Raw genomic sequence first — 49,329 nt, 5'->3', positions numbered from 1 at the left:
GCGTTTGCCTCGTAACCATTTCCGCAGGTGAGGGATGTCGTACGCCTTGTCTGCGTGGAGGCGTTGGGGCTTGGAGTCGGCTGCGTGGGATTCGTGTCCCATGTGGAAGTGGGACAGCATCGGCTTCAGCGCCTGGCTGTCGTGGGTGTTGGCCGCGGAGAGTCCAACCAGTAGGGGCCGTCCGTTCGCATCGGACAGGACATGCATCTTGGAACCGGGCTTACCCCGGTCCACGGGTTGGAACCGGGCTTACCCCGGTCCACGGGGCTCGCACCTGCAAGTTCGCCCCCTTTTTTCGCGCGCACATGAGCAGAGTCGAGAACCACGCGGGAGAGGTCTACCAAGTCCCGTTCGTCCAGGAGCTGGAGAACCTTCTGGTGCAGCTGGCCCCAGACCCCCGCACGCGACCAGATGACAAACCGGCGGTGCACGGTCGACTTCGACGCTCCGAAGCACGGAGACAAGGCTCGCCAGGCACAGCCGCTGACCAGCACGTAGATGATCGCAGCGAAGACCGCCTCGTCATCGATGTTCGCAACCCCGCCACCCTGCGGACGCACCCGCGCAGCCGGCAACAACGGCTCCGCAAGCTCCCACAAACCGTCCGGAACAATCCAACCCCACCGCCCACTCCCCCTAGCAAATCCAACGACCAACTAGCCATGTAGGACATGGTCTAAGTAATATCGCCACGCCCGTCCTCGTGGCGAGTCCGTTAGATCACCTGGTTGGCGGCACTTCTCCAAGCGCGCCTGGGTTGGGATTGTGGACAGGTAGGCGACATTCCCTCATCTGAGGTAATGCCGTCCTGCGCGTTGGGGGACATGTCGGATGATCGACAATCTTAATTCTCATATTGTCGTGGTGCTTCGCGCCGTTGAATGCGTAATCATTCCCCCTTCTATCCTTGCTTATTGCTGGCGTGGGTATTTTCCTGCGTAATATGCGGCAGCGACATAAGTAAGGCTTCCGGGCAATCGGTAGGGCCCGGTATGCCACGGCTCCCACAGGAAAAGGCCTCTCGATGAAGCGGAATACCCCTCAAGCGGCGCAGCGCCGCACCTTGTCCGGTTGGCTGGCCTCAGCTCTCGCCGCAACGGTTGCCGCCGTAATGGTCGCTGTGACGCCGACACAGGCGCTGGCCATTGCGACCCCCGTACCTCTGGGCACAGCCGCCAGTTTCTCCGTTCTGGCAGGTACGGAGGTCACCAATACCGGCCCCTCAGTGATCGACCACGACCTTGGGGTGCACCCGGGAACGGCCATCAGCGGGTTCCCGCCCGGCGTGGTGCTCGGCGAAATCCATTCTGCGGATGCTGTCGCACAACAGGCCAAGTCCGACCTGGTTCAGGCGTACAACAACGCGGCCGGCCAGGCCACGGACTTCGCGCTTCCGGCGCAAATCGGCAATGGCGACACGCTGCTTCCGGGCGTCCACACTGCTGTATCCGGTGTCGGACTCAACGGTGATCTGATCCTGGACGCCGGGGGAAACCCCAACGCCGTCTGGGTGTTCCAGATTCCGGAAGCCCTGACAACAGCATCCTCAAGCCGGGTGCTCCTTACGAACGGCGCTTCGGCGTGCAACGTGTACTGGCAGATCGGGAGTTCGGCCACGCTCGGCACCAACTCCACCTTCGTGGGCACCATCATGGCTCTGACCTCGATCAGCGTGACCACGGGGACGAACATTGAAGGCCGTGCACTGGCCCGTAACGGCGCCGTGACGCTCGACACCAACAGGATCTTCCTCGGCGAGTGCGCGACCAACGGTGGAACGACGTCCGGCACGACCAACGGTGGAACCACGACCGGCACGACCACCGGCACGACCAACGGTGGAACCACTACTGGCACGACCACCGGAACCACTACTGGCACGACCACCGGCACGACCACCGGAACCACGTCTGGCACGACCACCGGCACGACCAGTGGCGGCGCGGTCGGACCCATCGTCAGCATCGTGGGCGGAAGTATCTCCGGCAACACCTCCGGGAACACGCAGGGCAATACCTCCGGGATCACCGCGGGCAACACCGCTGGGAACAGCACCGGCGGGAACACGCAGGGCAACACCGGCGGGAACGCCACCAGCGGGAACACGCAGGGCAACACCGCCGGGAACACCACCGGCGGGCACGGCCACAAGCCTGGCAAGCCCGGTAAGCCGGACCACGGCGGCAAGCCTGGTTGGCCTGGCCACCACGACAAGCCTGGCGGGCCGGACCACGGCGGCAAGCCTGGCCATGGGCACGAGGAAGGGCCCGGCAAGCCTGGCCATGGGCACGAGGAAGGGCCCGGGAAGCCCGGCCACGGCGAAGGGCATGACGCCTACGGCTACGGCGACAAGCCCGCGACCCACAAGGGCTAAGCAGCACACTGCCGTAAGCCCGCTCATCGAATGATGGTGCACGGCGGAACCCCCGTCGGATCCGCCGTGCACCATCGGTAACAGGCAGAAAAACGTCAGGCGCGAGTAGTTCAAATGGGAAAGACAGGGTGGGCGGTGTCGAGCGGCATTAGATCAGCGGACGTGAAGGAACTCCGGCAGTCCGATTCCGGCCCGGCCCCGCAGGAACGTCATGACGAAGTGGTCGTCTCCGGCGGGCGGCAGCTAGGCGCCCGTGCGCTGAGGGCCGGGCTGCGCACCGTCGTGGTTCTGTGTCTGGTCGCGACTCTCGCCCATGTCGTTCTGGTGTTCCTTCACGTGGCGCCCGCCAACACCGTCTCAAAGAGATACAGCCCGGCGATCAACGCATGGGTATACCCCTACTTCGAACAGAATTGGCGCCTATTCGCCCCGGACCCCGACTCCGCCAACAGGCAAATCCTGGTGAGAACCGCACACACAGGCCCTGACGGATCGGTCAAGGTCAGCACCTGGTTCGACCTGACTGCCGTGGATAATTCCACAGTCGAGCACAATGCGTTCCCAAGCCATACGACGCAGAACCTTTTGCGCCGCGCCTGGACCTCCTACACCGAAACACACGGAGGAGACGACAAGGCGCGCACGGAACGCGCCGTAATGATCCAGAAGTATCTGAGTAACATTGCCGCAGACCGCGTCGCTGCGCACAACGGCGGCGCATTCGACTTCATTCAGCTTCGCGTCGTCACAAGGCCCATCGCCGCACCCGGCGCCGCAGGCGGCGACCGCCCGCCGAAGCCCGCCGAGGACCGGCTTCTGCCCTGGTGGAAGGTGAGAGCTCATGGGAAATGAGCAGACCCCGCAGGCCGCCCCCGCGACACCAGCACCCCAGCGGCCAACGAGCCAAGAGACGGTTTCCGCCGGCGTTGCGCAGTGGACCGTCGACCGGATCCACGCTCTGTGGGACCTAGTGGCCGGCCGCCCAGTGTCCCTGTACGCCGCGTCGGTGCTGCGCATCGGCTACGGACTGCTCTACCTGATCTTCCTGCTGCGCGAGTTTCCGCACCGCGACGAGATCTGGGGCCCCGGATCCCCGTGGACCCCCGCGCTGGCGCGACAGCTCTTCGACCAGACGGGGTGGAACAGCATCCTGACCCTCTCCGACAGCCGCGCCTACTTCGAACTCTGCTACGTGATGGCCATCGTCACCTCCGCTCTGTTCATGCTCGGCTGGCGGACCCGCGTCATGTCCGTCCTCTTCGCCGTCGTGGTGATCTCGTTCCATGCCCGAGCGATCTTCATGACGGACGGAGGCGACAACCTGGTCCTGCTGATGGCGGTCTACCTCGTTCTTACCGCGTGCGGTCGGCGCTGGTCCCTGGACGCACGCAGACACCGGCTCAAAGCGGCTCGCGCGGGCGACGAGCCGGAACCCGTGAGGAGCTCAATCTGGCAGCAACTGCGGGACGCCCGAGCCACCTTGGTGACAGTGGTGCACAACTGCGGCATCTTCGTCATCGCGGCACAGGTTTGCTTCCTCTACGGATCAACCGGCCTGTACAAGGTCCAGGGCGCTTCCTGGGGCAACGGCACCGCTCTCCACTACGTTCTGAACCTCGAACTCTTCCAGCCCTGGCCCGCACTCTCCCACCTCGCGGACGAGTTCCCGATCCCGATCGCGATCGCCGGCTACATGACGGTGCTCCTGCAGGTCGCCTTCCCCTTCGTGCTCTTCGGCAGGCTCAAGTACCCCGTCCTCACCCTGCTGCTGTGCATGCACATCGGCATCGCCGTACTCATGGGACTGCCCCTCTTTTCCGGCGCGATGATCATCGCGGACGCCGTGTTCCTTCCCGACCGCTTCTACACCTTCCTGCCCCACCTGTGCCGACGCGTCGCACAGCGGACAGGCACGTGGCGGCCGGCCCGCGGGCCGGCCGCAGGATCCGGATCCGTACCTCCGCAGGGCAGGCCCGGCCGGACCAGCTCGCAGGATCGAACCGATCCGGCAGAGCAGAAGAACACCACACTCGCGACCGAGCGGAGCTGACCAACACCGCTCTGTCGACGCAGGGCAGCCGGCACAGCCGGCCGCCCTGCCAATGACACTGCGGCGAGCATTTGGCTTCGCTCTCTACAGGCCGCCATGTGGCCGGAGGACGGCTGGGTGCTCAGCGTCGACCAGCGCGCCCCTCGATCGGATGGAGCCACCTCGATCTGTCTCTGCCCGCCCGCAGGGGGTTCAGGGTGGACCGACGGCGCAATGGCCCTTACGAAGAGCGTGGACTCGGGCACCGTGCGCGGAAGAGTGTGCTGTGCTCACTGATCTTCTAGCGCACGGCTGGGGGGCCGCGCCCGTTGACGGGAACTCTTACACGTTTGCCAAGCGCGCATCTCAACACAGGAATCTCCATATCGTCCGCCCGGTAATCCGAAATGAAGTGATCTCGACCGCATGAATGAAGCGGTCTCGATCGCCCGCATCACCAGTGGCGCATGGAACGGCGGTCAACGAGAAAGTCGCGACAACGCCCTTGCCGCGGCCTCAAGTCCACCTTCTGCTACGCCAGATAGGCGGAATGCGGCAGCCGGTCACGCGCGGCCCCGACGGCTCAGTACAGAATGTGAGCTCACTGAATCTGATCATGGCAGTCTGCTGACCGGCAGAGGGCCCTGGGGCCGGAGGTACACCACCCATGGGGGCAAGCGTCAATCCCACTGTCAGGAAACGCCGTCTGGGCGCCGAGCTACGCCGGCTCCGCAAGGTTAGCGGCCTGACCAGTACGGAAGTGGCAGAACGACTCCTGGTATCCCAGCCCAAGATCAGTCGCCTGGAGAACGGCCACTGCGCCATCAGTCCCCGCGATGTGCGCGACATGTGCGCGATCTACGACGTGACGGACCAGCAGGTCGTCGACTCTCTGATGCGGATGGCAAAAGAATCGGGACAGCAGGGGTGGTGGAATTCCTACGGCGACATTCCTTACAGCGTCTATATCGGCCTGGAGATGGACGCCGCCTCCATCCACGCCTACGAGCCCATGGTAATCCCCGGCCTGATGCAGACTCCCGCCTACGCCCAAGCGGTCATCGAAAATACGATCCCCCTGGTGACTGCCGAACAGGCCGCTATACGCCTTAAGGTGCGGCTGCGCCGCCAGCACCGGATCTACGAACCGGCCTGCCCGTTGCGTCTGGGGGTCGTCCTGGACGAATCGGCTCTGCGGCGCGTCGTCGGCAGTCCCGACATCATGCGTGAACAACTCGAGCACCTGAACGCACTCAGCGGCGAGCCGCACATCACCGTGCAGGTCCTCCCCTGCAACGTGGGAGCCCACCCTGGCCTCTCAGGACAGTTCTCCATCCTGAGGTTCGCCGACAGCCCCGAGGCAGGAGTGGTCTACCTGGAAGGATCCACCAGCGACCTCTACCTGGAGAAACGATCCGACCTGGAGCATTACGAGGCCATGTACGCCCACCTGCAGGCCCTGGCCCTCAGCCCGGACAGCACCCGCCACTTCATCGCCGACACCATCAAGAGCTACATCGACACAGTGGCTTCCGCGCTCGGTAAAGACCGCCGACGAGATCCTCGAACGCCTCGCCAGGTATCTGAACAGAAATTCTGACTCAGAAGACTAGTGTCCTGAGTCGTAGGTTCGTCGTTGGTTGGGTGTGACTCGTCCTGGACCGAAGCTTCCGCCGTTGTCCGTGACCGATGCCCAACGGGCCGTGCTTGAGGGATGGGTGCGTCGACGTTCGACGGCTCAGGCATTGGCGCTGAGGTCTCGGATCGTCCTGACGTGCGCGGAGGGGCATTCGATCGCGGAGGTGTCCCGTCGCCTCGGGATCGCTTCCGACACGGTCCGCACCTGGCGACGCCGGTTCCTCGACCGCGGTCTGGAGGGTATGCACGACGAGCCTCGGCCGGGTGTCCCGAGGAAGATCACCGATGCGGATGTCGAGCGGGTGATCGTCAAAACGCTGGAAGAGACACCGAAGAACGCGACGCACTGGTCGACGAGGTCGATGGCCGCGGCGACCGGGATGTCACAGTCGGCCATCTCGAGGATCTGGCGGGCATTCGCTTTGGCCCCGCACCGCTCGCAGACGTTCAAGCTGTCCACGGATCCGCTGTTCATCGACAAGGTCCGCGATGTCGTCGGCCTCTACCTGGACCCGCCGGAGAAGGCCCTGGTCCTCTGCGTGGACGAGAAGTCGCAGATCCAGGCCCTGGACCGGTCCCAGCCGGTCCTGCCGATGATGCCCGGCGTTCCCGAACGGCGCAGCCACGACTACATCCGCGCCGGCACCACCACCCTCTTCGCCGCCCTCGAAGTGGCGACCGGCAAGGTCATCGGCTCACTGCACCGCCGGCACCGGGCCGCGGAGTTCAAGAAGTTCCTCGCCAAGCTCGACAAGGAGGTCCCGGCCGGCCTCGAGGTCCATCTGATCCTTGACAACTACGCGACCCACAAGACACCCGACATCAAGCGTTGGCTGCTGGCGCACCCGCGTTTCCACCTGCACTTCACGCCGACCAGTGCGTCGTGGCTGAACCTGGTAGAGCGGTGGTTCGCCGAGCTCACACAGAAGAAGCTCAAGCGCGGGGTCCACCGCTCCGTTCAAGCCCTCGAACGCGACATCCGGTCCTGGCTCGCCGACTGGAACGACCAACCCCGGCCCTTCGTCTGGACCAAGACAGCCGACGAGATCCTCGACAAAGTCGCCGCCTACTGCTACCGAATCTCTGACTCAGGACACTAGGGCGTTTCTTTCGGATCAGTCAGTGGACCAGGCCTGAGGTGAGAGGGACGGGCTAAAGCGTGTTGCAGAAGGCTGCCATTGGGCAGGTCAGGGCCGGGGTCCGATTCTGTTCACGCGGCCCTGGCGAGGTTGTGCATATGGGCCACGGCCTGGACTGGTCGTGAGGTCGTTGCCGCGCTGTCGGCAGTCGCGGAGGATCTTGTAGTGCTTCATCCGGGCGAAGGCGTGCTCGACGCGGGCACGTACCCGGCGATGCTCCGCGTTGTCCGCCTGCTCGCCCGGCAACAGCGGGCGGTGCGGGCGTTTGCGGTGCGGGACGAGCCCGGTGTTGATATAGGCACCGTCGCCCGGCCCAGGGAGCTTGACCCCGAATCTTGGACACGGCTTATTGCGGCTGGGGCCAGCGTAGTTGGTGGTGCGACGAACGCCGCCTCGAAGGCGATTGGACTGCGCTGTCCGAGGCTCGAGTGACGGCGTCGGGTGTTGTAGCGGTGCAGCCAGCGGAACGCGTCGAGGCGGGCCTCGCGCGCGCTCGTCCAGCCCTTCGCACCCTGGAGAACTTCCCGCTTGAACGTTGCGTTGAGGGATTTGGCGAGCGCGTTGTCCGCGTTGCTGCCGACGGCACTCATGGACTGACGCACCCTGGCCGTTTGGCAGGCCGCGGCGAACACGGCGGACGTGTACTGCGCCCCGTGGTCGGTGTGCATGCTGGTGCCAGCCAGGCTGCCGCGACTGCGTTCGGCCGTGGCAAGGGCGTCGGTGACCAGCTCGGTGCGCATGTGATCGGCGATCGCCCAGCCGGCCAGGCGGCGGAGGGCGAGGTCGATCACAGTGGCGAGGTAGCAGAATTTCCCGTTGCCGATGCTCAAGTAGGTGATGTCGCCGCCGTACTTGGTGTTCGGCAGCTTCGCGGTGAAGGCGTCCGATGGGATCCGGTGCCATCGCCGCGGCGGGGTCGGCGATGGTGGTGCGGTGTCTGCGGCGCAGGCGGAAGCCTGCGAGTCCGATGCCGCGCATGACACGGGCGACCCGCTCGTGGTTCACGCGCGCGCCGTCCTCGCGGAGCTCCGCGGTGACCCTGGGGACGCCGTAAGTGCCGTCCGACTCGCGGTGAACAACCCGTATTCGCGCCGCGAGCTTGGTATCAGCGACCTGACGGGCGGCTCTGGCCGAAGCAGTCCTACGCCAGTAGTAGAAGCTGGAGCGGGCGATGCCCAGGAGGGGGCACAGCCGCTTCACGCCGAAGGCGTCCTGGTGGTCGGCGACGAACTGGAAGCGGTTCACCAGCGCGTCGCCCCGGCGAAATAGCGGGCGCCTTGCGCAGGAAGTCCCGCTCCTCCTCAAGATCGCGGACCTGCTTGCGCAACGCCGCATTCTCCGCCTCCAGCGGCGTCTGCGGAGCCGGCGCCGACTCGGTCCTCGCCGACCGTCGGCCGGCTCCGGCCGCCCGGATCCAGTTCCTCAACGTCTCGGGATTGACTCCCGGATCAGCAGCGATCGACCTGATCGTTGCCCCGGGCCGCGACTGGTACAGCGCGACCGCGTCCGCCTTGAGCTGAGGCGGGTAGTGCTTCATGACCAAGGGACATCCGTTCTCCTGGACCCTAAAGATCCAAGTGTCTCGAGTGTCCAGGATCCGGGGTCAAGACCCCATGGTCCAGCGGGCCTGGCCCTTGCGGTGGGGTCCAGGGACATGATTGTCATGTAGACGCACTTCAGGGCGGCCTGCTCGTTGGGGAAGTGGCCGCGGGCCTTGACCGCCCGGCGGATCCTGGCGTTGACGGACTCGATTGCGTTCGTCGTGCAGACGATGCGGCGGATCTCGGTGTCGAAGCGGAGGAACGGGGTGAACTCCTCCTGTCCCAACAGCGCGTTCGCTAGCGGAGGCTGCGTCAAACCTGTCGGTGTGGACCGCCCCCGGTCAGGCGCCGGTGGCGGCCGGGACGGGGTCCGGACCGGGTCCGGAGTCGATGATCTGTGCGAGCAGGTTGAAGCCGGGACGGTCCACGGGTCGGATATTGGCGTTGAGGATGACGACTGCGGCTCGGTGTTCGGGGGCTATGGCCAGCAGGCTGCGGTAGCCGCCGGTGCCGCCGCTGTGGAACAGGATCCGGTGCTGGCTGCGGGGCAGGTTGGCCGCGATCCAGCCGGGATGGATGGCGGCTCTGGCGTTGATGCGGTGGGCGGTGGTGTGGGTGAGAGCGATGGCTTCGGCGAGTTCTTCGGGTGCAGGGCTGATCTGGGCCCGGGCCAGCGTGAGCAGGTCGGGCACGGTGGAATGCAGGCCGCCGGCGCCGGCGAGGGCGGCCAAGTGCCAGGGTGGGCGGGGGCGGCCGGTGCGGGAGTGGCCGGCGGCCAGTCGTGCGGTGCGTCCGGGGTCGAGAACCACGTGGGTGTCGGTCATGCCGAGGGGCCGGCAGATCTCGGCCTGAATAAGCGTGTCGTAGTCGGTGCCGGTGTGGCGTGCCAGGGCGAGCCCGAGCAGGCCGGCGCCGAAGTTGGAGTAGCGGAAGCGGGTACCGGGCACCGACCGCAAACGGGTGCGCCGCAATCCGTCCATCAGGAGCTCGCCCGTGCAGCCGGCGTAGGGGTCCGATCGGAACAGGCCTCGCGGCAGGAGGCCTTTGGGTAGTCGGGGCAGGCCGGAAGTGTGGCAGGCCAGGTGAGCCAGCTTGATGACCTCACCGCCGCGTTCCGGAGCCGTGATGTCGCGGGGTAGCAGGTCGCGAAGCGGTTGGTCCAGCCCCACGGCGCCACGCACGGTGAGCTGGGCCAGGGCCAGAGCGGTGAACGTCTTGGTGACGGAACCGATCTCGAACAGCGTGCCGGGGTCTGCGCCGTGCAGTGCGGACTGTCCGCCCCGGACGGCACCCACCACGACGACGCCACGTTGTCGGGCGCCGAGCCGCTCCGCCGTTCGTCGTACCAGATCATCGAGGAGCGAGGTCATGATCGTCAGGCCTCCGTCCGGCCGAACAGGCGTCGGCCGCCGTACTTCTTGTGTACGGCCTGCTTTGAGACCCCCAGCGCCTCGGCGATCTGCGTCCACGTTGTCCCTGCCACCCGCGCCCGGTGCACGAGAACCTCTTCCTGTCCTTCCAGGCGGTGGCGCAGCGCGGCTGCCTCGCGCAGTGCTTCGATGGGATCGGTGTTCTCGGTGATCGACGAAATATCAACTTCGGTCATGCGTCAACCTTAGTTGACCCTGCCCTCGATCGTCAATCTAAGTTGACGGTATCGGCGAGGTGCCGAGAGTTGTCGCAATCGGAGGAGTCAGAGGGCATGCGATGTCTTCATCCTCAACCATCGTCATGCTCGCGCAATCGCCCTGCGCGAGTACCGACCACCGGCGTGAAGCGGACCGTAGCCAGGCGCCCCTCCCGTGATTGACGATCTTTCAGCGAACCCCTGCCCCGGGGACGATTACTGTGCTGGCCGACCATGATCGTTCTCAGCGCCAACGGCTGTACCGATGTTCCCCAAGGCCGGACCTGGGCAGCGAATCGCCGCCCGTTCTGGTCAGCACCGGCGCCGGCACCACGACCCTCATGCGCACCCTCGCAGCCCAGCTCCTGCACCACGGAGTCCACGCCGTGTTCATCGATCCCAAGCAGATCTCCCACCAGTGGGCGAAGGGCCTGCCGACGGTGACCTACCGCGCCCCCTTGTCGAGATCGGCGGGGCCGCCAAGGCCGGACGTTCCGACAGCAAGTTGGGGCACGTTCTACACCGGAGCCAAGACAAGCTCGGACGGGGGCGTAGTTCGGGTGCGGTGGGGGCTGGCCGGTGGTGATCAGTTGGGTGCACAGGTAGCGGAGTTTGATGTTGCGGTGCTGGGAGGCGGCGTCCACTTCGCGGCCAGAACCCTCAGCATGCCCAACGTCATAGGGTCTTGCCCCTCAAGTGGCCGACGGAAGACCACCCCTGCTGCCGCAGTCTCTCGAACCCGTCCAGGAGGAGATCCAGCGCGAACTCGAACTCGAACTGATCGTCACAACCCTGGCCCACCACGGACCCCTCGTCATGAGCCGCCGCGGCAGCCAGCTCCATCACGTACGGGTACTCCTCAGCGTCCTCCGGGGAGGCGGCCGTCTGCGCTCGCGGGTCGGGGGCGGGTGAAGCGTCGAACAGCTCCTGCGTGATGCCCATCATGCGGCTGCCCAGAGCGTGCATCACATGGTGCGTCAGATCGACGGAGAAGCCACCGGTTCGGAACATGCCGATCACGGAGTCCATGTACGCAAGCACGACCGGTGTCGGGCTGCTTCGCGACTGGATCACTTGGGCCGCCCAAGGATGTCCGAGGAGAGCGCGTCGCGCCGAGAGGATCCTGTGGCGTACCGCGCTCTTCCAGTTGGATCCCGGGACCGGTGGATCGATCTCGCCCACGACGACATCAACCATGCCGTCCAGGAGTTGCTCCTTGTTCGAGACGTGCTTGTAGAGCGCCATCGGTACTACGCCTAGCTCCTTCGCGAGCTTGCGCATGCTCAGCGCTTCGATCCCGATGCCATCGGCGAGCGCAACAGCCGCCCGCAGCACCCGGTCCCTGGTCAGAGGGGTTCGGGGCACTGTCTCCGTCTGCTGAGCCATATCTACACCAGCTCCTCGCGATGCGTCGTGTCAGCGCTTCGGCTTGACGAGTGTACGTCGTACACCTACCGTGAGCCTTCGGTGTACGCCGTACACCATTCTATGGGGGTGGGTCCTGGTGGTATCAACCAGAAGAACCGCGGTCGTCGCAGGTGCGTTCTTCCTTGTCACCGAGGTGGCCGCTATCGGCGGGCTCGCGCTGTACGGCCCTGTCCTGCAGGACGCGGACTACGTCGTCGGTCCCGGTGCCGACACGCGGGTGTTCCTCGGCGCACTGTTCGAAATCGTCCTGGCAGCGGCCGTCGTCGGCACTGGAGTCGTGCTGTTTCCGGTCCTCAAGAAGCAGAACGAGGGGGCAGCGCTGGGCTATGTGTGCGCCCGCCTTCTCGAAGCCGCCGTCATCATCGTCGGCATCATCAGCGTTCTGTCGGTCGTGAAGCTGCGCAGGGAGTTCGAGGGAGCGGCGGACAGCGATGCCGCCTCGCTCGTCACCGCCGGCAAGACCCTGGTGGCCATCCATGACTGGACGTTCCTCATGGGGCCCAACTTTATTTTGGGAGCGAACTCCCTGATACTTGCGTGGTTGATGTATCGCGCCGGGCTCGTCCCACGGTTCATTGCCGTATTGGGGCTCGTAGGGGGTGCGTTGATCTGCGCTTCGGCGACCGGAGTGATGTTCGGGCTGTACGAGCAGGTCTCCGTGGCGGGTGCGGTCGCGGCGATCCCCGTGTTCGCGTGGGAAGTGAGTCTTGCCATCTGGCTCATCGTCAAGGGCTTCAAACCGGCTGCCCTCCTCGACGGGGGCAGCGAAGGGAAGAGGCGCATTACCCCGTAGCCGGGTGACGGAACATCAATACATGCTTCTGCTCCGGCGCGGCGGTGAGGGCGCGGGTGCGGCAGGGCGCCGACGTCCCCCTGGCTGCCGTCGACATCGTCGATGCGGCGACGTGATCCGCTGCGCGTTCCAGCACTGGCACCTGCTCGCCGAAGCGCGCCGCCACCTTGACCACGTTGTGCGCGGCCGCCGGGGATCGGCACGATCGGCGCATGGGAGACCGAGGTCGTCCTGCCGGTCCCGGGAACGTTCAATACCCCCGCCAAGGGCAGCCTGCGCGCGGACGCGGTCCTGATGGCCCTGGAGGCCGGGCTGCCGGTGCTGTTCGTCGAGGTCGACAACGGCACCGAGACCCGCCCGCTCCTGGCGAAGAAACTTACCGACTACCGCCGCTTCTTCCGCCGCATCCTCAAGGACACCGACCAGCGCGAGATCTCCCTCTGGTGCACCCTCTACGACAACAACGTGACAGCACCCGCGCAGGCTGACGACCGGCGGCGTGTACGACCCGGACGGTGACGCCGTCGTCCAGGAGGAGCGCGCCGCCGAAGCCGCGGCCGCCGCCGCGCGGGAAGCCGAGCTGCGCGAGGCACAGTGGATCGCAGCCCGCGCGATGAGCTCCAGGCGCTGCGCAGGCTGGGCACGCTGGAGCAGGCCGAGCCTCGCAAGGGTGACGAAGCCGTCCGCGACGAGCTCACCTGCCGCGCCGGGTCGTACGTGCAGACGGATGTCGACGCGTGGCTCGCGCACGCCCTTGCCGCGCATCTGGGGCACTACGCGGATCGGGCCGCCCGCGAAGCCGCCGCCGGCTTTCTGGCGCCGCCGGTCCTCGCCCACGCCGCGCTGCTCGCCGCGCTCGCCCGGCTCACCCCGGGCGCCGCCGTCGACCAGCTGGCGCTCGCGGCCCGGCTCACCGCTGCCGACTCCGAGTCCGTCGGCGGCCTCGCCGCCTTCCTCACCCGCGCAGTCACCACGGGGAGCCTGGCATGAATCACGGCCAGGAGCATGAGGTCGTCGCGGTCTGGGGGGAGCACAGCGCCATCGGCCACCCACTACGAGGAACTGCGCGCCGACGGGACGGTCGATGGCTGGACGGAGCCCCCGTTCGGTGAGACCCGCTACCCGGGCGAGGACGACCGACTACAAGTCGATCTGCGACTGCCCGCGCGTCCCCGCTATGTTCTGCACGACTTGCGCCGACTGCGCCACCTGCCGACCGTGCTGGTGCCCGCCCTGGGACATGCTCACGTTCGGCAACCCCGCAGACCCTCAGACAGCTGGGGGAGGCCTGTGAGGAAGCTGGGGGACTGGGGCCCAAAACCCCGGTACGCCTGCGATGCCTGGGGGACTGTGAGCCCGTTTCCTCCAATCCAGGGTGTAGGCGGCTGGGTCCGGTCCTCGCAAGGGCCGGGGTGAGCGGCCGACAACGGGCAGCGGAACGCCTTTGGCGCTCACGGTCCTTGAGACCCGCTCTGAGACTAGCGCCGCCGCCCACCGGTGGGTCCGTGGCGGTGTCGTGGGTGTCGGGCACGCCTGTGGTCAGCCTGGCCCTAGAGGTCTCCCGATAGAGCGGCGAGGCCCGGCGCCTTCGCCGCCGTCACGGCACCCGCCACCGTCCGTGCTTCGCGGTGATGACGCGGGCGCCGGGCTGATGCCTGCGTTTCCCCGGGCCCATCGAGGCCTCTGTCAAGAGCGGCACAGCCCGGCGCCTTCGTGATCATCGCGAAACTCACGGCGGGCAGCCAGACGTCGACCGTCACGGCGCGAGCCCGCCCCAGGGTCGATCTCTTGTCCATCCGCGAGCCTGCGAGCTCTGCAGACAGATTGAGCCCCTGGGGTGCGCTGGTGTCGCGAACGGCTACTGAGATGGCGGACCTGTGAGTCCTGGGATTAGGGCGCCGCGTGACCCGCATGTGCTCGTGACCTGCACAAACGAATGGATCTGGGGAGGACAGCTTGACCGTGTTCTGTGGCATCGACTGGGCGGAGTGCCACCACGACGTCGCCGTCATCAACGACACCGGCACCCTGCTCGCCAAGGCTCGCATCAGCGACGACGCGGCCGGCTACAGCAAGCTCCTGGACCTCCTGGCCGAACACGGCGACAGCCCGGAGCCCCCCCATACCCGTGGCCATCGAAACCAGCCGCGGCCCTGCTCATGGCCGCCCTGCGCACCGGCAGCCGCAAGGTCTTCGCGATCAACCCGCTCGCCGCCTCCCGCTACCGCGACCGGCACGGTGTCAGCCGCAAGAAGTCCGACCCCGGCGACGCCCTGGTCCTGGCGAACATCCTGCGCACTGACATGCACGCCCATCGCCCGCTGCCCGCCGACAGCGAACTCCCCCAGGCCATCACCGTGGTGGCCCGAGCCCAGCAGGACTCCGTCTGGAGCCGCCAGCAGGTCGCCAACCAGGTCCGCTTGCTGCTGCGCGAGTACTACCCCGCAGCCCTGCACGCCTTCCAGGCAAGGAAGTCGGCCTGACCAGGGCAGACGCACGGATGTGCTCACACTCGCCCCGGCCCCGGCGAAGGCCGCGAAACTCACCCTCGCCCAGCTGCGCGCCGCCCTCAAGCGCAGCGGCCGAACCCGCGCCTTCGACACCGAGACCGCGCGCCTGCGGGACATCTTCCGCTCCGAGTACGCCCGGCAGCTCCCGGCCGTCGAGGACGCGTTCGGCCACCAGCTCCTGGCCCTACTCAGGCAGTTGGACGCCACCAGCCAGGCCGCGGACGATCTCGCCGCGGCCGCCGAAGCCGCCTTCAATCAGCACGCCGACAGCGAGATCCTGCTCAGTTTCCCCGTTCTCGGTCCTCTGCTCGCAGCCCGCATCCTTGCTGAGATCGGCGACGACCGGACCTGCTTCGCCGACGCCAGAGTGCTCAAGTCCTACGCCGGCTCCGCCCCGATCACCCGCGCCTCCGGCATGAAACGCTCAGATTCACCGCGTGACTGAGCCTTCCTACCTCGCCGCGGTCCGGGAGTCACACGACACCGTGGCCGACGACTACGCTGCCCTCGTCAAGTCTCCTTCTGAGCTGGACCCGTTGTCGCGCTCGATGCTGGCCGCGTTCGCCGAACTGGTGCGGGCATCTGGCCGAGGACCGGTCGCGGACGTGGGCTGCGGCCCGGGCAAAGTGACGGCACACCTGGCCGGACTTGGGGTATCTCCACTCGGCATTGACGTGTCCCCGAAGATGATCGAACTGGCTCGAAGCGCCTATCCGGACCTGCGCTTCTCCGTGGGTTCCATGACCGCGCTGCAGACCGAAGACGACACGCTCGGCGGCATCCTGGCCTACTACTCCACCCACCACACGCCTCCGGAATTGTTACCGGTCGTGTTCGCCGAGTTCCACCGCACCCTGGCGCCGGGCGGACACCTTCTCCTCGTCGGCCACGTGGGCACCGGTGAGCACCGCCGTCCGGCACACGCCTACGGCGGCCACCCCGTGTCCTACGAGTCCTATCGCCTGCCCACAGACCGGCTCGGCAACCTGCTGAACCTGGCCGGGTTCACCATCACCGCTCGGCGGTGCAGGAGCCCGACGCAGAACTGAACTGGAAGATCGCCAGCTTCCTCGCCCACAAGCCGACTACCGAGGAGGCCAGCTTGACTTCTTAGCCCCCTGAGATGTCTTGGCAGACGCGTCCCTATGGGCGCGGGTCCCCGATGAGCCGCCGCACCCGCCCGGCGACCGGAGCGGGAGAACGGCGCCGGTGCGCCGAGGGACCAGCGCGCCGGGGGAGGGGACCAGCAGCGGGGCCGCGAACCGTCGGCGTTCAGCAAGAGCCAGTCGGACTTGGCCTGCTTGCCCGAGACGTGCCACGTGAGTAAGGGCAGTTCGGCAGGGCCGGGCTTCCTCGCTGACCCGGACTTCGGTGCGGAGCTCGGCGGACTGGCCCAGGGCGAGGTTCAGGGGCACGTTCCTGCACAGGGAGCTGGTGCGTTCGCCGGGGTCGACGGTGCAGGGGGTTTCGATGGTCCGGCCGTGGCGGTCCTGGTAGATGACGTTGAAGTGCCACCGCACATGGGCCGGGCCCCTGATTTCCGGAGGACCCGAGCTGGTCGATGAGGGCCCGTCAATCGATCGGTGTAATCAGGTGGTTGGGGTTACTGGCGGGCTGCTGGCTTCGTTGATCTCTAGGAACAGCGTTTGGCGACCGGTTCCGGAGGCAGTTAGTGATCACCTGGCTCACGGATCTCGATGAGAAACGACGGCACTGTCGTTTCCACGAACGTGGGACGGCCAGCCTCTCCGTCAGAGCGGCTGGCCGCCGAAGGGGTCGCCGGAGCCGGGCTTGAACGTCGTGCCGAGGTCGTACTGCGCGATCCCGAAAGGTAGAAAATCGGCATCGGCAAGGACGCGGTAGAGGAACTCAGAGGTGGACATGTCGTACCGGTGCCATGCGCCGCCGTCATCGGACCGCGCAAGGACGGGGTAATCGCCCGGCCGCTCGGCATCGATCAGCCAGCAGTACTCGTCGGCCCATTCGGTGGAGCCCCACTCAACCAGCCCCTTGCCGCCCGGCGCGTAGATCGCATGGAGATCGACAGCGGAGACGTCTCCGAGCTTGCTGTCCTGGTCGACCGACAGGGAGACCCGCCACTGTGTCAGGAAGTCGAACGAGACGCCCTCGTCGTGCCCCAGAAAGTAGACGGAATCACTGAAGACGCCGCCGCCGAACACCTCGTAGAGCTCCTTGTAGTCCGCCGGCAGCGGAACCCGCAGCTCTCCCTCGATCGCCGCCCAGTCGACGGAGATCCCGAGCGGCTCCCACCCGGTCAGTTCGATCACTCGCTGAACCCACATACAACAAACTTTTAGCACCGGTCTTCGTTCCGACGTCCCTCAACCCCCTCGTCGCTCACGTCAAGATCGGCAGCTATCGCACTCAGCCGACCTTGGCGGGTTCCTCAGCCCGGGCTCGTATGCCGGCGAGGCGATAGGAGTCATTGCCGGTCTCGATGATGGTGCCGTTGAAGGTGAGGCGGTCGACGATGGCCGCGCAGAGCCGGGGGTCGGTGAAGGTCTTGGTCCACCGCCGAACGATTCGTTCGAGCGCGTCCATCGATCCTGGCGGGCCGGTGCTGCACCGCCCGCTGGCGGATGCATGGGCGGGGCGATTCGCGGACGCCACACCGGCCGGGAAATCCGCTCGGCAGCACACAGCAGCACAAGGCACAGTGGCCCCATGAATGAACGAGGGCTGGACCACGACGGAACGATCGCACGCGAAGGCGCACTGGACCGAGTGCCGGCAGCGTTCGTTCCCGTCGTCGATGCCGCCCGCGCTCATATCACCGAAACGTTCGGCAGAACGCGCCTGCACAGCGCCTACCTCTACGGCAGCATCCCCCGTGGCACCGCCACCCCCGGAGTCTCCGACCTCGACCTCCAGCTCGCCCTCCACGACGAGCCCACCGAAACCGACCGCGCTGACGCCAAGGCAATTGAGGCCGTACTCGACTGTGCATTCCCGCAGATCGATGGCGTCGGGATCCTGCTGACCAGCACGCGGGTTCTGCTCAGCGACGTCGAACGTCACGATGGCGGATTCTTCATCGCCTGCCTCTGCACCCCGTTGCTGGGCCCTGATCTCGCAGAACAACTGCCCCGTTACCGCCCCACAGACCTACTCGCGCGGGAGACCAACGGTGACCTCGCCCGAGTGCTTCCACACTGGCGTGCCAAAGCAGGCGAAGCCACCACGGACGCCGATCGCCGGATTCTCAGCCGTCTCGTCGGCCGTCGTATCGTCCGCACAGGATTCACCCTGATCATGCCCCGATGGGGCGGCTGGACCAGCTACCTCAACCAATCCGCCGAACTCTTCGGCCGCTACTACCCCGAGCGCGTCGAGCAGATGCGTGTCGCCGCGTCCGTTGGCCGCGCATCCTCACCCGACCCGGCGGTGCTCGGGATGCTCATCAACGACCTCGGCCCTTGGCTCGCAGCCGAATACACAGCCGTGTACGGCGAGAAAGCCCCGCGTCCCTGACGGGCAGCCCACATCATGACTCGACCTTCTCAGCAGCCACTTAGCACAGACCTTGGGGAGTGGTCACGGAATGGTTACTGAAGCAGGATCATCTTGCGGAGTAGCTCGAATCCGGCGCGCCCGTAGAGCTGCCTTTTGATCTTCTTGATGCCGTTCACGGCACCTTCGGTGCCGCCGGAACTCCAATGCAGGGTGAGTCCGGCCGTCACGGCGTCGAGATCGCGGAGCAGGTGGAGTGCAAAGCCGGTGAGGCCAGGTAGTTGGCTGGCGTCGACGGCGTCGATCCAGGCGGGGTGTGTGGTGCCGAGGCGGTTGGTGAGTATCTCGCCGAAGCCGCGGACATATTCGGCGGCGGCATCCAGTTCGGGGCAGCGGGCCAGGACGTCCTTCAAGGCGGCGCGTTCTTCCTCGCTCAGGGCCGTGGGATGGCGGGTGAGCCAGCCAGTCACCTGTCGCACGGTCGGCGGCGGAGGCAGCGCCTTCGGCGGTGCGGCGCGCAAGGTGGCGATGTAGGCACGGACCATCTGGTAGGTGACGGGGGGATGCTCGGTGAGCAGTTCGCGATGCAGTGGGTGACGCTGGTGCATCCCGCGGCGAATCGCCGCTCCAGGTAGGGCTTGTAGGGGTCCGGCCGACTGGGCCGGGGCCGGTTTTTGCGCAGGGTCTCTTGCCAGTTCGCGGCGCGGGCATACCGCAGCACGGTGTTGAGGCCCCAGCCCAGACGCCGGGCGATCGCCCGACGTGAGTGGCCCTGCGCGAGCAGTTCGTGGACCAGAGCGAGCGCGGCCTTCTTGCGCTGGCCCCTGCGTCCGTCGAGGACTGGGCCGGCGCGCACCGGGCTCGGACACCAGCAGCAGCGGAGCCACCGTGATCGTGCGCCGATGCACCCCGATGTACTCCCGCACCGAGGGCACGTACCGCTCCTCCCGCCACTACGCCTCCTCGCAGGTCGCCTCCGCGAAGGACGCGTACGAGGCCGCGAACCGCGCACACCACTCCGGCGCCGTCCCCACGACGGTGCGCCGCCACAAGTCCTCAAGAGCGGCACGGCGGGCGTCCGGACCGCCACCCCGGTGCCCTTGAGCACCTCGACCAGAGGATCAAGCACGGCCCGCACCTCAGACACAGACGCGTGCGCGCCGTCCCGGTCTAACCCGTCGTCGACCAGCGTGATGAACGCCCCCCAGCACGCCAGCAGTTCCAGCTCCGCCGACGAGGCCGAAGGCGCCACCGAACCCGCCATCCGACCGTGCCCCATCCCCGCCAGACGCCGCGCCTGCGCCGGATCCCCGACCAGGCCCCACTGCTTTGCCCACGCCCGCGCCCCGAGCTCGGCCCCCTGCCACCAGGCACTGCACACCCCCGGCCCCACCGGGATGCCGCCCCCACGCACCCCAGACGAGACACTCCAGTCCGTGCCAAGGAGGGACGCGGCTCGTTGCGCAGATAGTCGTTCATGTCCTGCCCACGCAGACCCAGCTATCTGGTAATGCCGGCTTGAGGCACTCCCCTCGTTCGCCTGTTCACCAGTTGGCTCGACGCTTCGATACGACCTAGGCGTAACTGCGCGCGAACCGCCGTCGCGCCAGGACATGTGTACGGGTTCCCCGCACTCCCTCTCTCGGAATCCAGGAACTGGTGCGCTTCAGCGCGAGCCCGCTCCGAGCTGCTGCGCCATGAATCCGGGGTCCTGGGTGTCGCCCGCCGTCTCGAGCGGCTGGGGGCACCACCCCAGCCAGCCGGCCAGCCGCTCGGTGTGTGGCTGGACCAAAGCCTCACGCAGATCGGTGCGCGGTTTTCGCCCTCACCTTGAGCCGAAACGGCCTCGACACCTCGGCGCGCACCGTCGTCCGCCTGGTCGGCCCGCGCACCGATGTCGCCTGGCGCGAACGCCGGCGCCTGGTGGGCCAGGCCGCTCTGCACCCGTTGACCGGACAGCAACACGCTGGCCTTGTGGCGACCTTGCCGCTCGCCTATCCGCCGCGCGCCCTCATCGACGTCACGGGATTCACGATCGGAGCGCACACGACATGACCTCCTCCGCCACCGCGTCTCGCTCGGGCACACCCAACGTCCCGCCGGCGTTCCCCAAACCGGCGCTCGCCGACCTCCCGGCCACCCACTGGCACGGCCACGACGGGCCGGACATGGTCCTGGCCGCGCCCGCTGCCGGCGTCAACCCCGGTCGGTGTTGCAGCCAGTAGGGGGAAGCGGAACCGCCGGGCCGGACCGTACGATGACCGCATGACCAGCACGATGCAGCCGTCGAGCCGTCGCCCCGCCGGGCGCGGCTTCGTGCTGCTGGTGCTGGCTGTGCTGGCCGGTGTGCTGGCGATGCACGGCCTCGGACCGGGGCCCGCTCCCGCGAAGGCGTCAGCGGCTGCCAGCGATCACGTCATGGCGATGGCTCACGACGGAGCCGCCCATCAGGTGGCGGGCGCCTGCTCGCACACCGATGGCGGAATGGGCCACGTGGACCATGCGGACGCCACGTGCGCGGCGGCCGGTGTCGGCGCTCCGTACGCGCCTCCCGCCCTGGGCGCGGCCCTGGATGCCGGGCCCGTATCCGTGGCGCTGCCCGGCAGCGCGGCGGGGACCTTCGAGAGCGGGCGGGCGCCGCCCGACCTGGCCGAACTGCAACTCCTGCGGATATAGGACCGCCCACGCGGCACCTCCTTGCCCCGGCGTGGGCCGGCGAGGGATGCCGCGCTCCGGCACGTCCTCATTCCGCATAGGCGCCCGCCCGCTCGGGCGGCGCATCAAGGAGTCGCACCACCATGAACACCAACCGTTCCCTCATCCGCCGCGGCGCCGCAGTCGCGGCAGTCAGTACGGCTGCACTGGTCCTCGCCGCCTGCGGGTCGAACGGCGACAGCTCGGCCGGGCACGACGGCCACGCCTCGAAGTCGCCGACCGCCTCGGCTTCGGCTCCGGCCGCGCAGGGGCAGCACAACGCCGCCGACGTCGCGTTCGCCAAGGGGATGATCCCCCACCACCGTCAGGCGGTGGAGATGGCCGACCTCGCGCCCACCAGGGCCGAGTCCGCCGAGGTCAAGAAGCTCGCCGACGAGATCAAGAAGGCGCAGGACCCGGAGATCAAGACGCTGTCGGGCTGGCTGACCTCCTGGGGCGAGCAGGTTCCCGCCGAGGGGGCCATGGACCACTCCGCGCACGACATGGTTGGGATGATGACGGCCGAGGAGATGGACAAGCTGAAGAACTCCTCGGACAAGGCGTTCGACACCGCCTTCATGGAAATGATGATCAAACATCACGAAGGCGCCGTGGCGATGGCGAAGACGGAGAAGGCCGAAGGCGCCTTCCCTGACGCCAAGACCATGGCCGACGCCATCATCACCTCGCAGACCGCCGAGATCACCAGGATGAACAATCTGCTCGGCAAGAGCTGACCCACCCCGGCGGAGGGGGGCCGGGCCTCCACGGCCGGGCACACCCCTCCGTCTTTTACTGACCTCACACCCCTCCCGGAATACCCCTGGGGGGTATATGGTTGCGGTACGGGTCCGCGGGAGCGGGGTCACACTGGACGGGATTGGGGATGACGGTCATGGACCACAGGGCACACCACACCAGCACCGCTCACGACCACACTGCGCACGAGGCGCACGCGGGTCACGCCGGGCACCAGGTGGGCACCGTGACCTGGGGTGCTGCCGCGAAGGCGACGCTGCACTGCCTGACCGGATGTGCGATCGGTGAGATTCTCGGCATGGTCATCGGTACCGCCCTGATGTGGGGCAACGTTCAGACGATGGTTCTGGCGATCACGCTGGCGTTCATCTTCGGCTACTCGTTCACGCTGTTCGCGGTCCGCAAGGCAGGGCTGGACTTCAAGACCGCGATCAAGGTCGCGCTGGCCGCGGACACCGTCTCGATCGCGGTGATGGAGCTCGTGGACAACGGCATCATCGCCCTGACGCCCGGGGCGATGGACGCCCACCTGTCGGACGCGCTGTTCTGGACGGCGCTGCTGGGCGGCTTCGCCGTGGCCTTCGTGATCACGACACCGGTCAACAAGTGGATGATCAGCCGCGGCAAGGGCCACGCCGTCGTCCACGCCTACCACTGACCGCAGCCGCTCGGCACCACGCCCGGCCGCACCTCATGGTGCTGCCGGGCGTGTTCGCGTTCAGGGGCGTTAGCTGGAGGTACCGGGGGCTTCGATGGCGGCCGCCCCGGATCCGCCGGCCTCGCGGGGAATGGAGGCACCCTGATGTCCAGCACTGTCAAGGACATGCTCGCCAGCTACCCGGCCGACCTCGGCGACATCGACCAGGCCAGGCTCACCCGCTGCATCGAAGACTGTATCGCCTGCGCGCAGGCGTGTACGGCGTGCGCGGACGCCTGCCTGTCCGAAGGCATGGTGGGCGACCTGGCCAAGTGCATCCGTACCGACATGGACTGCGCCGACATCTGCACCGCCACCGCCGCGGTTCTCTCCCGTCACACTGGCTACGACGCCAACATCACCGCCGCGATCCTGAAGGCGTGCGCCATGGTCTGCAAGGCGTGCGGCGACGAATGCGGACGGCACGCGGACATGCACGAGCACTGCCGCATCTGCGCCGAAGCCTGCCGGAGCTGCGAGCAGGCGTGCAACGACCTCATCACCTCACTCGGCTGACGCCCGCCAGTCGTCTGTCCCGGCCGGAAGCCGAAATCCCCCTCGGCCGGTCGGGAGCCACGGACCCACTCGACCGAGGGAACCCGCGCCCCACAGGAAGTCCACGGTCGACCTGACGCTATGCTCCCCGGCATGGTTGTGGCCCGGACGACGCGTAGCGCGCCGCGGTCCCGCTCTCGTGCAGCGGGCCCGTGGCGGACGTGGGTGCTCGCCGCGCTCCTCCTCACGCTGATGTACACGCACGGTGTCAGTGCGGAGAGCGCCACAGGCCACGCCCACCCCGGGGCGCCGACCAACGCCGTAGCCCTGAACGTTCCGGACCCGGGTTCCGCCGAGCACAGCCACGAGGCGCCCGACCCGCACTCCGGCCAGGGGCACACCGACCACCAGGATGCTCCGGAGCCCGATCACGCCGCTCACCAGTGTGTGTCCGGCCAGCCCCAACACGGCACTGCACTGCCCGTCCCGTGCGAGGCCCAGACCATTCATCGGCCTCCGTACGCGCATGCATCCGGCGCCGCCCGGCCCGTCACGGCCCTCTTGGCGTCCGCCCCCGTGCCGGACTCAGCGGTCCTACGGATCTAAGCCTTCACGCCGGCCAGCCGGTCGACGACCTGTTGGGCACACCCCCGTGAGCCATCTCCGCCAGTGCACCAGCGGCGGCTCGGCCATGCCCTGTAATGCGCCTTGGCTGCCGTGAGGTGGCCCGCGGCGCGGAGCCGTGGCCGGCTCACGTTGCGCTGCTCCCAGCGAATCCGATCTTCGGCCTGTCCTGCCCGCCTGCCTCGTTGAGAGCTCCAGGCCCCCACTGAACTTCCCTCGAAGGGTCCGCTTTGTCCTCCTCGCCCGGTCTCGCCACGACTACCCCGCCCCCGACCCCGTCGCAGCCGACCCGCAGCCAACGCCGCTCCGACAGCAGACGGGAAGGGGCCTCCCTGCCGTGGCGCTATCTCGGCTACGTCGGCTACTACGTGGGCGCCGGCCTCATCAGCGGAGCCGTCGTCCACCACCCCATGGCCCCCGCCCGCTACTCGATGATCGCCGCGTCCGGCGTGCTGGTCTTCCTGCTCGCGACCGTCCTCAACGACATCGTCCTCGCGTCCGAGAGGCAGCCCCTGTCACGCATATTGCGCGTGCTCGGCACCTCGACCATGCTCTCCTTCGGCCTCGGCATGCTCAGCGGCGGCATGCAGCACTTCGCAGACCTCCCAGAACGCTGTGCCGTGCTCATACCGCTCGGCATCGTCCTGTCCTTCGTCGCCTTCTTGCTGAAGGAGGCCAAGAGGCCATGGCGGCGCATCTTCGGCCTCATGGGCCTGGCAATCCTCGTCGTGACGGCCCTCACCTTCCTCGGCCTTCGCCACATCGCCCCCACCATGGCCGAGGGGTCCGGAGGCGGACACAGCCACAGCGATGTCGTGCCCGAGAAGGGAAGCGACGAAGGGCAGGAGGGCGAGCGCGGTAGCGGCACCGCCAATCCGACCTCCCAGCCCACCGCCCCTCCGAAAGACACCCATCCCAGCAAGGAGCCCAGGCACGACGACGGACACCAGCACTGAGCCGACCCTGCTGTCGCCGTGAGAAGACAGTCAGGCGAAATCCGGCAGCCTGAGGCAGCGCGACGCGCAGGCCTGTACGGCGTAGGCGGACGCCCGCCAGTCCGAGGGCATCGTGGGTGACCTGGCCAAGTCCATCCGTACCGACATGCACCGCGCCTGCATCTGAACCCCGAACGCGGCGGCCCTCTCGCGGCACACCGGCTACGACGCCAACATCACCCGGGTGATCCTTCGAACGGCACGCGGACATGCGTGAGCACGTCCGCGTCCACGCCGGAGCCTGCCGCTCCTGCGAGCAGGCGTGCAACGAACTGCTGGGCGCCCCTGGCTGACCGCAAGCCGGTCAGCCAGGCGAGCGGGTTCAGCGCGGCAGCGGGCTCTGCTCACGCTGGCGGCGCCGGCCGTAGCGGGTCACCCCGCGCGGCTTGAACACCGACAGGGCGGCCGCCGTGAGCAGGACCAGCAGGGCGGCGGCCGCGTCAGCCATCAGCTGGATGCGCATGCCCTCAAGCTCGCCGTCCGCGAGCGCTGCCCGGGCGGCCGCGTCGGCCAGCTGGCCGACCGGCTGCATGTGGACCAGCAGCAAAACGGTCGCGACCACAGTGATCAGCAGTTTCGCGATCACCCAGTAGTGGCGCAGCAGCCCCCACACCGTCCCGAGCGACTGCACCAGCCCGCTCAGCAGACAGGCGACGCTGAACGGCACGATCACGTACCAGCCCACCACGTCCATGGCCACTTAGGCGCCCCGCACCGTCTGCGGCGTACTGCTGGTCAGCCCGGTCACGGCGAGGGCGAGGAAGGCCGCGACCGCGCCCAGCCAGCCGACCGAGGAGGTGACGTGGAGCGTGAGGGCGAGCTTGCGCAGCCGCGGCGGGAACGGGTTCACGGCGCGTGCCCCGCCGTGCCGCCGCCGGCCAGGTGCACGATCACGAACACCACGACCAGAATGACGGCGACGGCAGCCGAGACCTTCACCCAGCGCGGCGCCCGCTCGCCGTCGTCATCGTGACGGTCCGGTGAGCCTGCCATGGCGCCTCCACATGCTTTTCAAGACACCCTGTCTCTACTTGAAACCGATTGTATCCCCTATGGACGCCCGTATCCTGGGTGGGTGCCGAAGCTATGGAACGAGACAATCGACGCGCACCGCGCCGCCGTGCGTGAGGCGATCCTGGACACCACCGCGAAGCTCGTGGCCCAGGGCGGCCTGCGGTCGGTGACCATGTCCCAGATCGCCGAACAGACCGGCATCGGCCGCGCGACGCTCTACAAGTACTTCTCCGACGTCGAAGCGGTCCTGCTGGCCTGGCATGAGCGCCAGGTCACCGCCCACCTCCAGCAGCTCGCGGGCATCGGTGACCAGAGCGGCACCGCCGTGGAGCGCCTGCAAGCGGTGCTGGAGGCGTACGCGGGCATCGCCCGGCAGCCTCACGGCGGCGAACTCGCCGCCCTCCTCCACCAGGGTGAGCACGTCTCCCACGCCGAGCGGCACCTGCACGGCATGCTCCAGCACCTCCTCGCCCAGGCCGCTGAGGCCGGTGACCTGCGCTCCGATGTCCCGCCGGCCGAACTCGCCCAGTACTGCCTCCACGCCCTGACCGCCGCGGCCGCCCTGACTTCCCAGACCGCGGTGACCCGCCTGGTCACCGTCACCCTCGACGGCCTGCGCCCGGTCCCTTAGAACCAGCCAAGACCACCGCTCCAGAAGGCCGGCGGATCCCGGGTCTCCTGGAGATCCGGTTCACCGCCCCAGCTACTCCGGCCACTCATCGCCGCGCGCTGCCCGCCCAGAGCCCGCATCGCGGCGGGCACGTTCGCCACGGCCCTTCACCACCTCAGTCGCCGGGCCGCCGCATACGCCGCGCTGACCCTGGGAGCTCCAGGCCCCCGGGCCAAGGCGGAACCCGCACGCCGTTCGGGGCCCAGGGCGGCAACACCAGTCCGGTTCGCGGCTCATCACCTCCAGGATTCCGCGAACTCACGCGCTTCCACCAGGACCAGGGAGATGGTCACGGGTAGGACAGCCAGGGCAGATGTCGTGATCTCCATGCCGTGACCGTAGGGCGAGCCGCTGTCGCGTTGGAAGGCCCGCGGGTGTGGCGAAGTACGCGCCACACCCGCGCGACACGAAGATGATCACGGCGGGGAGTGCGGACAGCGGAACGGCCGCTATTTCCAAGGCGGGGCGGTGATGTGCAGGTTGGTCCTGCCGACTTGCCATCTGCCGGGCTCTGCCTGGTGGAATGCGGGGAAGCGGTGCAGAAGCCGTCCCGGCCGTCCATCTGCCAGCAGTGCGGTTCCTGCGCAGATGCGGGCAGGGTCGCGAGGATGGCGGTGCGGGTCATCGGCTCGGGCGCGTGGGCGAGCACCCGGGCGACCTGCCACAGCACGTCGTCTCCGGCGGAGCCACGTTCCGCCTCGGTCCAGTCGCGCCCGTGTAGCTCGTGCTGGACGAATGGTTCGGCCAGAAGTTTCAAGGCCTCGGTGCCGAACCGGGCGAGTGCCGCGCGAGTGTCGGTAGTGAACCGGGTGCGGTTGCGGTATGCGTAGACGCCGGCGGCGGCAGCCACTAGGCGGAGGCCACCGGGTAGGCGCGCGCTATCCGCGCGGCCCCGAACAGACCGTGGCCGGTTCCCACGACCGCGGTGGTGCTGCTGCGGATGCCGACCTCTGCCTTGCCGCTCCGCCCCAGTGTGGCGGCTGCACAGCTTCGCAGTTCTGTGATGTTCCGGGCGAGACCTATGCACGGCTGCTGCATGCAGAGCCAAGGCCGTACTGCTCAACGTTTCCCGCTCACCTGCGCGTTTCCCCTCCAGGGGAACGATGTACGCGCTCTGCCGGGACGACGGGTGCAGCAGCCGTTGTTCTGGTCCTCCAGAACAACCTGGTTTACGTAGTGCTACCGCGGGAACGAATGCGCACTCATGCGTCGGGGGAATAATGACCGCCCCGGTACCGCGGTCCCTGCGCGCGCGGCCGTGTGAGCATGGGTGGCTGATCGTGCGGTAGGCGGGGGCTTGCCTGACTGGTGGCGGGATGGAAGCGATCCCGCGCGTTGCGGGCCGCGCCTCCACGCCCGCACACTGCGCGGCCTCCCACTCCGCCCTTGCGGGGCCGGGCCCTACGGGGCTGTGACCGCGCTCAACAGTCACGACGGATCCCTGTCAGGGATGGTCGCTTCTCCCTTGGCACCTACTACGACGAGGGGGTGGCTGTCGGGGCAGGACGCAGCACAACCGTGGCGACTGTGGTGCGCGCCGGTCCCAGAACGGCGCTGGTCACCTTGTCCGGCTGGCACTGCGGTCATTTCCTGGTGCCGGTGGAAACCTGGATCCTCACCGTCACCACGGGGCGCTCGCTGAAGGACCTGCCGGGGTCGACGTGCCCGGCGAGCAAGGTGGTCCCCCGAGGGGCTCCCGCCGCTGCCCCCAGCGCCCACCATCCCCCGCTGCGGGCGTCCTTGGGCAGGGCGAGGGCGCCGTCGCGGGTCACGGTGACGGGGACGATTGGGGCCCGCCAGCCGTCCGGGCCGCGAAGCTCTACGGGCGGTGACGGGATGGCTGCGGTGACCCGCGTGGTGGCGGCAGTCGCGGGCGGTATCGCCCCCTCGTCCCGTAAGCGCTCAGGCGTGTTCAAGATCAGCAATCCAGCAGCGGACGCGACCAGGCCGGCGCCCGCGGCAACGATGGCGGCCGCCCGGCCGCAGGCCGCTGTTCGCTTCATCGGCTCAACGACTCAGCGAGTGAGCGGCCTGACAACTGGGCGGCCCGGCAACCGGACAGCTCAACGGTTGTGGGTCGACCGTCGGCGCCCGCGCAGCAGCCACGCGCCGCCGAGTGCGGCGAGGAGACCGCCACCGGCCACGCTCACGGCGCCGGCCGTCGCGAAGGATCCGTCGGTCGTCGCGGCCATCTGCCCACCGTTTCCGGCCTTGACCATGCCTGCGTCCTTGCCCGCGTGGCAGGTGCCGCCGCGCACCATGTCCAGGTGCATCGCCACGACCGGCCGTGCCCCCCGTGCCGCGGCTTTGACCTCGTTGTTCTGCCCGGCGTTGAGCTCATGATCGATCATGGCCAGCGTCTTGGTGTGCGCGGCTGCCTGCGTCTTCAGCCAGGCAGCGTCATACGCCGACGTGCCGGCCTTGGCCTGTACCGCGGCTAGTTCCTGCTTTTGCTCGTGGGTGGGGGTGCCGGGCAGCACGATATCCAGCTTGTCCGCCAGCATTCTTATGTCCGCGTCCAACTTGCCGTGGTCACGCACGAGAACCGCACCGACCTGCTTCACACAGGCACTTGTCGCGTGCTTCTGCGCGTCCTGACCGGCGGCGATCTCCGCGAGATTGCCCTGGTGCGCCGACTTCACGAACATCGCATCCTGATCGCTCACCGCAGCGGCGGCCGAACCGCCGATATCGCGGACACTGCCACGACCAGCGCGGCCACGGACGTCAGTCGAGTACGCATCACAACCTGCTCCCTTCACGCCCGCCGGACATCGGACCGGGCGCAACACGCGCGGCGCTCTTTTAGCACCCAATGGGCATGCGTTCCACGCACCACGCCGGACAGCACGGGGCGACAGTCTGTTTCACTCCACTGGCCGACGAAGCAGGCGACCTGAGCCAGCTGCGCCCCGAGGCCGGGGCGAGCAGCCCAGCAGCTAGAGGCTGAAGGAGACGATCGGCCGTTCGGCGACCACGACTTCCACGCCCCCCCGGCGCACTGGAGTGGCGCTCGGCCCGTACGGTCAGCACGTTGCGTTTGACGTCCCAGGTACAGCGGCTGACATGACGCCAACGATGGCACGCACTGGCACCCGCCGCTTGACGCACGCTGGGCGTGTGTGGCTTTCGCTATGGCGCAGGAAGCTCGGCGCAGGCGGTTCTCAGGCTGTCGCCCGTGTGCCCGCCCTGCCTGGCCGGTGCCGTGAATCGCACCGACGCTGGTCGGAGTGGCCCCTGAGATCGCGGGGCTTTGAGTCGTGGAAGGGTTCAGATGTCGCAACGCAACACGGTCCTGCGCAGTCTGCACGATATCGGTTTGGCCGCCTGGTTCGGTGGTTCCCTGATGGGAGCCATCGGCGTGAACGGGGCCGCGAGGAAAACGGGCGGCGATGAGATGTTCGCCTCGCGTATCGCCAGCGCCGGCTGGGCCGCCTGGACTCCCGTCAATGCAGCAGCGATCAGTGCCCACCTCATCGGCGGAGCCGGACTGCTGGGTGCGAACAGCGCACGGGTGGCCTACCAGCGCGGGGTGGGTGCCTCCACCGTGGCCAAGACGGTGCTCACCGCTGCGGCGCTGGCTGCCACCGCCAACAGCCGTGTGGTGGGTAAGAAAGTGGAACTCGCCGCCTCCCTGGACCCCGAGGACGCCGAGACCGCCGCCGAGCATCCGATCACGCTGGAACAGGCGCAACGCCAGCTCTCCCTGCTGCAGTGGGCGGTGCCCGCGCTGACCGCCGGCATGCTGGTTCTCAACGCCCTGCACGGAGAGCAGCAGCGCCCCGAGCAGCAACGGCTCGGGGCGCTACGCCGGGCCGCCTCGCCCCTCGTCATGGCCGGCGGCACCGGTCTCGCCGCCGTCCGCCGGGCCCGTGAGCACGGCATGCCGGGACGGCACCGCGAAACCGATGCGCGAGGCCGGGCTACCGAGGGACGCATGGACCGGCCAGCCACCCGAATCGAAGCCGTGCACGCCCAGTCGAGCAGTTAGCCGTACTCGCCCGGCATCAGCACGAGATCAGCGTCTCTCCGCGGAACTCGAACCAGCCCCAGTCCCAGCCCTCATCCGACAAGGAGAAGCCTCATGGCCAAGGTCACGCAACCGGTCACGGACGACAGCATCAAGGTGCGCCAGCTCAGCCACTATCAGTTCACCTGGGTCGCTGGCGGCCCCGGAGCCCCAGGCACGATCATTTTGCAACTGGTACTCGACCAGGGCGCGTGGGAAGAAGTGCTGACGGTCAACGCCGACGACGCGGACGTTCTCCAGGATCTGCTCTCCAACACGGAAACGGTCCAATACGACATCAGTCGTCGCACCCTGATGTTCGGTGTCACCCCCGCCGGCAGCTAAAACCGGCCACGGCCCCAACCACTCGCCCCGCCCTCTGCAGAAAAGACGCTGTTGGCTAATTCGGGGCGTCGCGTGACGTCGGTTCCCAAGACCTGGTTGTGGTCTTGGGAACCGACGTTGTCGTAGGGGGAGAGAGCCGATGTCGATGCGTCCGGGTGGGGCGGTGGAGATCCCGGTGGAGACGGTTCGGGTGGCCCGAGCGGCGTTCCCGAAGGGCAGCCTTGCGATCCGGGTCCGTGACGAGTTGGGGGTGCTGTTTCGCGACGAGGACTTCGCGGACCTGTTCCCCGCCCGGGGCAAGCCTGCCTGGTCACCGGGCCGATTGGCGTTGGTCCTGGTGCTGCAGTTCGTGGAAGGACTCACCGACCGGCAGGCTGCGGAAGCGGTGCGGGCGCGCATCGACTTCAAGTATGCCCTCGGGCTGGAGCTGGCTGATCCGGGCTTTGATTTCTCGGTGCTGTCAGAGTTCCGGGATCGGCTGATCGAGACCGACACCGGACGGCGGGTGCTGGACGGGATTCTGGCCGCAGCCCGGGACAAGGGCCTGCTCACCGGTGGTGGGAAAGCCCGAACCGACTCCACGCATGTGCTCTCCGCGGCCCGTGAGCTGGTCTGGCTGGAGATGGTCGCCGAGACGCTGCGGTCGGCGCTGAACGCGCTCGCCGTCGTCGCCCCCGACTGGCTGATCCAGGTCGCCGAGCCGGACTGGTTCAAGCACTACGCCACCCGCGCCGAGGACTCTCGTTTCCCCAAGGCCCGCACCAAACGGGATGAGATCGGCCGACGGGTCGGAGCGGACGGGATGCGTCTCCTTGAGGCCGTGACCTCGCCCGACGCACCTGCCGGTCTCAAGGCGGTGCCGCAGGTAGAGATCCTGCGGCAGATGTGGGTCCAGAGCTTTTACCTCATTGATGGCGAGGTGAGGCGGCGCGACCCAAAAGACCGGCCACCAGGCGTGACGCGCCTGGTCAACCCCTATGACATCGAGGCCCGCGACGGCGCGAAGCGCGACACCTTCTGGGACGGATACAAAGTCCACCTCACTGAGACCTGCGGTGCCGACACCCCGAACCTGATCACGCATGTCGCCACCACCGACGCCACGGTCAGCGACTTCGACATGGTCCCGGCTGTCCACGCTGGTCTCGCCCGCACCCAACTGCTTCCCGACGAGCACCTGGTCGACGCCGGCTATGTCAGCGCCCGACACATCGTCGCGGCCCGGCGCGACCACAGCATTGATCTGGTGGGACCGATGGTGCCCGGCCCAAGCTGGCAGGGTAGGACTGACGGCGGCTTCCCCGTCGGCGCGTTCACTATCGACTGGGACCACTGCAAGGTCACCTGTCTTGGCGGCAAGACCAGCACTCGCTGGGCGAGGGAACCCGCCGGGGACCGAGTCGACATCCGAGTCCAGTTCTCCATGGCCGACTGCCGACGTTGCCATGTCAAGGATTCCTGCACGCGCGGACCACGCCGCAAGCTGACTTTCCAGGACCAGGACATCCAGGAAGTTCTGCACCAGCGCCGGGCCGAGCAGGAAACCGACGAATGGAAGACGCGCTATCAACTCCGCGCCGGAGTGGAAGGCACCATTTCCCAAGGCGTAGGGCGCTGCGGCCTGCGCAGATCCCGCTACCGCGGGTTTGCTAAGACCAGTCTCCAGCACCAGCTCACCGGGGCGGCGATCAACCTCGCCCGCATCGATGCCTGGCTCTCCGGTACCTCCCATGCCCGCACGCGCGTCTCCCACTTTGCGGCTCTTCAGCAGAGCGAGGGCTGAGCAGCGCCTACGGAGTTGATGGCCTCGGCCCCCTTACAGATTTGCCGACGTCGGATGGCCAATTGGGCCTGAATCGGGCGACGAAGTCGGCGAAGTCCTCGCACAGGTACTGCGGGTCAGAGGGCTTCAGCCGTATCTGCTGATGATCGCTGTGCACCCACCAGACCTCGAAGTCGGTCACTGTCCCCTCGACAGGCCAGTCCTCGCTTCGCCGACGAGGCAGAAGCACGACGTCGACGAACCCTCCGACACTGAGGCCAATGTCCACGAAGACGCCGATCGCCCCGGGCCTGGGCACTCGGACGACAGTGCCCGTGAAGACCTGACCGAAGCGCAGCTCACCTTGAACTCGCTCCCACTCTGCTTCCGTCACCACTTACGCATCCTCGCACCTCAGCACTGGCCTTTATAGGAGAGCCCGGTGCGAGCTGAAGCTCGCACCGGGCTCAACATCTGAATTCGCCAACAGCGTCTGCAGAAAAGAGGACGGGGCGAGCGGCCTCATGCAGGCACCCGCCGGTCCCGGCCGCAGGGGCCATAGCCGACGGCGAGCCAGGGGGCGCGGTCGAGGAAGCGGCCCACGCCGATGACACTGCTCACCCTCCTGTGCTGACATGACGGGAAACCAGCTGGGGAGGATCCGGACGGCGGTCTCGTATGGTGACTGCCGCCAGGGTCGGCATCGAAGGCAGGAAGTGGAGGGTGCCGGTGAACAGGCTGGTCATCACACCGGCAGTGGTCGAGCGGGACGCGGTACTGGCATTGACCGGTGAACTCGACATGGGCGGCGAGGAGCCGCTGGCTGAGGCGGTCGAGAAGCTGATCGACGCGAGTTACCGCCGAGTCGTGCTGGACTGCACGGGTGTAGCGTTTTGCGATTCACGCGGCTTCAACGCACTGCTGGCAGCCCGGCAGGCAACACAGGACGCCGGGGGCGCGCTGGCGCTGGCCGCGATTTCAGAACGGCTGCAGTCCCTGCTGGCCCTGGTCGCCGGAGAGATGATCTTCAACATCGCCCCTACCGTGGAACAGGCACGGCTCCTGCTTGCCGGATGCGCCATCAACAGCGAAGCCGAGCCCGCCTAGCCCGGCCGCGCCCAGCGGTATCACCCGGCCGCAGTCAGGCTGCAGCTGGGCCCGCCGGCCGGGCCTGGGGACGGCCAACGGGCCACACCTGCCATCTATCCATCGCTGATCCGGCTGGGTCTCTGCTATCGGTCCTTTTGCTGGGCAGGCGTATCAGCAGCACCACGAACCACCAGCCGCCTGCCTCCGTCGACTTGGATGAAGCCCCGGACGCACCCGCCCGGGCCCGCCGAATCGCCACCGGCTTCCTGAGCGAAGCCGAACGGTTGCGCGGGCGCCCGGCCAGCCCGGCCGCCGCCGACGCAGTACTGCTGGTGACCAGCGAACTGGTCACCAACGCCGTTCGCCACGCCCCAGGGCCCTCACTCTGCGCTTGACCCTGTACGACGAGAGCGTGCTGGTCGAAGTCAGCGACACCAGCGCCAGTCCCCCGCGGCCCCGCGCCCCGGACGTTACCGGGGCGCATGGTGGGTGGGGCTGGACACTGATCGCCAGGGTGGCCAACGAGGTGCGCGTCATGCCCGGGCCCGGCGGTGGGAAGACGGTGCTCGTCCGACTTCCCTGGTGATCCGGGCCACCCTGTGATAAAAGGTGCACGTTCGGACCGCCGATGGTCGCATGGCCGTCATCCGCGTGAGTATGCGCAGCCTCGTGTGTCACAAAGACGATGGCGGCTACGCCGGTGCCTGTCCCATAGTGGGGATCGAGGCGGACGGGGACCTGGTGGCTGCCGAACTGCTTCGGGATACCGCTGAGGCGGTTGCTGCGCTGCGCGCACAGTTCGCCACCATTGTCGGCCACGCTCCTGCAAAAGAGTTCCCCGAGGTATGACGGCAGCCGCTCGGGGCAGGCGGGCTGTATGGCCGACCTTGGAGAACTTCTGCAAGTAGCCATGCGCCGCCGTCGCCTGACCGCTCAGGCTCTCGCGGAGCGGACCGGTATTCGCACCCCGCGCATCAGGGTCTTTGCCAAAGACGGCGCCCAAGGACCCGTTCCTCCCACCGAGCAGGAATTGGCTGAAATCGCCGCAGCCTTGAGGCTGCCGCTGCCCGATGTCCTTGACGCCGCCCGCACTCCGGCTGGGACGATGGCCTGACACCCGCACCCACTGCGGAGGTGATCGCGGTGCTGTTGCCCGCCGTCTTTTTAGGGCTGATGCTGGCTCTGGGTCGCGACGAGGAACATCTGTTCAGCGCCCGTCACCGTCGCCTCCGCGCGGGCCGGCACGTCCGCCTGTCGCCGACGTCGAAGCCGCCGGGGACCGAACCGGCTTCGGTGCGTTAGTCCGCCCATGCCCCTCTGCGACCGACCTGAGCAGGCACGGCCTGCATGACGAGCCGGCCCAGTCGAGACCGAGTTCAGCGAGGGCAGCCAGGGCTCCGGCCCCGGTCGAGGAGGCCGCAGAGATCAAGCGGCTCAAAGCCGAGAACGCCGAGCTGCGGCGGGGGCCAACGAGACAGACGGCGCTCGCCTCCCAGGTATCACTCACCCGGAATGGTTGACTACATGTGTGATCAAACGGCGTAGCTGCGGGGAAGTCATCACGGCGGGCGGCGCAGTAGTAGCGGCCCTGATTGTGGTCGGCGGACCGATGCTCTGGCGTGCTGCGGCTGCAGACGAACGGCCCAAACTCTCGGTTACCGGCCCCGAGAAGACCGCTGAAGTGGAAGTGGACCGTACCGCGGAAGGCCGTGCGCTCGGGCACCTACGGCTAGTTGTGACGAGTACCGGCACAGCAGAGTCTGCTCTGGCCTCTCACGCCTATCTCGATAGGGTCGGCAACCGAGCCGATAATGACTGCACACAGGATTCTGCAGCCGAAGTGCAGATCGTGGGGAAGCATAAAAAGGTGGCAGTGCCGAATGCCGTCCCTGTCGACATCAAACTGGTGGTTCTCGACAAGTGCGTGGGCAGGGAGGGAACGCTCGTACTTACAGGGGCTCCCGAAAGCGATCCGACGACAGTTCGCTTCAATCTCACGCGCGCGGTGGAGGGTAACGTCGCCTACCGTGACGCGGTGTGTTGGGCGTTTGTGGCTGCACTCCTTGCGTGCAGCTTGATGGCGATGCAGGGCCAATTGCTGAAGGTCCGGCAGAAGTGGCAACCGGAGAAATGGCTCGGCGCACTGCCTGAGAAGTGGTGAAGAAAAGCCCTCAAGATTGAATCGCCCTGGTCGGTCAAGGACAGTTGGTTGACGAACATCACCGCACTCGGAGCAGTCCTCGGAACGGTGGTGACCACGACGGGGTTCCTCCAGGACTGGCTACCAGGCATCTCTCTGGGACCCTTTCTCGGCTTGAACCTCCTCTTCGGCGGAACGATTGTTTTTGCACCGATCGTCTACGCCGCGTCATGCATGTGGGGGCCAGAGACGAACCGCCCGGACAAGAAGGCCCACCCAGTCGGACGCGGTTGGGGACTTATGGCTGCCGCAGGTACGACCCTGTTCGGGGTTTTCGGGCAGCTTGCCACGACAGGCGCACTCATCGATTCCTCCACCGCCAGCCGCACTAGTAAGGGCCTGCTCCTAGTTCTCTTGGTCATTTCCGCGCTTACCGTCACGCTTTACGCCATTAGATTTGTGCGGGGAGCAATATCGGGCACGGCGGAAAGCGGGACGCTGTAACTGGCTCGCGGCGCCGGCCGCCAGTTGCACAGCGGCGATGTCGTAGTCCTGGTGACCTACGGGCGGTTCAGCTCGCGCTCCGCCCCGTACGCGAAGTCGAAGCGGCTGCACCTGGTCGACGTGCGGGCGAGGGCGGTCTCGGGAAGGACGCAGAGCGGGCCGTGGAACGCGCGAAGCAGCTGACGGCGATCGACCCGGACTGGAACTGCCCGTGGCCACTGGACTGGCAGCGGCACTACCGCGTCCTTGCCGACCTGGTCGACGCCGACGGCGTCCGTTCTAGCGGATCGTACCGCTAGGTTCTGTCGTCAAATGTCACGCCCACATCAGGAGTGAGGCGAGGGTGACGGCTGCTTCGTAGGACTGGGCAGTCTTGTCGTATCGGGTCGCGATGCCGCGCCACTGTTTCAAGCGGTTGAAGCACCGTTCCACGACGTTGCGGTGCTTGTAGGCCCTGCGGTCGAAGGCCGGCGGGCGGCCTCCGTTGCTGCCTCGCCGGGCCCGGTTGCGGACCTGGTCGGCCCTCTCAGGGATGGTGTGGGCGATACCCCAGCGACGGAGCCAGGCACGGATCGCCTTCGAGCTGTAGCCCTTGTCGCCCAGGACGTGATGGGGCCGGGTCCGGGGCCGTCCCGGTCCGATCCGGGGCACCCGGATCGCTTCCATCACGGCGGTGAACTGGGTGCAGTCGTTGGTATTCCCGCCCGTGACAACGAAGCCGAGCGGGCGGCCGGATCCGTCGCAGGCCAGGTGGATCTTGCTGGTCAGACCGCCTCTGGACCGGCCGAGGGCCGGGTCGCGGAGCCCCCTTTTCGGGCCCCGGCCGCGTGCTGGTGAACCCGGACGACCGTGGAGTCGACCGAGACCAGCCACTCGATGTCACCCGCCGCGTCCGCCTTAGCCTGAGCGGCCCGCAGCATCCGGTCGAACGTGCCGTCCGCTGCCCACCTGCGGAAACGGGTATGGAGCGTGGCCCACGGCCCGTACCGCTCGGGCACGTCCCGCCAGGCCGATCCGGTCCGGAACTTCCACACGATGCCGTTCAGAACCCGCCGGTCGTCCAGCCGCTTCCGCCCCCGCAACGACTCAGGCAGCAGCGGCCGGACGAACTCCCACTCAGCATCCGACAGTTCATGGCGACGTATCACGGCACCATGATCCACCACCCAAGATCATTTGAAGACACTGCCTAGCCCCGTCGTCTCCCGGAGGCGCGATGCCCAGGACCTTGAAGAGCACGCACCTGAATAGCCGGTGACCCAGGCAGCAGCCGGTCGTTGAACTTCCAGGAATGTGAGTGCAGAGGGAAGTCCCGGACCACTGTCACAAACAGCTCCGGGACTTCGCACTCACGGCCCGACTGGTGCCGGATCGTCCGTGGTCTGGAGGAAGGCCGCCTGGACGCGCAGCCGGTGGGTCTCGGGGTGAGTTTCCTCGTAGCGGTTCATGACCTGCTCGTAGTGGCCGGCGGCGAACAAGTGAGCTTGGCCCCTTCGTGCAAAGCCGCCTTCTTCGAGGCGTACACCCACACGTCCAGGCGCCCCGATCTGCTGTAGCCGCGGTGCGCCAGCGTCCACACCCGCCGGATCCTTCGTCGACTCCACCGTGCCGTCCGGACGGAACAGCCGCGAGGAGACCAGCTGCTTGATGAAACGGGCGTATCGGTCACCTTCGGGAGGCTACCCACACCACCGAACCGTGTGGCTGGACCCGGCGAAACCCGCCTGCCGTGGGCGGCGCAGTGGGGCATCAGCAGTGCGAGCGCGGAGCAAACTGCGGAACACGCCTCGGGGCCGACCGCCAACCACTGCGGTCGGCCCCTGGAGGAGGTGCACCGTGTCCTTAACCACTCACTCATCAGTCGTGTGCCCACACGAGACGGCCCTGAACAACCCGAGAGAAGTCCGACCCGTGACCCGAGTGCCGTCGACGCTGTTGTGCCAGGCGACGCGCGCATGAACCCACCACGGCATGCACGCGCCGCAGGGGCCCTGGTAGCCGCGCCCGGCCCAGGGCCCCACTCGACCCCTTCGCGCCCGCGCCAAACCGGTGGCGGCGTGCCAGACCCGCAGAGCTCCCTTCTTGAGTGCCTTACGCGCCGTGTGATCGCTCCGGTCCCGGGCGGGCGTGCCCGTATGGCACGATCCGGCATCCTTCTCGCGAGAACCATCCTGACCTCACCTTGCTCACCGCCTGATGCAACGATGGAGACCGCAGCCGCTGCACCGCCTGGTCTGCCATGGTCTGCCGGTTCAGTTCTGCGCAACAGCCACCATCGCCCACACGACCGTGATCACCGCCGCGCACAGCATCACCGCCCGTCCTCGCCCCAGTGCCGCTTCCCCCACCGGCCAGACGAACGCACCGGATGCGCAGCTGTCCGGCTGCGGCCCGGCGTGCCCCACCACCGAGTCGTCACTCCAGCGGCCCCGGCTGTCTGCCTGCCGCAACAGCGCGCACAACACGCAGTCGTCACCGTCGTGCACCGGCGCCTCCAGCCAGTACACACACGCCGACACCCATCCCCGGAGCGATCTCACCGTGGGAACCTTCCCTGCCCCACCAACGCCCAGGGCCCGCGACAGGAACGCCAGTGAGCAGTAGCGCAACCTCACTGAGGCGCAGCCGTTAGCAAGCAGCACACACGCGGGGCATCAGTTCTGCTCAAATGTGGCCGGCCCAGGTTCTTCGCCCACCCGGGCCGGCTCACCGGGCCTTCGTACGCCCCCACGGTCGGCTCGCCAAAGCGCCACGGCGCCCAAGCGCCCGCATCATCCGGTTGCCGGTGCGGTACCGCGACGCCGCCAGGTCGACGACGTCCGACCTCAAGGCAGCGACGCGCTTTCCAACACGCTCGAGCCGCACTGCCCGGGACCGGGTCCCGGTGTGTCAGCGGCGGTCCGCCGCAGGAGCGCTGTCGCTGCCGGCGAAGAGCGTCTGCGCGAGTTCGTCATCCATCGCCTCGCGGACCTTCCGTGTCAGAACGCCCCCGGTGGCTTCGCCGACCACTTCCATCACAGCCCGTGCCTGATGGGTTTGCTTTGGGCGTGTCCGCGCCGGACCGCTGAGTGACACGGTCGAAGAATTCCTGACTGTTCATACGTGCGCCGGTGGTGGGCTGGTCGGCGGCGGCGACGACCCGGCGCAGGTGTTCGCCGACCTCTGCCGGGAGCTGGGCGGAGCGGAGTCGGTATCGATAGGCAGGGCGTTTTCCACGACGGGCAGACGCCGCACGGCGTGCTCGCGCATCAAGGAAACAGCCCGGTCGAGGTCGTCGTCGGGCGAGACCGTGACCAGCTCCTCGCTGCAGGCATCGGCCACGCTGTAGTCCGCCGTGCTGCCCTCCCGCGCCACGATCCGCACCGCCCGATCCCGGTCGGTGACCGGCCCCTCAGTTCGTCGCCCTTGGCGACCAGCACCGCGCCGATGCCCTCGTCCCGCACCACCCGGGCGACCTCCGCGACCGAGGCCTGCGGCCCCACTGTGATGGGCGCAACGGCCATCACTTCACGCACTTCGGGGCACGTCGATCACGCCGGCCTACCGGCCGCGGCCTTCTGGCTGTACCCGGCAGGGCCCCCACCGCACGCGTGATCGTCCCGCTTTGCACTCCGATGGCGCATATGGGGCACCCGGCACGTGTAGGGAAGCGTGACGCACGAGATCCGAGAGAGAGTGACGAGCGATGCTGATGCGTACCGATCCGTTCCGAGAGCTCGACCGGCTCGCCCAGCAGCGCTTGGGCACGACGGCCCGGTCGGCGGTCATGCCGATGGACGCCTACCGCCACGAGGGTGCCCTGCTGGTCCACCTGGACCTGCCCGGCATCGATCCCGAACCGATCGACCTGAACGTCGAGCAGAACGTCCTCACCGTCAAGGCCGAACGCTCCGCCCAAGAGGCCAAGGATGTCGACATGTTCCTTGCCGAACGGCCCCACGGCATCTTCAACCGCGAGGTGTTCCTCAGCGAAACCCTCGATGCCGACCACATCGAGGCCAGCTACGACGCCGGAGTACTCATCATGCGGATCCTGGTCGCCGAAGCCAAGGCACGCAAGATCGAAGTCAGCCACGGCGGCAGCGAGAAGAAGGAAATCACAAGCTGAACCCGGCGCGGCTCAGCGGGGATCGCCGTAGGAGGCTTCCTCCATCGCCCCAAGGAGCAGCTGGAACTCCGCGTCGTTCACGGCGTGGCTGATCCGTCCGATCTGCACCGGGCACCGGTTCACCAGCGACGCGGCGAACTCCAGCACCGCCGCCTGACTCCTGGAGACCTCGCGGGACCATCCCGGGGTTTCCAGGAGGTGGCCGACACCGTCCCAGTCGACCATGGGATACCGGCCGGAAAAGTCGATCAGCGGATGATCGACCATGCCCGCGAGTTCCTGGTCGTCGGTCAGGCGCCGCAGCCAGTAACCGTCGCCGTGAGCACCCAGCAACTTCGTCGCCGCCCGCATCGGCTCGTTCACCACCCCCTCCAGCAAGCTCTCGGCAAGCTCCTCACCCGTCGCCCTGTCACTGGCCACACTCACCGGCATCTCCATCCGTAAAGGGTCGGCTTCGCATCCACTGTGCGCCGCCACTCCCGTTGACCTGCCACGAACACGCCGGACGTCAGCCAGTCGGCGGGCGGCGCCCGGCCTCAGCGGTGCGGCCGTCGTCAACCATTGAGTTGCTTAGAAGCCATCCGCATTCCGGTCAGTGGAGTTGCCGGTCGAACAGGGTTCCTGTTCGGGTGATCGCGGCGGGAGCGGTGCATGAAGGCGGGACCTCCTGCTAGCTCGGCGATGCGAGACAGCTCGAGCTTCCGGACGCCCTGTTGTCACAGACTTGCGTGAGCGTGTCCGTACTGGTGCTCTGACCGCATCTGACCGCGTAGGTCTCGCGCGCGAGGGGTCAACTGCGGGGAAGGAAGTGCCGTTGCCATACCAGATCCGCACGCGTCGGCACGGGATTGGAGCACTGAGTATGGTCCGCACTGTGGTCCCCATGGCGTTGACGATTGTGCTCGTGGCAATTGGCCTGTTGCACTTCATCTGGGCGTTCTCCCCCTGGCCGATGAGCGATGCGGTGACTTTTTCCAGGACGATTGGTGGCGTCGATGATGACAAGATGCCGCCGGCACCGAGCACCGTTCTGGTGGGTCTGGCACTGATCGGTGGCGCTGTGCTCACCCTTATGGTCAATGAGTCCATACCGACGGTCGGCCCGGGCTGGCTGCGGCTGGTGGGTATGTACGGCCTGACGGTGGTTCTACTCGCCCGTGGCCTGGGTGGCTACTTCATGAACTCCGGAGCCGCCAGCGAATTCCAGCGGTTGAACACTGTCCTGTACCCACCGTTGTGTGTGGCACTCGGCGTCCTGAGTGGAATTGTTGCGGTAGCCGCGAGCAGGCGTTAGAAGCCATGCGCATCCCGGTCAGTGGAGTTGCCGGTCGAACAGGGTTCCTGTTCGGGTGATCGGCGGGGCCGGTGCATGAAGGCAGGGCCTCCTGGTAACTCAGCGATGCGAGACAGCTCGAGCTTCCGGAGGCTCTGTTGTCGCAGTCTTGCGTGAGCGTGTCCGTCGCGTCCAACTCCCGCGTGTTGCCGTGCGACTGCCTCGCGCACCGGTTCGGGAATGCCGCAGACCACCCGGACCGTATCCCGTGCTACGTCTCGGACATGACGGAGGCCGAGTGGCAGGAAATGCGCTGGTCGCTGCCGGTGCCGGCCTGGCTTCAGGGACGGGGCGGGCGGCCCGAGGGCTACTGCCACCGGCAGATGCTCGACGCCGTGCGGTACGTCGTCGAAAACGGCATTAAGTGGGCGAACCTCCCTGCGGACTTCCCGCCCTGCAAGCGGGTGCACGCCTTCGCCCGCCGCTGGCAGGTGACCGGCCTGCTCGCCGAGCTCCACGACCGGCTCCGCGACCGCGTCCGGGCGAAGGAGGGCCGCGATGCAGATCCGAGTGCGGCGATCGTGGACTCGCAGTCGGTGCGGGCCGCGGCGCGAACATCTCCAAGACCACGTCCGGGTGGGACGGCGGGAAGAACGTGCCGGGCAGGAAGAGGCACGTGGTGGTCGACTGTCTCGGCCTGGTCCTGGCGGTGCGGGTGACCGCGGCGAGCGTGCAGGACCGCCACGCTGCCGTGCCACTGCTTACGCGGCTGCGGGAACGGTACTTCTCCATCCGCCTCGTCTGGGCGGACTCCGGCTATGCGGGCCGCCTGGTCGACTGGGCCGCTGAGAAGCTCCGGCTCACCCTTCAGATCGTGAAACGCTCCGACGACACCACGGGGTTCGTGGTGCTGCCGAGACGGTGGGTTGTAGAGCGCACGCTGAGCTGGCTGTTCCGCTCGCGTCGCCTGGTGCGCGACGTCGAGACGCTCCCCGAGATGCACGAGGCCATGGTGCTGTGGTCCATGACCATGCTGATGAGCGCCCGCCTGGCCGGGCGTCGCCGGGACGCCTTCCTCACGCGGCCATCGGCACCGGCTCCTTGCAGACGGTGAACAGCCCCGGCTCCACCTCGGTGGCCCAGCCCCGCGCGGCAAGCCGCTTCAGCCGCGAGCGCACCCCCTCTACCCGGGCCGGGATCGCGGGCTCGCCCAATGCGATCGTGGTCTGCCTCGCCCGCATTCCGCCGTCGGCCTCCGGCGTGGCCAGGACCGACATGATCCGCTGGTACTCCGGCGCGAGCACCTCCGCACCGACGCCTTCGACGCGATGCGGCACCGTCGACCGCGGTACTGCGGCGGCCCTGACCTGCCCCGTTGTCTCGGCGACCGGCTCGGCCAGCACCTCGGTAACGGTCTCGCGAGCCTGGCCGAGCCGTTCCAACTGCACTTCTGCCGCGCTGAGCGCGGCCATGATCCGCTCAGCCTCTTCACGCAGCTGGGCCACCTCTTCGCGGATCTTCTTCTCCCGGGCCTCCAGCAGACCGAGCACCGACGGCATCAGCCACCTCCACGAACGTGACGCGAGCAGACGAACGCTCAACCTCTCCCACTGCCAGCGGGAGTTCATGCCCGACCAGCCGAAACCCAATGATCAGACTCGGATGCGGATGGCTTCTCAGGCTGGTTGCCGTGATCCCGCTGCACCCACACCGCACCAAGGGCCCTGGCGTCCTGGGTGCCACCCCCGACCAGCCTGCCGGCCCCGTCGGCCGTTGGCCCGAGCCCTGCGACACCGAGGGCGACACCACCGGGGCCCACCCACAGGAAGCCTGCGTGTCAGCCCCGCCGGAAAGAAGCAACCGATGACCTTGTGGCGGCAGGTCCTGGCAGCGCTCAACGACGACAGCCTCGACGACGCGACACGCGAAGAGATCATCGCCCGTGGCGCCGCCCAGCTCGCCACCCGTCGCACGCCACAGGGCGTGCAAGCGACACCCGATGACGTCATGCGGATCGCGTTTGAGGAGTTTTCGACGCTGTTGGCCGGCGACACGGCCCGCAAAGCCCTACGCCAGACCCACCGCCAGGGGTAACCCGGCCGGGCCGACCAACGTTAAGCGGCGTATGACCACCACCACGGCGACCCGGCCCGCCCCGGCCATCGACGTCCAGGGAGACGGCAGTGAAACGGTCCTCCGCCCTGAGCTCGAACCCATCTTTACTGACCTCGCAGGACGGTGGCAGAGCGCCGGGCGCCTCGTGCCTGGCCGGCACGACGAGGAATAGATCATCCTTGCCCGCCGCTGCCCCCGGCCCCGATCGGCCGCCGAGGTCCGGACGAGTACCCGAGCGGCCTGTGGTCGGCACGACGGCAGGGCGCCGCGTTGGGTAGGACGCGGCCCTTCTGGGCGCGACGAGGTCCCCAGCACAGGCGCTGGGGACCTCAGCCCGGAGTTACCACTCAGTGGCCGGCTGTGCCGCCCTCTCCGTAGGACCGACGGGCCGCGTCGGCGGCCTTGTCGGTCTGAGCGTCGTACTTGTCCCCGGTACGCTCATCGACCGCACGTTCCGTGCTCTCGACACCCTTGTCGGCTTGATCCGGGTGGCTCTTGGCCATCTCCTTGGCCTTGTTGGCCATATCGCCCAGCTTGCCCATGAGATACCTCCTGCGGTAGAGCGGGTGTGTCGTCGTACGCTGCAGCTCGTACCCTTCACTCGTGGTAAGAACCGCTGCTGTGCCTGATCCGCCCTCGCGGTCTCGTGGCCGTGCTGAGGCATGAGCGAGCTGTTTCACGGCCGATCAGCCAGGGCATGTGGCCGCTTTTGCTCATGAAGATGCCCGAGATACGGCTGACAGGGCGGGAGTGGAGCGGTTCAAGCGTGTCGTCGGGCCCACAGGGGGGTGACGAGGGCGATGAGGAGGGCAGCGACGCCGATCTGGAAAATGTGTCGGATCCAGTCGATGCCGCCGGTGTCGCGTACGCCGAAGACGCTGGCGAGCGTATTGCCGGCAAGGGCGCCGACAATACCGAGGAGGACCGTCAGCCAAAGGGGAATGGGCTGACGTCCGGGCAGCGCGAGTTTGGCCAGCAGGCCGATGATGAGTCCCGCGATGATGGCCCATAGGAACGACACGACAACTCCTCCTGTTCGAATGCCCCGATCTTTCGGGAACCTATAGCCCGCATGCCCGACAAGCCGCGCTGTACTCGTCACCGAACAATGGAGGCAAACGCAGAACAGAGCCCGACGCAGAGCGTTTACTACAGACTCGCTCTATGCCGCTGGCCGAGGTTGCTGCGAAGCTGGGCAGACTGCGCCTGGGCGCTCCCGGCTTGTGCACGGTGGCTGATGGCAGGAGCGTCGCCACAGCCCATGGCACACCGCAATGGTCCGGTGGTGAGCTGTCACCGGCACTACCGCGCACCGTGCAACGGCACACGGGCATGTGGGTGAAAGCCGGGCGCGGCTGTGTGCCGGGCGGCGTGGATGCGGTCGTATCACGCGGTCGCCCCGCTGCCAGCCCTTTGTGACGGGGGCTGGCAGCGGGGCGGGCGATCAACTGGCTGGGTTCAGCTGCCGGTGGGGGTGACGCCGAACATCAGCGTGCGGCGGGCGACGTCGTAGTGGACGGTGCCGGTGTTCTCCAGCAGGTCTTGCAGGACATCGGCGTCATTGGCGTCGACGGTAAGGACCTCTTCCCAGGCGCCTTCGTCCAGGACGAGTTGGAGGGTGAAGGTACCGGGGACGCCGGGTTCGCCGGCTACCCAGCTGAACTGGTAGTGGCTGAGCTGGCGGACCTTGATGCTGTCGTCGGTGAGCGGCTGCTTGACCCTGGCCATGCATTCTCCTCGTTCAACAGGTGGTGCGGTACGCGGCCCGGACTCCCCGGGCGTCCGGGCGATCGGCTTGTTCTCCGGCATACGGAAGGAACCACTGGTCAGCGGTCGGTGTCGCGGTCGGGCGTGTCGGCTTCGATGTGCTCCTTGCGGACCCGGCCGCGGACCGTCTCTTCCTCGACGTGTTCCTTCGTGTCCAGCCGTACCCGCTCCACCGGAACGGCCTCGGTCTCGACGACGGGGCGCTCCGCGTGCAGGGTGACCTCGTGCTCCGACTCGGAGATTTCGGGGCCGGACAGGGCGTCATCGCGGTTGGCGTCGGTGATCGGCTCGCGTTCGATGCGGACCTCCTCGTGCCGGACGGGGACGGTCTGCTGGACCTCTTCGGTCACCACGTACTTGCGCAGGCGGGCCCGGCCGGCCTCGCGGCGTTCGGTGCCGACGTGCATCTGCTCCTCGGAGCGGGTCATCGCCTCGTCACCGCCGCGTGCCATGTCAGAGGCGCTGGTGTCGTCGGCGGCGGGCGTGGTGCCGGTGTGGGCCCAGCCACCTTCGCCGGGCTGGTTGGCCTGCTGCCAGGCTTGGTCCCAGGCGATGCCGTAGTGCTCGTAGAGGCGGTGCTCCTCATCCGCCGAGAGGTGTCCGCCGGCGTCGACGTCGACGTTGGGTGCGTCCTTGATCTTGTCCTTGCCGTAGGGGGCCTCGAGGTGGTCCTCGACCACGGTGGCGTCCTTGATCGGCACGAATGATTCGCTGGTGCCGAACATGCCGGTCTTGACGCTGACCCACTCGGGCCGGCCGGTGGCTTCGTCAAGGAAGACATGCTTGGCGTCGCCGAGCTTGTTGCCCTCGGCGTCGTAGACCGGATGATCCAGCACGGTCGGGATCTGCTCTCGGGTGATCAACTCAACCCTCCTGCTTCCTCGGTGTTGGGTTCCCCGTCCGGCTGACCGACATCCAGGGGGACTAAACATCCGCAAGCCCGTGCAAAGGGAATCCGTTTTCTTCCGCCGAGGGCGGTAACCCATCTGGCATGGCACGGACACCGGAACCACAACAGCAGCGAAACCAAGTCGGCCGCCACGACGGCGCCGATCGCTATGGAGACCGTACGAGCGGCAAACACGAAGGCTCGCAAGAGCCAGGCACCATCGGGCCGGATCCGGAAGTGGAGCGCAACGCGCCCGACGAGCCGACTTCCATGCCCAAGAGGTCGTGGTGGGCGGTACTGAAGCGCACGGTGAAGGAGTTCAAGGACGACGAGCTCGCCGACCGGGCCGCAGCCCTGACCTACTACGGGGTCCTCTCGCTCTTCCCGGCCCTGCTGGTGCTGGTGTCCCTGCTCGGTATCGCGGGCAAGTCCGCTACCCAGCAGGTGATGGACAACCTGCAAAAGCTCACCCCCGGCCCGGCCCGGGACATCATTTCCAACGCCGTGCAGCAGTTGCAGGGCAACGGCGGCACCGGATCGCTCATGGCCATCGTGGGTCTGGTGCTGGCCCTGTGGTCGGCCTCCGGCTACATCGCCGCGTTCATCCGCACCTCCAACGCCGTCTACGACATGCCCGAAGGCCGCCCCGTGTGGAAGGTGCTGCCGCTGCGCCTGGTGCTGACGGTGGTCCTGATGGTGCTCGCAGTCGTCAGCGCCCTGATCGTGGTGTTCACCGGCCCCCTCGCCCAGCGGGCCGGCGCCACCCTGGGAGTCGGCGACAGCGCCATGACGGTGTGGTCGATCGCCAAGTGGCCGGTCCTGGTCCTGCTCGTGACGATCATGATCGCGATCCTGTACTGGGCCGCTCCCAACGCCAGGGGCCGCGGCTGCAAGTGGGTGACCCCGGGCAGCTTCCTCGCGCTGCTGCTATGGATGATCGCCTCGGCCGGCTTCGCCCTGTACGTGGCCAACTTCGCCTCCTACAACAAGACCTACGGCACCCTCGCCGGTGTGATCGTCTTCCTGGTGTGGCTGTGGATCACCAACCTCGCGGTCCTGCTCGGTCTCGAATTCGACGCGGAGATGGCCCGTCAGCGTGCCATTGACGGCGGCCACCCCGAGACCGAGGAGCCGTACGTCGTACCGCGTGACACCGCGAAGTGGACCGAGGAAGACCGCCGCCGCCTCGACTGAACCCAGCCCTCACACCCCACACCCCCGTGCCATTGGTTCGCGACGCGCCACGCATGCCCGTCAGCCAGGCCAGCGGCAAGGACCGACCGTCTGCGCATGTCAGACGCGGTGGCGGGAACCCGCCCGCACATGACCGGCCTGGCTGATCTCAAGGAAGGCGACCGTCGGCTCACCCGCCGCATGGCGCACTGGACCTCGCCCCTGGCGCGGCAAGTGCTGCCAGCGGTTGAGTCGGCGGCCGAACGCACCAAACTGTGGTGGGCCGCGGCGGCGATCATGTCCGCCGCCGGCGGCTACCGGGAACGAAAAGCCGCGGTCGCGGGACTGGCCACCATGGGAGTGGCGGAGCTGGTGTCCAACGCGGTGTGCAAACAGCTCTACGAGCGGCGCAGACCGCCCAAGGAGCTGATCCCCCATGAGGATGTACACGACCGCCCGGACAGCTCTTCGTTTCCTTCCGGGCACACCGCTGCCGCCGTCGGCTTCACCGTCGCCGTCGCCGGCACCTGCCCCGGGTGGGGCGCTGCCTGCGCGGTCCCGGCGGTGGCGGTCGCGGTCGAGCGGGTGCACTCCGGGGCGCACTACCCCAGCGACGTGGCCGTCGGCACGGTGATTGGACTGGCCAGTGCCTGGCTGGTCCGCCGAGCTCCCGGGCTGTGGCTGCGCCGCCTGCTGTGAACCGCCGATCCCCCAAGGAATCGAGGATGGCTCCTTTTCGCCGGGGTACCCGCTGCGGTGACACGCCCACGACAACTCGGAGGTTTGTGCAATGGCGGCGCGCTATGAGGTCCGGCATCAGCCCGGCAAGGGCTACCACTCGTGCTGATCGCGACGAACGGTCAGATCATCGCCACCGGCGAGCACTACGAAAGCCACCGTGCCTGCCTGAACGGCATCGACTCGGTCAAACGCAACGCCGACGCCCCCATCCAGGACGTCACCCGCGGCGACGGCAAGCAGAACTGACGAGGATGGGAAAAAGGAGTCCTCGTAAGGGGAGGTACTTCAAGGAAGGGCGGGTGATGACCATGAGCACCGTTGAGCACCCCACGGGGCCAAGCGGTAAGGACGACTCGGTTGGGGCGCTGGTGACGCAGGCGTCACAGCAGTTGTCGCAGCTGGTGCGGGACGAGATGCGCCTGGCGCAGGCGGAGATGGCCCAAAAGGGCAAGCGGTTCGGTATCGGCGGCGGTCTGTTCGGCGGCGCGGGCATGGTGGCGTTCCTCGCGCTGCAGGCTCTGGTGGCCACGGGGATTGCCGCGCTGGCCCTGGTGCTGCCGGTGTGGGCGTCGGCGCTGATCGTCTTCGGCGTGCTGCTGGTGATCGCCGGCGTCCTGGCCCTGGTGGGTAAGAAGCAGGTCGCCCAGGCCGGCCCGCCGGCACCCGAGAGGGCGATCGACGGCGTCAAGGCCGACGTGGCCGAGATCAAGGAGAAAGCGCACCGATGAGTGACAAGCCGCAGTCCCATGACGAGACCCCTACGCCTGAGGAACTGCGTGAGAAGGCCGAGGCCACGCGCGAGCAGCTCGGGCAGACGGTTGAGGCTCTGCCCGGCAAGGCGGATGTGAAAGCACAGGTTCAGCACAAGACGACTGAGGCAAAGGTGCAGGTGCAGAGGTCACGTCCGCTGGAGTGG

The 49,329-nt window shown here is 67.5% G+C and carries 57 protein-coding genes and 10 pseudogenes; 40 read left to right on the top strand and 27 right to left on the bottom strand.

Going from position 1 to position 49,329, the window contains the following annotated elements; genetic code table 11:
• A pseudogene (locus J7E91_RS31855) lies at positions 1–656 on the bottom strand (IS5 family transposase); the annotation flags it as partial.
• A gap of 368 nt (positions 657–1,024) precedes the next feature.
• On the opposite strand from J7E91_RS31855, the gene J7E91_RS31850 reads away from it, so the two are divergent.
• The 5 genes from J7E91_RS31850 (at position 1,025) to J7E91_RS31830 (ending at position 7,141) form a co-directional block, all read left to right on the top strand.
• The gene (locus tag J7E91_RS31850; protein WP_214910355.1) at positions 1,025–2,374 is read left to right on the top strand and encodes an ice-binding family protein; all 1,350 of its coding nucleotides are present in this window, start codon (positions 1,025–1,027) and stop codon (positions 2,372–2,374) included.
• Positions 2,375–2,488: 114 nt separating this feature from the next.
• A complete protein-coding gene (locus tag J7E91_RS31845) occupies positions 2,489–3,226 on the top strand; it encodes a DUF5819 family protein (RefSeq protein WP_214910354.1) in 738 nt (245 codons plus the stop codon).
• Positions 3,216–4,424 (top strand): HTTM domain-containing protein, encoded by a 1,209-nt coding sequence (locus J7E91_RS31840; protein ID WP_214910353.1) that lies wholly within the window; start codon positions 3,216–3,218, stop codon positions 4,422–4,424. Before J7E91_RS31845 ends, J7E91_RS31840 begins: the two co-directional genes overlap by 11 nt.
• A 646-nt stretch (positions 4,425–5,070) precedes the next feature.
• Positions 5,071–6,003, top strand: coding sequence for a helix-turn-helix transcriptional regulator (locus J7E91_RS31835; protein WP_214910352.1), 933 nt, complete (start codon positions 5,071–5,073; stop codon positions 6,001–6,003).
• A gap of 46 nt (positions 6,004–6,049) precedes the next feature.
• The gene (locus J7E91_RS31830) at positions 6,050–7,141 is read left to right on the top strand and encodes an IS630 family transposase (protein WP_214910349.1); all 1,092 of its coding nucleotides are present in this window, start codon (positions 6,050–6,052) and stop codon (positions 7,139–7,141) included.
• Between the two features lie 110 nt (positions 7,142–7,251).
• Here the strand turns inward: J7E91_RS31830 and J7E91_RS31825 are convergent.
• From J7E91_RS31825 to J7E91_RS31800, 6 genes and pseudogenes are all read right to left on the bottom strand, one after another.
• Positions 7,252–7,489: pseudogene (locus J7E91_RS31825) on the bottom strand (transposase family protein); the annotation flags it as partial.
• A gap of 41 nt (positions 7,490–7,530) precedes the next feature.
• A pseudogene (locus J7E91_RS31820) lies at positions 7,531–8,723 on the bottom strand (IS3 family transposase); the annotation flags it as partial.
• 83 nt (positions 8,724–8,806) lie between these two features.
• Positions 8,807–8,998 (bottom strand): annotated as a pseudogene (locus tag J7E91_RS31815) (transposase); the annotation flags it as partial.
• A gap of 64 nt (positions 8,999–9,062) precedes the next feature.
• Positions 9,063–10,091 carry a serine hydrolase gene (locus tag J7E91_RS31810; protein WP_214910347.1) on the bottom strand — a complete coding sequence of 343 codons (1,029 nt, stop codon included), beginning with the start codon at positions 10,089–10,091 and terminating at the stop codon, positions 9,063–9,065.
• A gap of 5 nt (positions 10,092–10,096) precedes the next feature.
• Entirely contained in the window at positions 10,097–10,327 is a 231-nt protein-coding gene (locus J7E91_RS31805) for a hypothetical protein (RefSeq protein ID WP_214910345.1), read from the bottom strand.
• A 696-nt stretch (positions 10,328–11,023) separates the two neighbouring features.
• Complete coding sequence (locus tag J7E91_RS31800; protein ID WP_214910343.1) at positions 11,024–11,734, bottom strand: TetR/AcrR family transcriptional regulator; 711 nt, start codon at positions 11,732–11,734, stop codon at positions 11,024–11,026.
• A gap of 118 nt (positions 11,735–11,852) precedes the next feature.
• Here J7E91_RS31800 and J7E91_RS31795 point away from each other — a divergent pair, with 118 nt between their 5' ends.
• The 5 genes and pseudogenes from J7E91_RS31795 to J7E91_RS31775 all read left to right on the top strand — a co-directional run bounded on the left by J7E91_RS31795 (position 11,853) and on the right by J7E91_RS31775 (position 16,193).
• Positions 11,853–12,569 carry a DUF4386 domain-containing protein gene (locus tag J7E91_RS31795; RefSeq protein WP_214910341.1) on the top strand — a complete coding sequence of 239 codons (717 nt, stop codon included), beginning with the start codon at positions 11,853–11,855 and terminating at the stop codon, positions 12,567–12,569.
• Between the two features lie 195 nt (positions 12,570–12,764).
• Positions 12,765–13,088 (top strand): replication-relaxation family protein, encoded by a 324-nt coding sequence (locus J7E91_RS31790; RefSeq protein ID WP_308377523.1) that lies wholly within the window; start codon positions 12,765–12,767, stop codon positions 13,086–13,088.
• Between the two features lie 75 nt (positions 13,089–13,163).
• Positions 13,164–13,559 carry a hypothetical protein gene (locus J7E91_RS31785; RefSeq protein ID WP_214910339.1) on the top strand — a complete coding sequence of 132 codons (396 nt, stop codon included), beginning with the start codon at positions 13,164–13,166 and terminating at the stop codon, positions 13,557–13,559.
• Positions 13,560–14,525: 966 nt separating this feature from the next.
• Positions 14,526–15,500 (top strand): annotated as a pseudogene (locus J7E91_RS31780) (IS110 family transposase); the annotation flags it as partial.
• 16 nt (positions 15,501–15,516) lie between these two features.
• Positions 15,517–16,193: pseudogene (locus J7E91_RS31775) on the top strand (class I SAM-dependent methyltransferase).
• A 637-nt stretch (positions 16,194–16,830) separates the two neighbouring features.
• Here the strand turns inward: J7E91_RS31775 and J7E91_RS31770 are convergent.
• Both J7E91_RS31770 and J7E91_RS31765 read right to left on the bottom strand, forming a co-directional pair.
• Positions 16,831–17,367 (bottom strand): SMI1/KNR4 family protein, encoded by a 537-nt coding sequence (locus J7E91_RS31770; RefSeq protein ID WP_214910337.1) that lies wholly within the window; start codon positions 17,365–17,367, stop codon positions 16,831–16,833.
• Between the two features lie 97 nt (positions 17,368–17,464).
• Positions 17,465–17,631 (bottom strand): annotated as a pseudogene (locus tag J7E91_RS31765) (ATP-binding protein); the annotation flags it as partial.
• 133 nt (positions 17,632–17,764) lie between these two features.
• Between J7E91_RS31765 and J7E91_RS31760 the strand changes: the two are divergent.
• Positions 17,765–18,571 carry a nucleotidyltransferase domain-containing protein gene (locus J7E91_RS31760; RefSeq protein WP_214910359.1) on the top strand — a complete coding sequence of 269 codons (807 nt, stop codon included), beginning with the start codon at positions 17,765–17,767 and terminating at the stop codon, positions 18,569–18,571.
• A gap of 74 nt (positions 18,572–18,645) precedes the next feature.
• Here J7E91_RS31760 and J7E91_RS31755 read toward each other — a convergent pair whose 3' ends face one another.
• Both J7E91_RS31755 and J7E91_RS37440 read right to left on the bottom strand, forming a co-directional pair.
• Positions 18,646–19,158 carry a transposase gene (locus J7E91_RS31755; RefSeq protein WP_251016556.1) on the bottom strand — a complete coding sequence of 171 codons (513 nt, stop codon included), beginning with the start codon at positions 19,156–19,158 and terminating at the stop codon, positions 18,646–18,648.
• 155 nt (positions 19,159–19,313) lie between these two features.
• Positions 19,314–19,406, bottom strand: a pseudogene (locus J7E91_RS37440) (hypothetical protein); the annotation flags it as partial.
• A gap of 32 nt (positions 19,407–19,438) precedes the next feature.
• Here J7E91_RS37440 and J7E91_RS31750 point away from each other — a divergent pair.
• On the top strand, positions 19,439–19,654 hold the full coding sequence (locus tag J7E91_RS31750) for a hypothetical protein (RefSeq protein WP_214910335.1): 216 nt from the start codon (positions 19,439–19,441) through the stop codon (positions 19,652–19,654).
• Between the two features lie 562 nt (positions 19,655–20,216).
• On the opposite strand, the gene J7E91_RS36905 is transcribed toward J7E91_RS31750, so the two are convergent.
• On the bottom strand, positions 20,217–20,342 hold the full coding sequence (locus tag J7E91_RS36905; protein WP_285439159.1) for a hypothetical protein: 126 nt from the start codon (positions 20,340–20,342) through the stop codon (positions 20,217–20,219).
• A 38-nt stretch (positions 20,343–20,380) separates the two neighbouring features.
• Between J7E91_RS36905 and J7E91_RS31745 the strand changes: the two genes are divergently transcribed.
• From J7E91_RS31745 to J7E91_RS31715, 7 genes are all read left to right on the top strand, one after another.
• On the top strand, positions 20,381–20,605 hold the full coding sequence (locus tag J7E91_RS31745; RefSeq protein ID WP_214910333.1) for a hypothetical protein: 225 nt from the start codon (positions 20,381–20,383) through the stop codon (positions 20,603–20,605).
• Complete coding sequence (locus tag J7E91_RS31740; protein WP_214910331.1) at positions 20,602–20,775, top strand: hypothetical protein; 174 nt, start codon at positions 20,602–20,604, stop codon at positions 20,773–20,775. The genes J7E91_RS31745 and J7E91_RS31740 overlap by 4 nt, the downstream gene beginning before the upstream one ends.
• Positions 20,776–20,815: 40 nt before the next feature.
• The gene (locus tag J7E91_RS31735; protein ID WP_214910329.1) at positions 20,816–21,226 is read left to right on the top strand and encodes a DUF6153 family protein; all 411 of its coding nucleotides are present in this window, start codon (positions 20,816–20,818) and stop codon (positions 21,224–21,226) included.
• 122 nt (positions 21,227–21,348) lie between these two features.
• Positions 21,349–21,981, top strand: a complete 633-nt coding sequence (locus tag J7E91_RS31730; protein ID WP_214910327.1) for a DUF305 domain-containing protein — start codon at positions 21,349–21,351, stop codon at positions 21,979–21,981.
• Positions 21,982–22,139: 158 nt separating this feature from the next.
• On the top strand, positions 22,140–22,661 hold the full coding sequence (locus J7E91_RS31725; protein WP_214910325.1) for a DUF4396 domain-containing protein: 522 nt from the start codon (positions 22,140–22,142) through the stop codon (positions 22,659–22,661).
• Between the two features lie 144 nt (positions 22,662–22,805).
• Positions 22,806–23,216: a four-helix bundle copper-binding protein gene (locus J7E91_RS31720; RefSeq protein ID WP_214910323.1), complete on the top strand. Its 411-nt coding sequence runs from the start codon at positions 22,806–22,808 to the stop codon at positions 23,214–23,216.
• A gap of 833 nt (positions 23,217–24,049) precedes the next feature.
• Positions 24,050–24,775, top strand: coding sequence for a hypothetical protein (locus J7E91_RS31715; RefSeq protein WP_214910320.1), 726 nt, complete (start codon positions 24,050–24,052; stop codon positions 24,773–24,775).
• A gap of 361 nt (positions 24,776–25,136) precedes the next feature.
• Here J7E91_RS31715 and J7E91_RS31710 read toward each other — a convergent pair whose 3' ends face one another.
• Genes J7E91_RS31710 through J7E91_RS31705 form a run of 3 tightly spaced genes read right to left on the bottom strand, consistent with a single transcriptional unit; the run spans position 25,137 to position 25,807 of the window.
• Positions 25,137–25,514, bottom strand: a complete 378-nt coding sequence (locus J7E91_RS31710) for a hypothetical protein (protein WP_251016555.1) — start codon at positions 25,512–25,514, stop codon at positions 25,137–25,139.
• Complete coding sequence (locus tag J7E91_RS36470; RefSeq protein WP_251016554.1) at positions 25,515–25,664, bottom strand: hypothetical protein; 150 nt, start codon at positions 25,662–25,664, stop codon at positions 25,515–25,517.
• Positions 25,661–25,807 (bottom strand): hypothetical protein, encoded by a 147-nt coding sequence (locus tag J7E91_RS31705; RefSeq protein WP_214910318.1) that lies wholly within the window; start codon positions 25,805–25,807, stop codon positions 25,661–25,663. Before J7E91_RS31705 ends, J7E91_RS36470 begins: the two co-directional genes overlap by 4 nt.
• Positions 25,808–25,889: 82 nt before the next feature.
• Here J7E91_RS31705 and J7E91_RS31700 point away from each other — a divergent pair, with 82 nt between their 5' ends.
• Positions 25,890–26,459 carry a TetR/AcrR family transcriptional regulator gene (locus J7E91_RS31700; protein ID WP_214910316.1) on the top strand — a complete coding sequence of 190 codons (570 nt, stop codon included), beginning with the start codon at positions 25,890–25,892 and terminating at the stop codon, positions 26,457–26,459.
• 1,622 nt (positions 26,460–28,081) lie between these two features.
• Here the strand turns inward: J7E91_RS31700 and J7E91_RS31695 are convergent.
• Positions 28,082–28,501: a hypothetical protein gene (locus J7E91_RS31695; protein WP_214910314.1), complete on the bottom strand. Its 420-nt coding sequence runs from the start codon at positions 28,499–28,501 to the stop codon at positions 28,082–28,084.
• Between the two features lie 60 nt (positions 28,502–28,561).
• Complete coding sequence (locus tag J7E91_RS31690; RefSeq protein WP_308377521.1) at positions 28,562–29,290, bottom strand: DUF4142 domain-containing protein; 729 nt, start codon at positions 29,288–29,290, stop codon at positions 28,562–28,564.
• A 482-nt stretch (positions 29,291–29,772) separates the two neighbouring features.
• Between J7E91_RS31690 and J7E91_RS31685 the strand changes: the two are divergent.
• From J7E91_RS31685 to J7E91_RS36460, 10 genes and pseudogenes are all read left to right on the top strand, one after another.
• Positions 29,773–30,321 (top strand): annotated as a pseudogene (locus tag J7E91_RS31685) (hypothetical protein); the annotation flags it as partial.
• Between the two features lie 261 nt (positions 30,322–30,582).
• The gene (locus J7E91_RS31680) at positions 30,583–30,852 is read left to right on the top strand and encodes a hypothetical protein (protein ID WP_214910312.1); all 270 of its coding nucleotides are present in this window, start codon (positions 30,583–30,585) and stop codon (positions 30,850–30,852) included.
• A 139-nt stretch (positions 30,853–30,991) separates the two neighbouring features.
• Complete coding sequence (locus J7E91_RS31675) at positions 30,992–32,635, top strand: IS1182 family transposase (protein ID WP_214910310.1); 1,644 nt, start codon at positions 30,992–30,994, stop codon at positions 32,633–32,635.
• Between the two features lie 708 nt (positions 32,636–33,343).
• Positions 33,344–33,721, top strand: coding sequence for an STAS domain-containing protein (locus tag J7E91_RS31665; RefSeq protein ID WP_214910307.1), 378 nt, complete (start codon positions 33,344–33,346; stop codon positions 33,719–33,721).
• Positions 33,722–34,094: 373 nt separating this feature from the next.
• The gene (locus tag J7E91_RS36465; RefSeq protein WP_251016553.1) at positions 34,095–34,289 is read left to right on the top strand and encodes an ATP-binding protein; all 195 of its coding nucleotides are present in this window, start codon (positions 34,095–34,097) and stop codon (positions 34,287–34,289) included.
• A gap of 50 nt (positions 34,290–34,339) precedes the next feature.
• A complete protein-coding gene (locus J7E91_RS31655) occupies positions 34,340–34,552 on the top strand; it encodes a hypothetical protein (protein ID WP_214910306.1) in 213 nt (70 codons plus the stop codon).
• A 28-nt stretch (positions 34,553–34,580) separates the two neighbouring features.
• The gene (locus J7E91_RS31650; protein WP_214910305.1) at positions 34,581–34,817 is read left to right on the top strand and encodes a helix-turn-helix transcriptional regulator; all 237 of its coding nucleotides are present in this window, start codon (positions 34,581–34,583) and stop codon (positions 34,815–34,817) included.
• 414 nt (positions 34,818–35,231) lie between these two features.
• Positions 35,232–35,864: a hypothetical protein gene (locus J7E91_RS31645; RefSeq protein ID WP_214910304.1), complete on the top strand. Its 633-nt coding sequence runs from the start codon at positions 35,232–35,234 to the stop codon at positions 35,862–35,864.
• 48 nt (positions 35,865–35,912) lie between these two features.
• The gene (locus J7E91_RS31640) at positions 35,913–36,347 is read left to right on the top strand and encodes a hypothetical protein (RefSeq protein ID WP_214910303.1); all 435 of its coding nucleotides are present in this window, start codon (positions 35,913–35,915) and stop codon (positions 36,345–36,347) included.
• Positions 36,348–36,475: 128 nt separating this feature from the next.
• Positions 36,476–36,619, top strand: a pseudogene (locus J7E91_RS36460) (helicase); the annotation flags it as partial.
• 43 nt (positions 36,620–36,662) lie between these two features.
• Here J7E91_RS36460 and J7E91_RS31635 read toward each other — a convergent pair.
• The 4 genes from J7E91_RS31635 to J7E91_RS36455 form a co-directional block, all read right to left on the bottom strand.
• Positions 36,663–37,495, bottom strand: a protein-coding gene (locus J7E91_RS31635; protein ID WP_374224812.1) for an IS5 family transposase whose coding sequence is annotated in 2 segments (ribosomal slippage) — positions 36,663–37,153 and positions 37,153–37,495 — 834 coding nt in all. Because the reading frame shifts where the segments join, the coding sequence is not laid out codon by codon here.
• 201 nt (positions 37,496–37,696) lie between these two features.
• Positions 37,697–37,825, bottom strand: coding sequence for a hypothetical protein (locus J7E91_RS36900; RefSeq protein ID WP_285439158.1), 129 nt, complete (start codon positions 37,823–37,825; stop codon positions 37,697–37,699).
• Between the two features lie 774 nt (positions 37,826–38,599).
• Complete coding sequence (locus tag J7E91_RS31630; RefSeq protein ID WP_214910302.1) at positions 38,600–38,854, bottom strand: hypothetical protein; 255 nt, start codon at positions 38,852–38,854, stop codon at positions 38,600–38,602.
• A gap of 589 nt (positions 38,855–39,443) precedes the next feature.
• A complete protein-coding gene (locus J7E91_RS36455) occupies positions 39,444–39,710 on the bottom strand; it encodes a CBS domain-containing protein (RefSeq protein ID WP_308377520.1) in 267 nt (88 codons plus the stop codon).
• A 322-nt stretch (positions 39,711–40,032) separates the two neighbouring features.
• On the opposite strand from J7E91_RS36455, the gene J7E91_RS31620 reads away from it, so the two are divergent.
• A complete protein-coding gene (locus tag J7E91_RS31620) occupies positions 40,033–40,455 on the top strand; it encodes an Hsp20/alpha crystallin family protein (protein ID WP_214910300.1) in 423 nt (140 codons plus the stop codon).
• Positions 40,456–40,467: 12 nt separating this feature from the next.
• Here J7E91_RS31620 and J7E91_RS31615 read toward each other — a convergent pair whose 3' ends face one another.
• Positions 40,468–40,881 (bottom strand): hypothetical protein, encoded by a 414-nt coding sequence (locus tag J7E91_RS31615; RefSeq protein ID WP_214910299.1) that lies wholly within the window; start codon positions 40,879–40,881, stop codon positions 40,468–40,470.
• Between the two features lie 457 nt (positions 40,882–41,338).
• On the opposite strand from J7E91_RS31615, the gene J7E91_RS31610 reads away from it, so the two are divergent.
• The 3 genes from J7E91_RS31610 (at position 41,339) to J7E91_RS31605 (ending at position 42,842) form a co-directional block, all read left to right on the top strand.
• Positions 41,339–41,749 carry a DUF3995 domain-containing protein gene (locus J7E91_RS31610; protein WP_251016552.1) on the top strand — a complete coding sequence of 137 codons (411 nt, stop codon included), beginning with the start codon at positions 41,339–41,341 and terminating at the stop codon, positions 41,747–41,749.
• A gap of 263 nt (positions 41,750–42,012) precedes the next feature.
• Entirely contained in the window at positions 42,013–42,447 is a 435-nt protein-coding gene (locus J7E91_RS37125) for a transposase (protein WP_308377519.1), read from the top strand.
• Positions 42,408–42,842, top strand: a complete 435-nt coding sequence (locus J7E91_RS31605) for a transposase (RefSeq protein ID WP_308377518.1) — start codon at positions 42,408–42,410, stop codon at positions 42,840–42,842. Before J7E91_RS37125 ends, J7E91_RS31605 begins: the two co-directional genes overlap by 40 nt.
• On the opposite strand, the gene J7E91_RS31600 is transcribed toward J7E91_RS31605, so the two are convergent.
• Positions 42,805–43,287, bottom strand: a complete 483-nt coding sequence (locus tag J7E91_RS31600) for a hypothetical protein (protein ID WP_214910297.1) — start codon at positions 43,285–43,287, stop codon at positions 42,805–42,807. The genes J7E91_RS31605 and J7E91_RS31600 overlap by 38 nt on opposite strands.
• Before the next feature lie 304 nt (positions 43,288–43,591).
• Between J7E91_RS31600 and J7E91_RS31595 the strand changes: the two genes are divergently transcribed.
• On the top strand, positions 43,592–43,822 hold the full coding sequence (locus J7E91_RS31595; RefSeq protein ID WP_214910296.1) for a hypothetical protein: 231 nt from the start codon (positions 43,592–43,594) through the stop codon (positions 43,820–43,822).
• Positions 43,823–44,190: 368 nt separating this feature from the next.
• Here the strand turns inward: J7E91_RS31595 and J7E91_RS31590 are convergent, their stop codons facing one another.
• The 4 genes from J7E91_RS31590 to J7E91_RS31575 all read right to left on the bottom strand — a co-directional run bounded on the left by J7E91_RS31590 (position 44,191) and on the right by J7E91_RS31575 (position 46,473).
• Positions 44,191–44,385: an antitoxin gene (locus J7E91_RS31590; RefSeq protein ID WP_214910295.1), complete on the bottom strand. Its 195-nt coding sequence runs from the start codon at positions 44,383–44,385 to the stop codon at positions 44,191–44,193.
• A gap of 218 nt (positions 44,386–44,603) precedes the next feature.
• The gene (locus tag J7E91_RS31585) at positions 44,604–44,864 is read right to left on the bottom strand and encodes a GlsB/YeaQ/YmgE family stress response membrane protein (RefSeq protein WP_214910294.1); all 261 of its coding nucleotides are present in this window, start codon (positions 44,862–44,864) and stop codon (positions 44,604–44,606) included.
• 437 nt (positions 44,865–45,301) lie between these two features.
• Positions 45,302–45,571, bottom strand: a complete 270-nt coding sequence (locus J7E91_RS31580) for a hypothetical protein (protein WP_214910292.1) — start codon at positions 45,569–45,571, stop codon at positions 45,302–45,304.
• A gap of 98 nt (positions 45,572–45,669) precedes the next feature.
• Positions 45,670–46,473 (bottom strand): DUF2382 domain-containing protein, encoded by an 804-nt coding sequence (locus tag J7E91_RS31575; RefSeq protein ID WP_214910291.1) that lies wholly within the window; start codon positions 46,471–46,473, stop codon positions 45,670–45,672.
• Between the two features lie 128 nt (positions 46,474–46,601).
• On the opposite strand from J7E91_RS31575, the gene J7E91_RS31570 reads away from it, so the two are divergent.
• The 5 genes from J7E91_RS31570 to J7E91_RS31550 all read left to right on the top strand — a co-directional run.
• Positions 46,602–47,693: a YihY/virulence factor BrkB family protein gene (locus J7E91_RS31570; RefSeq protein ID WP_214910289.1), complete on the top strand. Its 1,092-nt coding sequence runs from the start codon at positions 46,602–46,604 to the stop codon at positions 47,691–47,693.
• 96 nt (positions 47,694–47,789) lie between these two features.
• The gene (locus tag J7E91_RS31565; protein WP_251016551.1) at positions 47,790–48,371 is read left to right on the top strand and encodes a phosphatase PAP2 family protein; all 582 of its coding nucleotides are present in this window, start codon (positions 47,790–47,792) and stop codon (positions 48,369–48,371) included.
• Between the two features lie 141 nt (positions 48,372–48,512).
• On the top strand, positions 48,513–48,659 hold the full coding sequence (locus tag J7E91_RS31560; RefSeq protein ID WP_214910287.1) for a YegP family protein: 147 nt from the start codon (positions 48,513–48,515) through the stop codon (positions 48,657–48,659).
• Positions 48,660–48,721: 62 nt separating this feature from the next.
• On the top strand, positions 48,722–49,141 hold the full coding sequence (locus tag J7E91_RS31555; protein ID WP_214910356.1) for a phage holin family protein: 420 nt from the start codon (positions 48,722–48,724) through the stop codon (positions 49,139–49,141).
• On the top strand, positions 49,138–49,329 hold a 192-nt coding region (locus J7E91_RS31550), incomplete at its 3' end, for a DUF3618 domain-containing protein (protein ID WP_214910286.1). The genes J7E91_RS31555 and J7E91_RS31550, both read left to right, overlap by 4 nt.

This window comes from Streptomyces sp. ISL-99, assembly GCF_018614005.1.
Classification (GTDB): domain Bacteria; phylum Actinomycetota; class Actinomycetes; order Streptomycetales; family Streptomycetaceae; genus Streptomyces; species Streptomyces flavidovirens.
The sequence above is the reverse complement of the archived record's forward strand: the minus strand, read 5'-3'. Positions and strand labels throughout refer to the sequence as shown.

Coding starts and splice junctions, on each gene's coding strand:
- J7E91_RS31720 (WP_214910323.1), top strand. CDS start 22,806: ATGTCCAGCACTGTCAAGGACATGCTCGCCAGCTACCCGGCCGACCTC.
- J7E91_RS31590 (WP_214910295.1), bottom strand. CDS start 44,385: ATGGGCAAGCTGGGCGATATGGCCAACAAGGCCAAGGAGATGGCCAAG.
- J7E91_RS31600 (WP_214910297.1), bottom strand. CDS start 43,287: ATGCCGTCGGTGCTCGGTCTGCTGGAGGCCCGGGAGAAGAAGATCCGC.
- J7E91_RS31850 (WP_214910355.1), top strand. CDS start 1,025: ATGAAGCGGAATACCCCTCAAGCGGCGCAGCGCCGCACCTTGTCCGGT.
- J7E91_RS31760 (WP_214910359.1), top strand. CDS start 17,765: ATGAATGAACGAGGGCTGGACCACGACGGAACGATCGCACGCGAAGGC.
- J7E91_RS31800 (WP_214910343.1), bottom strand. CDS start 11,734: ATGGCTCAGCAGACGGAGACAGTGCCCCGAACCCCTCTGACCAGGGAC.
- J7E91_RS31735 (WP_214910329.1), top strand. CDS start 20,816: ATGACCAGCACGATGCAGCCGTCGAGCCGTCGCCCCGCCGGGCGCGGC.
- J7E91_RS31595 (WP_214910296.1), top strand. CDS start 43,592: ATGACCTTGTGGCGGCAGGTCCTGGCAGCGCTCAACGACGACAGCCTC.
- J7E91_RS31695 (WP_214910314.1), bottom strand. CDS start 28,501: ATGAAGCGAACAGCGGCCTGCGGCCGGGCGGCCGCCATCGTTGCCGCG.
- J7E91_RS31725 (WP_214910325.1), top strand. CDS start 22,140: ATGGACCACAGGGCACACCACACCAGCACCGCTCACGACCACACTGCG.
- J7E91_RS31570 (WP_214910289.1), top strand. CDS start 46,602: ATGGCACGGACACCGGAACCACAACAGCAGCGAAACCAAGTCGGCCGC.
- J7E91_RS31580 (WP_214910292.1), bottom strand. CDS start 45,571: ATGGCCAGGGTCAAGCAGCCGCTCACCGACGACAGCATCAAGGTCCGC.
- J7E91_RS31620 (WP_214910300.1), top strand. CDS start 40,033: ATGCTGATGCGTACCGATCCGTTCCGAGAGCTCGACCGGCTCGCCCAG.
- J7E91_RS31680 (WP_214910312.1), top strand. CDS start 30,583: ATGGCCAAGGTCACGCAACCGGTCACGGACGACAGCATCAAGGTGCGC.
- J7E91_RS31610 (WP_251016552.1), top strand. CDS start 41,339: ATGGCGTTGACGATTGTGCTCGTGGCAATTGGCCTGTTGCACTTCATC.
- J7E91_RS31840 (WP_214910353.1), top strand. CDS start 3,216: ATGGGAAATGAGCAGACCCCGCAGGCCGCCCCCGCGACACCAGCACCC.
- J7E91_RS31655 (WP_214910306.1), top strand. CDS start 34,340: ATGGCCGTCATCCGCGTGAGTATGCGCAGCCTCGTGTGTCACAAAGAC.
- J7E91_RS31845 (WP_214910354.1), top strand. CDS start 2,489: ATGGGAAAGACAGGGTGGGCGGTGTCGAGCGGCATTAGATCAGCGGAC.
- J7E91_RS31740 (WP_214910331.1), top strand. CDS start 20,602: ATGACCTCCTCCGCCACCGCGTCTCGCTCGGGCACACCCAACGTCCCG.
- J7E91_RS31835 (WP_214910352.1), top strand. CDS start 5,071: ATGGGGGCAAGCGTCAATCCCACTGTCAGGAAACGCCGTCTGGGCGCC.
- J7E91_RS31650 (WP_214910305.1), top strand. CDS start 34,581: ATGGCCGACCTTGGAGAACTTCTGCAAGTAGCCATGCGCCGCCGTCGC.
- J7E91_RS31565 (WP_251016551.1), top strand. CDS start 47,790: ATGTCAGACGCGGTGGCGGGAACCCGCCCGCACATGACCGGCCTGGCT.
- J7E91_RS31805 (WP_214910345.1), bottom strand. CDS start 10,327: ATGACCGAAGTTGATATTTCGTCGATCACCGAGAACACCGATCCCATC.
- J7E91_RS31755 (WP_251016556.1), bottom strand. CDS start 19,158: ATGCACCAGCGTCACCCACTGCATCGCGAACTGCTCACCGAGCATCCC.
- J7E91_RS31705 (WP_214910318.1), bottom strand. CDS start 25,807: ATGGCAGGCTCACCGGACCGTCACGATGACGACGGCGAGCGGGCGCCG.
- J7E91_RS31730 (WP_214910327.1), top strand. CDS start 21,349: ATGAACACCAACCGTTCCCTCATCCGCCGCGGCGCCGCAGTCGCGGCA.
- J7E91_RS37125 (WP_308377519.1), top strand. CDS start 42,013: ATGACGGAGGCCGAGTGGCAGGAAATGCGCTGGTCGCTGCCGGTGCCG.
- J7E91_RS31810 (WP_214910347.1), bottom strand. CDS start 10,091: ATGACCTCGCTCCTCGATGATCTGGTACGACGAACGGCGGAGCGGCTC.
- J7E91_RS31555 (WP_214910356.1), top strand. CDS start 48,722: ATGAGCACCGTTGAGCACCCCACGGGGCCAAGCGGTAAGGACGACTCG.
- J7E91_RS31675 (WP_214910310.1), top strand. CDS start 30,992: ATGTCGATGCGTCCGGGTGGGGCGGTGGAGATCCCGGTGGAGACGGTT.